This window comes from Candidatus Acetothermia bacterium, assembly GCA_024653305.1.
Lineage (GTDB): Bacteria > Bipolaricaulota > Bipolaricaulia > Bipolaricaulales > Bipolaricaulaceae > JACIWI01.
The window spans coordinates 57552-105914 of record JANLFW010000003.1 but is presented as its reverse complement, the minus strand read 5'-3'; the positions used below and the strand labels follow the sequence as shown (position 1 = coordinate 105914).

General features: G+C 67.4%; 45 protein-coding genes and 4 pseudogenes (1 of these 49 cut by a window edge). 20 read left to right on the top strand and 29 right to left on the bottom strand.

The window, feature by feature from the left end; genetic code table 11:
* Positions 1 to 997 precede the first annotated feature (997 nt).
* Together NUV94_02300 and NUV94_02295 are read left to right on the top strand one after the other, a co-directional pair.
* Positions 998 to 2224 carry a tRNA pseudouridine(54/55) synthase Pus10 gene (locus NUV94_02300; protein MCR4391619.1) on the top strand — a complete coding sequence of 409 codons (1227 nt, stop codon included), beginning with the start codon at positions 998 to 1000 and terminating at the stop codon, positions 2222 to 2224.
* Between the two features lie 52 nt (positions 2225 to 2276).
* Entirely contained in the window at positions 2277 to 3014 is a 738-nt protein-coding gene (locus NUV94_02295) for a PD-(D/E)XK nuclease family protein (GenBank protein ID MCR4391618.1), read from the top strand.
* Between the two features lie 16 nt (positions 3015 to 3030).
* Here NUV94_02295 and NUV94_02290 read toward each other — a convergent pair whose 3' ends face one another.
* Entirely contained in the window at positions 3031 to 4170 is a 1140-nt protein-coding gene (locus NUV94_02290; protein ID MCR4391617.1) for an MFS transporter, read from the bottom strand.
* A 5-nt stretch (positions 4171 to 4175) separates the two neighbouring features.
* Positions 4176 to 6500: a xanthine dehydrogenase family protein molybdopterin-binding subunit gene (locus tag NUV94_02285; protein MCR4391616.1), complete on the bottom strand. Its 2325-nt coding sequence runs from the start codon at positions 6498 to 6500 to the stop codon at positions 4176 to 4178.
* 573 nt (positions 6501 to 7073) lie between these two features.
* Here NUV94_02285 and NUV94_02280 point away from each other — a divergent pair.
* Genes NUV94_02280 through NUV94_02265 form a run of 4 tightly spaced genes read left to right on the top strand, consistent with a single transcriptional unit; the run spans position 7074 to position 11473 of the window.
* Positions 7074 to 8447, top strand: coding sequence for a TolC family protein (locus tag NUV94_02280; GenBank protein ID MCR4391615.1), 1374 nt, complete (start codon positions 7074 to 7076; stop codon positions 8445 to 8447).
* Positions 8444 to 9457: a biotin/lipoyl-binding protein gene (locus NUV94_02275; GenBank protein MCR4391614.1), complete on the top strand. Its 1014-nt coding sequence runs from the start codon at positions 8444 to 8446 to the stop codon at positions 9455 to 9457. The genes NUV94_02280 and NUV94_02275 overlap by 4 nt, the downstream gene beginning before the upstream one ends.
* Positions 9454 to 10146 (top strand): ABC transporter ATP-binding protein, encoded by a 693-nt coding sequence (locus NUV94_02270; GenBank protein ID MCR4391613.1) that lies wholly within the window; start codon positions 9454 to 9456, stop codon positions 10144 to 10146. Before NUV94_02275 ends, NUV94_02270 begins: the two co-directional genes overlap by 4 nt.
* Positions 10133 to 11473 carry an ABC transporter permease gene (locus NUV94_02265; GenBank protein MCR4391612.1) on the top strand — a complete coding sequence of 447 codons (1341 nt, stop codon included), beginning with the start codon at positions 10133 to 10135 and terminating at the stop codon, positions 11471 to 11473. The genes NUV94_02270 and NUV94_02265 overlap by 14 nt, the downstream gene beginning before the upstream one ends.
* Before the next feature lie 64 nt (positions 11474 to 11537).
* On the opposite strand, the gene NUV94_02260 is transcribed toward NUV94_02265, so the two are convergent.
* The 5 genes from NUV94_02260 to NUV94_02240 form a co-directional block, all read right to left on the bottom strand.
* A complete protein-coding gene (locus NUV94_02260) occupies positions 11538 to 13151 on the bottom strand; it encodes a choice-of-anchor D domain-containing protein (protein MCR4391611.1) in 1614 nt (537 codons plus the stop codon).
* 134 nt (positions 13152 to 13285) lie between these two features.
* Positions 13286 to 14314, bottom strand: coding sequence for an ornithine carbamoyltransferase (locus tag NUV94_02255; protein ID MCR4391610.1), 1029 nt, complete (start codon positions 14312 to 14314; stop codon positions 13286 to 13288).
* A 68-nt stretch (positions 14315 to 14382) separates the two neighbouring features.
* Positions 14383 to 15414: an N-acetylornithine carbamoyltransferase gene (locus NUV94_02250; GenBank protein MCR4391609.1), complete on the bottom strand. Its 1032-nt coding sequence runs from the start codon at positions 15412 to 15414 to the stop codon at positions 14383 to 14385.
* Positions 15415 to 15497: 83 nt separating this feature from the next.
* Entirely contained in the window at positions 15498 to 16445 is a 948-nt protein-coding gene (gene arcC, locus NUV94_02245) for a carbamate kinase (protein ID MCR4391608.1), read from the bottom strand.
* 42 nt (positions 16446 to 16487) lie between these two features.
* Positions 16488 to 17204 carry an FCD domain-containing protein gene (locus tag NUV94_02240; protein ID MCR4391607.1) on the bottom strand — a complete coding sequence of 239 codons (717 nt, stop codon included), beginning with the start codon at positions 17202 to 17204 and terminating at the stop codon, positions 16488 to 16490.
* Positions 17205 to 17298: 94 nt separating this feature from the next.
* On the opposite strand from NUV94_02240, the gene NUV94_02235 reads away from it, so the two are divergent.
* The 10 genes and pseudogenes from NUV94_02235 to chrA all read left to right on the top strand — a co-directional run bounded on the left by NUV94_02235 (position 17299) and on the right by chrA (position 24586).
* On the top strand, positions 17299 to 18765 hold the full coding sequence (locus tag NUV94_02235) for a pyridoxal-phosphate dependent enzyme (protein MCR4391606.1): 1467 nt from the start codon (positions 17299 to 17301) through the stop codon (positions 18763 to 18765).
* 4 nt (positions 18766 to 18769) lie between these two features.
* Positions 18770 to 19570: an XdhC family protein gene (locus tag NUV94_02230; protein MCR4391605.1), complete on the top strand. Its 801-nt coding sequence runs from the start codon at positions 18770 to 18772 to the stop codon at positions 19568 to 19570.
* On the top strand, positions 19564 to 20190 hold the full coding sequence (locus NUV94_02225; GenBank protein ID MCR4391604.1) for a DUF2478 domain-containing protein: 627 nt from the start codon (positions 19564 to 19566) through the stop codon (positions 20188 to 20190). Before NUV94_02230 ends, NUV94_02225 begins: the two co-directional genes overlap by 7 nt.
* Positions 20191 to 20226: 36 nt before the next feature.
* A complete protein-coding gene (locus NUV94_02220; protein ID MCR4391603.1) occupies positions 20227 to 20526 on the top strand; it encodes a DUF202 domain-containing protein in 300 nt (99 codons plus the stop codon).
* Between the two features lie 70 nt (positions 20527 to 20596).
* Positions 20597 to 21013: a pyridoxamine 5'-phosphate oxidase family protein gene (locus NUV94_02215; GenBank protein ID MCR4391602.1), complete on the top strand. Its 417-nt coding sequence runs from the start codon at positions 20597 to 20599 to the stop codon at positions 21011 to 21013.
* A gap of 3 nt (positions 21014 to 21016) precedes the next feature.
* Positions 21017 to 21913, top strand: a pseudogene (locus NUV94_02210) (zinc-dependent alcohol dehydrogenase family protein).
* A pseudogene (locus tag NUV94_02205) lies at positions 21910 to 22644 on the top strand (ABC transporter permease subunit). Before NUV94_02210 ends, NUV94_02205 begins: the two co-directional pseudogenes overlap by 4 nt.
* Positions 22645 to 22756: 112 nt before the next feature.
* Positions 22757 to 23170 carry a helix-turn-helix transcriptional regulator gene (locus NUV94_02200; protein MCR4391601.1) on the top strand — a complete coding sequence of 138 codons (414 nt, stop codon included), beginning with the start codon at positions 22757 to 22759 and terminating at the stop codon, positions 23168 to 23170.
* Positions 23157 to 23363 (top strand): hypothetical protein, encoded by a 207-nt coding sequence (locus tag NUV94_02195; protein MCR4391600.1) that lies wholly within the window; start codon positions 23157 to 23159, stop codon positions 23361 to 23363. Before NUV94_02200 ends, NUV94_02195 begins: the two co-directional genes overlap by 14 nt.
* A gap of 134 nt (positions 23364 to 23497) precedes the next feature.
* Positions 23498 to 24586 (top strand): chromate efflux transporter, encoded by a 1089-nt coding sequence (chrA, locus tag NUV94_02190; GenBank protein ID MCR4391599.1) that lies wholly within the window; start codon positions 23498 to 23500, stop codon positions 24584 to 24586.
* A gap of 39 nt (positions 24587 to 24625) precedes the next feature.
* Here chrA and NUV94_02185 read toward each other — a convergent pair whose 3' ends face one another.
* The 8 genes from NUV94_02185 to NUV94_02150 all read right to left on the bottom strand — a co-directional run bounded on the left by NUV94_02185 (position 24626) and on the right by NUV94_02150 (position 31877).
* Positions 24626 to 24796: a DNA-directed RNA polymerase gene (locus NUV94_02185; GenBank protein ID MCR4391598.1), complete on the bottom strand. Its 171-nt coding sequence runs from the start codon at positions 24794 to 24796 to the stop codon at positions 24626 to 24628.
* 125 nt (positions 24797 to 24921) lie between these two features.
* Positions 24922 to 25989: an ABC transporter permease gene (locus NUV94_02180; protein ID MCR4391597.1), complete on the bottom strand. Its 1068-nt coding sequence runs from the start codon at positions 25987 to 25989 to the stop codon at positions 24922 to 24924.
* A complete protein-coding gene (locus tag NUV94_02175; GenBank protein MCR4391596.1) occupies positions 25986 to 27191 on the bottom strand; it encodes an ABC transporter permease in 1206 nt (401 codons plus the stop codon). The genes NUV94_02180 and NUV94_02175 overlap by 4 nt, the downstream gene beginning before the upstream one ends.
* Entirely contained in the window at positions 27188 to 28117 is a 930-nt protein-coding gene (locus tag NUV94_02170) for an ABC transporter ATP-binding protein (protein ID MCR4391595.1), read from the bottom strand. The genes NUV94_02175 and NUV94_02170 overlap by 4 nt, the downstream gene beginning before the upstream one ends.
* 192 nt (positions 28118 to 28309) lie before the next feature.
* Complete coding sequence (locus tag NUV94_02165; GenBank protein MCR4391594.1) at positions 28310 to 29050, bottom strand: ABC transporter substrate-binding protein; 741 nt, start codon at positions 29048 to 29050, stop codon at positions 28310 to 28312.
* Positions 29051 to 29288: 238 nt separating this feature from the next.
* Complete coding sequence (locus NUV94_02160; GenBank protein MCR4391593.1) at positions 29289 to 30173, bottom strand: cation diffusion facilitator family transporter; 885 nt, start codon at positions 30171 to 30173, stop codon at positions 29289 to 29291.
* Between the two features lie 43 nt (positions 30174 to 30216).
* Complete coding sequence (locus NUV94_02155) at positions 30217 to 31152, bottom strand: SufD family Fe-S cluster assembly protein (GenBank protein ID MCR4391592.1); 936 nt, start codon at positions 31150 to 31152, stop codon at positions 30217 to 30219.
* Positions 31149 to 31877 (bottom strand): ABC transporter ATP-binding protein, encoded by a 729-nt coding sequence (locus NUV94_02150; GenBank protein MCR4391591.1) that lies wholly within the window; start codon positions 31875 to 31877, stop codon positions 31149 to 31151. The genes NUV94_02155 and NUV94_02150 overlap by 4 nt, the downstream gene beginning before the upstream one ends.
* A 286-nt stretch (positions 31878 to 32163) precedes the next feature.
* Between NUV94_02150 and cysK the strand changes: the two genes are divergently transcribed.
* The 3 genes and pseudogenes from cysK to NUV94_02135 all read left to right on the top strand — a co-directional run bounded on the left by cysK (position 32164) and on the right by NUV94_02135 (position 33687).
* Positions 32164 to 33093, top strand: a complete 930-nt coding sequence (gene cysK, locus NUV94_02145; protein MCR4391590.1) for a cysteine synthase A — start codon at positions 32164 to 32166, stop codon at positions 33091 to 33093.
* Positions 33086 to 33568: pseudogene (gene cysE, locus NUV94_02140) on the top strand (serine O-acetyltransferase). Before cysK ends, cysE begins: the two are co-directional and overlap by 8 nt.
* A pseudogene (locus tag NUV94_02135) lies at positions 33484 to 33687 on the top strand (hypothetical protein). Before cysE ends, NUV94_02135 begins: the two co-directional pseudogenes overlap by 85 nt.
* Here the strand turns inward: NUV94_02135 and NUV94_02130 are convergent.
* Both NUV94_02130 and NUV94_02125 read right to left on the bottom strand, forming a co-directional pair.
* Entirely contained in the window at positions 33634 to 35352 is a 1719-nt protein-coding gene (locus tag NUV94_02130) for a transglycosylase SLT domain-containing protein (GenBank protein MCR4391589.1), read from the bottom strand. The pseudogene NUV94_02135 and the gene NUV94_02130 sit on opposite strands and share 54 nt — an antisense overlap.
* Before the next feature lie 166 nt (positions 35353 to 35518).
* On the bottom strand, positions 35519 to 36004 hold the full coding sequence (locus NUV94_02125) for a hypothetical protein (protein MCR4391588.1): 486 nt from the start codon (positions 36002 to 36004) through the stop codon (positions 35519 to 35521).
* Between the two features lie 120 nt (positions 36005 to 36124).
* On the opposite strand from NUV94_02125, the gene hutU reads away from it, so the two are divergent.
* Entirely contained in the window at positions 36125 to 37804 is a 1680-nt protein-coding gene (gene hutU, locus NUV94_02120) for a urocanate hydratase (protein MCR4391587.1), read from the top strand.
* On the opposite strand, the gene NUV94_02115 is transcribed toward hutU, so the two are convergent.
* From NUV94_02115 to NUV94_02060, 12 genes are all read right to left on the bottom strand, one after another.
* Positions 37781 to 38272 (bottom strand): NUDIX hydrolase, encoded by a 492-nt coding sequence (locus tag NUV94_02115; GenBank protein ID MCR4391586.1) that lies wholly within the window; start codon positions 38270 to 38272, stop codon positions 37781 to 37783. The genes hutU and NUV94_02115 overlap by 24 nt on opposite strands.
* Positions 38256 to 38465 carry a hypothetical protein gene (locus NUV94_02110; GenBank protein ID MCR4391585.1) on the bottom strand — a complete coding sequence of 70 codons (210 nt, stop codon included), beginning with the start codon at positions 38463 to 38465 and terminating at the stop codon, positions 38256 to 38258. Before NUV94_02110 ends, NUV94_02115 begins: the two co-directional genes overlap by 17 nt.
* On the bottom strand, positions 38462 to 39448 hold the full coding sequence (locus NUV94_02105; protein MCR4391584.1) for an ABC transporter ATP-binding protein: 987 nt from the start codon (positions 39446 to 39448) through the stop codon (positions 38462 to 38464). The genes NUV94_02110 and NUV94_02105 overlap by 4 nt, the downstream gene beginning before the upstream one ends.
* 7 nt (positions 39449 to 39455) lie before the next feature.
* Entirely contained in the window at positions 39456 to 40466 is a 1011-nt protein-coding gene (locus NUV94_02100) for an ABC transporter ATP-binding protein (protein MCR4391583.1), read from the bottom strand.
* Between the two features lie 21 nt (positions 40467 to 40487).
* On the bottom strand, positions 40488 to 41849 hold the full coding sequence (locus NUV94_02095; protein MCR4391582.1) for an ABC transporter permease: 1362 nt from the start codon (positions 41847 to 41849) through the stop codon (positions 40488 to 40490).
* 3 nt (positions 41850 to 41852) lie between these two features.
* Complete coding sequence (locus tag NUV94_02090; GenBank protein MCR4391581.1) at positions 41853 to 42941, bottom strand: ABC transporter permease; 1089 nt, start codon at positions 42939 to 42941, stop codon at positions 41853 to 41855.
* Positions 42942 to 43047: 106 nt separating this feature from the next.
* Complete coding sequence (locus NUV94_02085) at positions 43048 to 45192, bottom strand: ABC transporter substrate-binding protein (GenBank protein ID MCR4391580.1); 2145 nt, start codon at positions 45190 to 45192, stop codon at positions 43048 to 43050.
* Between the two features lie 43 nt (positions 45193 to 45235).
* The gene (locus NUV94_02080; GenBank protein ID MCR4391579.1) at positions 45236 to 45532 is read right to left on the bottom strand and encodes a hypothetical protein; all 297 of its coding nucleotides are present in this window, start codon (positions 45530 to 45532) and stop codon (positions 45236 to 45238) included.
* 225 nt (positions 45533 to 45757) lie between these two features.
* Positions 45758 to 46300, bottom strand: a complete 543-nt coding sequence (locus tag NUV94_02075; GenBank protein MCR4391578.1) for a 2-oxoacid:acceptor oxidoreductase family protein — start codon at positions 46298 to 46300, stop codon at positions 45758 to 45760.
* Between the two features lie 74 nt (positions 46301 to 46374).
* Positions 46375 to 47145: a thiamine pyrophosphate-dependent enzyme gene (locus NUV94_02070; GenBank protein ID MCR4391577.1), complete on the bottom strand. Its 771-nt coding sequence runs from the start codon at positions 47143 to 47145 to the stop codon at positions 46375 to 46377.
* Positions 47135 to 48172, bottom strand: coding sequence for a 3-methyl-2-oxobutanoate dehydrogenase subunit VorB (locus tag NUV94_02065; protein ID MCR4391576.1), 1038 nt, complete (start codon positions 48170 to 48172; stop codon positions 47135 to 47137). Before NUV94_02065 ends, NUV94_02070 begins: the two co-directional genes overlap by 11 nt.
* Positions 48173 to 48180: 8 nt before the next feature.
* Positions 48181 to 48363, bottom strand: the 3' portion of a protein-coding gene (locus tag NUV94_02060; protein MCR4391575.1) for a 4Fe-4S binding protein. The gene runs 57 nt beyond the window's last position; only the last 183 of its 240 coding nucleotides appear in the window; the start codon falls outside the window, past its right edge — the gene reads right to left on this strand; its stop codon occupies positions 48181 to 48183.

Here is a 48363-nt window from a genome sequence, read left to right as displayed (position 1 = left end):
CCCCGTGCCTGGGCGCCCTGGACCTCCACCCCTTCCGCGAACCGCCCCAGCGAACGCAGCAGCACATCAAGCTGCCCTCTCTCCCGCACCCGATCCAGTCTCCCCAGGCTCGCTACGATCCACTGGCGGGTGGCGCCCCCTCCCACCGGTTCTCCACGAGCTGGAGGTAGACGTGCCGGCCGACCTTCTTCTGGCGGATGAACATCCCCCATCGCCTCCCACCGCCACGCTGGCTTGGATGAGGGGAGAAGTCAAGAGCGAGGCCCACAACCCTGGCACCAGGTTCTGGCGTTTCTTCACCCTGCGATGCGATCAGATCTGCATCCTGGCCTTCGCCCGCGGCCGGAGCTGTAGAAGATGGGTCAAGCTTGGCGGCCAAGATGAGGTTCCTGCTGGTGCCGTAAACCGCGCGCCTTAGCTTTGACCGCTTCGATCAGCGGCCGCAGGCAGGAGTGAATCGCCCCAGAAGCACCACCGTCTCAGGAACGCCTCCCCCGTCCCGCGGTTTTCCTCCTAGGACCGTCCACCGGGGGATGGTGTGGTCCCGGGGGGTCCCGTACCCTGGTCACGGGTGGGGATCACCAGCCCTCCCGAGGTTCGGTAAGACGTCGGTGGCCCGGCCCATCGCACAGGGTCCTCGGTCCAGGGCTTACCACGACAGGAAGAGAGCGGAGGGGAAGAAGCATGACCAGACGGTGCGGGCTCTTGGGCGGCACATGGCGCGGGTGATGTGGTCGATGCTCGAACAGGGTCGAGACTACGAACTTCGGGAGGACTTATGGGCCGCTTGAAAATCCAAGCAAGTGTTCAGGTCTTGTTTTTTGTCATCTCGCGGTTCGTGGACCACCTATGGGAGGTACAAGCCGACCGACTTGGGGCTCAGAGGCCTACCCTTCCACGCCCGCAATACAGGCTTCCTTTGTCCTCTAACCATGGACTTCCCTGACCCAGCTAAGGTGAATGAACCGACAACACCCCTGGCCTATAATTCTCCCCCATGGGCCCCATCGAGCTTGCCGCAAGCCTCCTTGCTGCTGGGCCGATCTGCGATCGGTGCCTGGGCCGTCGGTTCGCCCTCCTCGGGGAAGGGCTCACCAACGCCGAGCGGGGCCAGTACGTGCGGGCCGCGGCTTCAGGGCTGACGGTTCCCGTGGCGCCCGAGCGATGCTGGGTCTGTGAAGGCCTGTTCGACCGTGTCCCGGCGTGGGGCCAGGAAGCAGCCGGGCTCGTCCAGGACCACGAGTTCACCACGTTCCTGTTCGGGGTCCACCTCACCCCACGCCTGGCGGCAATCGAGGAGTTCCTCGATGAACGGTTTCCGTCCCCGTGGGCGGAGCCGTTCAAGCGGGACATGAACCGGGAGCTTGGCAAGGCGTTCGAGCGGGCCCTCGCCGTTCAGGGACGGACGGCTACGGTGGACTTCCAGCGCCCGGACGTGCAGTTCACCGTGGACCTCGACCGGGGAACGATCGAGCTCGTGATAAACCCCGTCTACTTCTACGGCCGCTACCGCAAGCTCGTGCGCGGCATCCCCCAGACCCACTGGCCATGCCGTGGATGCCGCGGCCGCGGCTGCGAACGGTGCCACGGGACGGGCAAGCAGTACCCGACGTCGGTTGAAGAGTTGATCCTGCCCGCGTTCCTCGCCGCGGCCCACGGCACCGGCGGGCACCTCCACGGCGCCGGGCGCGAGGACATCGACGCCCGCATGCTCGGCCGCGGGCGGCCGTTCGTGCTGGAGGTCCGGGAGCCCAAGCGGCGCACGCTGGACCTCGCGGCCATCGCCCGCGAGGTGGACGCCGCCGCGGCAGGGGCGATCGAGGTCCTCGACCTCCGCCCGGCCACCGCCGACCTGGTGGAGAAGGTCAAGGAGGAGCGGGCCGACAAACGGTACCGGGCCCGGATCCAGCTCGCGCGCCCGGTGGACGAACCCGCGTTCCGGCAGGCCCTCGCTTCCCTGGTCGGGGAGATCGAGCAGCGCACCCCGACCCGGGTCCGCCACCGCCGGGCGGACATGGTCCGCAGGCGACGGGTCCACGCGGTTCAGGGGAAGCTCCTTTCCCCCACCGAGGCCGAGGTCGACGTCCTATGCCAGGGCGGCCTATACGTGAAGGAGCTCATCTCCGGCGACGACGGGGCGACGCAGCCCAACCTGGCCGCGCTCCTCGGGGTGCCGGCCCAAGTGACGGAACTGGACGTCCTAGACGTGCTCGATGATCTGTAATCCTCGTCACGCCCGTTGCCTGGCCGCTCGGGCCGGGTTAGACTCGATCGCCATGCTTGCCGAACGGCTTGAGGAGTTCTTCCAACGGGAAGAGAGGGCTCGTGCCCGTGACTACTTCTACGTGAGCGAGGTCAGCAAGTGCCCGCGCCAGATCTACTACGCGGTCAAGGGCTTCCCCAAGCCCCCGTTGGACGGCCTGACCGCGCGGAAGCTGGCGGTGGGCGAGGACGCCCACCGCCGGCTCGTGCAGGCCCTGTATGGGCTGGGCGTCGTCGTCGCCGCCGAGGTGCCCATCCCTCCCGGGAAGCTGTTCCACGGTCGGGCGGACACCATCGTCTCCGTCGACGGCAAGAACTACGTGGTGGAGATCAAGACCGTCCACCCCTACAACTTTGACCAGATGGCGGCTGCCCCCCGGCGCGACCACTACCTCCAGCTCCAGCTCTACCTCCACTACTTCGCCATCCCCCAGGGGATCATCCTCGCCGAGAACAAGGCCACCCAGGAGCTGCGGGAGTTCCTGGTGGACCTGGACCGGGAAGCGGTGGACCGGGTGATCCGCACGTTCGAGCAGCTGCGGCAGCAGATCTTCGTCGAGGGGAGGCTCCCTCCCTTGCCGGACAGGTCCGATTGGGAATTCGACCAGTGCCGGTACTGCCCGTACCAGGCGTTCTGCACCGGGGACGTGGCCGTCCTTCCCGGCCAGGGCAAGGTCGAGGAGGTTCAACCCGCCCTCGCCTTGGGGGAAGAACGGGAAGGCCCGCGCACCCTGTTCGACGAGCTGGACTAAACCCAGCTGGTCAGTTCTACGCCGTCGGGGCCGGCTCCTTGAGGCCTACCCCGAGGAGGGCCGCTGGCACCAAGAGACAGGTCAGGATCCCCAGGGCAACATCGAGCCCCAAGAGGTCACCGAGGTAGCCGACGAGGGTGATGAGGAGAGCCCCCACTCCCCACGCCAGCCCCATCAGGACCCCGGACACCGTCCCCCGCTGCTCGGGGAACAACTCTTGCCCCAGCACCACCGATACCGGGGCGGAGGCAAGGAGCATCACCGCGGCCAGGGCCAGAAACAGCAACGACAGCCAACCATCGGAGAGCAGGAACAGGTAGAGACAGGGCAGCGCCCCTACCAGGGACCCCACGATCACCCGGCGGCGACCGAACCGGTCAGAGAGGCGCCCGCCCACGATGTCGCCCAGCGCCCCGGACAGGGCGTACACGGTGAGGGACAGGCTGGCCAAGGTCAACGGTGCCCCACGCCGCGTCCACAGCACGGCGAGGAACGTGAAGTAGGACGAACCCACGATCTCGCGGAGCACGACGATGGACCACAGCCGGACGAGCTGCCTTGCGTTGGGGTGGTAGCGCAGCTTGAGCCGGGCCTGGGCGGCAGGGCGCGGCTCGCGGGGAATGGCCCACACCAACAGGGCGACCAGCGCCCATGCGGGGAGGAGCAGGGCTGGAGTAGCGGACATGGCGAACCGGCCGACCACCGCGGCGATGAGCAGCGGGCCTACCGCGGTCCCGATCGTCCCCCCGGCGGAGAACAGGGCCATGGTGATGCCCCGGCGGTTTCCGTGCGCGGCCACCAGGGACGCCGCCGCCGGGTGGAACGCAGCCGTCCCCACCCCGGCCGCCACCAATGCCGTGGCTACCGCCCAATAGGTGGGCAACACCCCGAGGAGGCACATCGCGGTGGTGGTCAACGCCGGGCCCACCAGGACGAACCACCGCGCGCCAACGCGGTCCACCGCCATCCCCACCGGAGGCTGGGCGAACGAGGCCACGCCGGTGCGGACCGAGGAGAGGAGCCCAGCGAGCGCGAGGGAGATCCCCAGCCGGTCGATGAGGAGGGGCAGGAGGGCGGAAAGGAAGCTTCCGTACCCGTCGTTCAGGCCGTGGGCCAGGGCCAGAATCCCGGTGGACGGGGTGCCCTTTCTGGCCATGTCGGTTATGCGCCGCGGCCGATGAGGTCCAGCACCCGCTCCGGCGTCGCCGGATAGGCGCGGAGGCGCGTTCCTGTGGCCGCCGAGAGCGCATTCGCCACCGCGGCGTGGGAGGCCATCAGCGGAACCTCCCCGAGGCCCTTGGCCCCGAACGGCCCCCCTGAGTATGAGGCCTCGACGAACTCGACCACGAGCTCATCCGGCATGTCCATCGCCGTGGGGATGTGGTAAGCGGTGAACGTGGGGTACAGGATCCGCCCCTCCTCGGCCGGGAGCTCCTCCATCAGGGCGTACCCGATCCCCTGGGCGATCCCTCCGATCACCTGGCCCCGGGCCGTGTCCGGGTTCACGATCTTCCCGGAGTCGTGTACCGCCCAGAACCGGGTCACCCGGGCCTCCCCGGTGAGGAGATCCACCTCCACCTCGGCGATGTGGCAGGCGTAGGCGTACACGAAATACGCGTTGCCAAGGCCGGTCTTGGCGTCCCAATCCACCGGCCGGGCCTCGGCCCAACCGGAGGCGGCCATGTCCCAGTTGTGGGCCCACATCCAGCGGGCGATTTCGGCCAGGGAGACCGAGCGGGTTGGATCCCGCGCATCGTGGAAGCGGGCGTCGCCGGGGACGACCTTGGGACAGCCGAGCATCTCCATCGCGGCCTCGACGATGCGGGCCCGGAGCTTCTCAGCCGCGTCGAGGACGGCCATCCCTTGGACGGTGGTGGTGCGGGAGGCCACGGTGGGCCCGGAGTCCGGCACCCGGGACGTGTCCACCGGGGCGACCTGAACCGAGGCGAGCGGGACGCCGAGGCCCTCGGCGGCGATCTGGGCAAGGACGGTCTGGGCCCCTTGGCCCATCTCCGTGGTTCCCACGGCCAGGGTCACCGAGCCGTCCGCCTCGAGCTTGAGGTACGCCCCGGCCTTATCGAGGAGCGGGGCTTTTGCGCCCATGCCCACCCCGTACATCACCGTGGAGGCGCCCAGCCCGCGGCGGCGGAACCGGTCCTGGGCGTTGAACGCGGCCACCTCATCCTGGAGTTCGTCCCAGCGGGAGAGCTCCCGGGCCCGGCCGATGGCCTCCGGGAGCCCTACGGATTCGGTGAGCCGCTGCCCGGTGGCCGTCTCGTCCCCCACCCGGAGGGCGTTCTTGCGCCGAAGCGCGAGCGGGTCCATCCCCAGTTCCCGGGCGAGCTCGTCCATCTGGGACTCGTGGGCGAAGATGACCTGGGGCGAGCCGAACCCGCGAAACGCCCCGCAGGGGACGGTGTTCGTGGCCACAGAGTACCCGTCCACCTTCACGTGAGGGATCCGGTATGGGCCAGCAGCATGGATGAGCCCCCGCCACAGCACCGCCGAGGACAGGGTCTGGTACGCGCCAGCGTTGTAGTAGAACTCCACCTCGACCGCGGTCAGGGTCCCGTCCCGCTTGGCCCCGGTGCGGTAGCGGACGAGCCCGGGATGGCGCTTGGAGGTGGTGGCGATGTCCTCATCTCGGGGGAGGACGAGCTTCACCGGCCGGCCCGCCTTCCAGGCGAGCACCGCGGCCATGGCCGCGAGATGGCTGGGCACATCCTCCTTCCCGCCGAACCCGCCGCCGGTGGCGGTCTGGACGATGCGGACCTTGGCGAGGGGAAACCCCATCACGGCGGCCACCGCGTTCTGCACGTAGAATGGGCACTGGAGCGTCCCATAGACGGTTATCCCGCCATCCTCGGGGACGGCGATCACCCCTTGCGGCTCGAGGTAGGCGTGCTCCTGGTAGCCGACCCGGTACTCCCCCTCCACGACCACATCGGCCTCGGCGAACCCGCGCTCCACATCCCCTTTGCGGATGACCATGTGGTTGAAGACGTTGCCCCCTTCGGCGGCCGCGGGGACGGCCACCTGGGGGGCGCTGGGGCGGATCGCCTCGAGGGGGTCGAACACGGCCGGGAGGTCCTCGTAGGCCACCTGGGCCAGGGCCGCCGCCTCCTCCGCCGCTTCCCGGGTCTCCGCGGCCAGGAGGGCGATCGGCTCGCCCACGTACCGCACGACCCCATTGGCAAGGAGGGGCATGTCCCGGTAGATGATGGGGACGACGTTCTCCCCGGGGATGTCCTTGGGCGTGACCAGACAGGCCACCTTGGGGTGGGCGGCGACCTGGGATAGGTCAAGCCGGAGGATGCGGGCGTGGGGGCGGTCGGAGCGGATGGCCTTTCCGTAGAGCATGCCGGGGAAGGCGAGGTCGTCGGCGTACCTGGCCTGGCCCCGCACCTTCGCCTCGGCATCCAGGCGCGGCGCGGCCTTCCCCACCACCTGCTCCGCTTCCTCCACGGGGGCCTTGACCCGAGCCACTAGCCATCCCCTCCTCCGAGGCCGGATTGTACCGGAGGAGAGGGTGGATTGTCCCGTCAGGCGGGCAACCTCAGGCGTGGGCGTTCCCTCTCCTTGGATCTCTACAGAATCTCCACCGCTGCTCTATGGATTCTGCATTGCCGCCTGTTAACGGTGCTGTACGGAGCACCGCAACGACGATCTCGATGGGCGCGGGCTGTGGAGCGCTGAGGCTTGCTCAGTTGAGACAAGGGGCGCCGGCCGGACCCCCGGTCGGGATCTCCGCGGACAGGTCCGCTCCTTAGATTGGGGCGCTCGGAAGGGAAGCGCAGCGGACAGGGGGCCGGTATCGGGAGAGCCGGCTGCGCTGCGAGATCGGGTGGGAAGGCGGACACCCGGGGTCCTTCGGATTGCGAGGCAAGGCGGTCCCGTTGGTAAAGCGCGGTTCGGCTCTTGCAGATGAACGACCAGGCTGGGTCCATACCAGGGGGGAAGATACTTCCCTACCAGAGGGATTGCCATTTCCTTGCCCCTGAATGGCCGCTTGTTCACATGTCCTGGTCCGTTTGGCCGTTCCCGATTAGGATGGTTGCAATGGTGAAGAGGCGCGTCGGTCTTTCCCTCGCTGTGGTCTGTCTCGGGGTTTGGAGTGGCGCATTGTCGGCACCCCAGCCTTCACCCCTGACCTTGGGCCAGGCCATCACGCTGGCACTCGGCAATAGCTCGGAAGTTTGGGAGGCGGAACTGAACCTCACGATGGCTCAGCTAGAACTTGCGGCGGCCAAGGTTTTCCTCCCGCAAGTGAGGTTTCAGGTCCAGCCGTTTAGCCTCTCCCCCAGGGATGGGTTTCCAGGGACCGCGCAGGGGCAGCTGTCCATGGAGCTAGCGCCCTTCAGGGGTGCGGATTTATCCTTCAGCCTAAGTCCGGCCTTCAATTGGGCCACGGGCACCTTGTCAATGTCCTGGGAGCTTTCCTTCTCCTACCGCTATGACCCCGTCGCCGCGCTGTCCCCCAACCAGGTGGAGTTGCGCGAGGAGAGCGTGAGGTCGGCCGAGGACGCGCTTGAGCAGACGAAGAACAAGGTAGCGCTAGAAGTGATCGGGCGATTCAGTGAGCTCCTCGCGAAAGAGGCTGCGGTGGCTCTGGCGGAGGCCAAATTGTCCACGGCCCAAGCCCGATTGGCCGGGGTCACCGAGAGGGTAAAAGCCGGTTTGGCGGGGGCCCTCGACCGTTTGGAGGCGGAATTAGCCGTCAAGGAAGCAGAGATCACGTTTCGAAAGCGGTCATCCGAATACGCTCTAGCCAGGGGTGAGTTCAAGGCCTTGCTCGGGATCGAAGGGGAGTATGAGCTTGTCCCTCCCGAGCTTTCGGTGGACGAGATTTTGGCCAGGGCCAAGGAGCTCCTGGCATTGGATATCCCTTGGGAAGCCGTTCAGGCGAACGGAAATGTGCAGAGGGCCCAGGATGCCTTGGACAATGCTGAGCGGCAGCTCCGCGCCACACAGGCGGCTGCCCTGCCTGTGGTGTCCCTCAGCGCCGGGTTGAGGCCGGGGAATGAGATGGAGTGGGGGATAGGGTTGACCTTCCTCTTCAACCTGTTTTCCCCGGAGCGCCCGTCGCAACTTAAGCTGGCTCAAGCCTCGGTGGAGTTAGCCCAGGCACGTCTCGAAGTCGCCGAACAGGAGGCCATGAAGGCCATCTGGAACCAGAAAACCGCACTGCAGCAGGCCCTGGAAGATCTCGAACTCCTTCAACTGGAGGAGGCCAAGTGGGATTTGGAGGAAACGATCATGCGCGAGAAGCTGGAGGCCGATGTGATTAGCGTGGATGAATGGGAGGATTTCCAGTTGAGAAAGCGAGGTTTCGAGAGAGATCGGGAGCAAAGGGTGTTCAATTTGGTCCTTGCCTATCTCCGCCATCGGCAGATCCTGGGGTTGAAGGTTGGTTGGGAGGAGATCCTGCCATGAGAAAGCGCTGGAAGTGGGCAGGAGGCATTGTCTTGGTTCTCTTGGCCGCCGGAGTAGGGTGGTACGGCTGGCAGCGGTGGACGAACCGCGATGGAAACACGCCGCAAAGCCAGTCCCTCGGGCCCACTGTACGGGTGGAGCGGGGGGACATCCTGCAAATGCTGACCGTGGTTGGGGAGGTCATCCCCAACGATGAGGCCACCTTCACCTTCCAGGAGGGGAAGCTCGTCGAGCTTAGGGTATCGGAAGGCGACGCAGTTGAGAAAGGCCAAATCTTGGCGGTGCTAGACTCAACACAAGAAGAGCTGGCCCTGCTGCGGGCCGAGCGGACGCTGGCCGAGGCACGTGCGGCGGGCGTACCCTCGACGATCCGGGAGAAGGAGCTGGAATACAAGATCGCCACTGCGAACTACGAGACGACCACCATCCGCGCGCCCTTCCGGGGGATCGTGGCCCGGGTGGAGAAGAGCGCCGGGCAGTACCGGGTATCCGTGCTGGACACCACCGCTCTGTTCATCGCGATCGAGGTCAGCGAGCTCGATGTCCGCCAGCTGGCCGTGGGCCAGCGAGGCCAAGCCACATTCGACGCCGTTTCCGGCCGGGCCTGGACGGCGGAGGTTGTCCGGGTGGGGCTTCAAGCGGTCAAGAGCGGTGGGGGGAAAGTGGTTCCGGCAGTCCTGAGGATCTCAAACCCCACTTCTGCAATTCTGCCGGGGTTTTCGGTTAAAGTCGACATCGTCACGGCCGAGGCGCGGGGGGTGCTGCGGGTCCCGGTGAGCGCGCTGATGCAGCTTCCACAGCGTTGGGGCGTGGCGGTGGTGAAGGATGGGACGGCCACGCTCAGGCCAGTGGAAGTGGGCGTGGTTTCGGAGCTGTACGCCGAGATCAAGGCCGGGCTGGAGGAGGGGGAGGAGGTCCTGCTCTATCCCGCGCAGGCCAGGGAGGCGCTGCAACCGGCGCCCACCGACGCGGCTCGCCCCGCCGGCAGGGCTGCTCCCCGATCACCATGACGGGACCGCTCATCGTCCTCGAAGGGGTGAAGAAGGTCTACCGCCTTGGGGAAACGGAGGTGTGGGCCCTGCGGGGGGTCGACCTCGTCGTTCGGGAACGGGAGTTCACCGCGGTCATCGGCCCTTCCGGGTCGGGGAAGTCCACCTTGCTCCACATCCTGGGGTGCCTCGATCGGCCCACGCAGGGACGGGTGCTCGTGGAAGGGGAGGAGGTGTCCAGCCTTTCCCGGAACGAGCTCGCGCGCGTGCGCAGCCGCAACGTAGGGTTCGTGTTTCAGCGGTTCTACCTCCTCCCCTACGCCACGGCCTTGGAGAACGTGGAACTGCCGCTGGTCTATGCTGGGGTGAAGCGGAGGGAGAGGCGGGTGAGGGCACTTGAGTGCTTGCAGGCCGTGGGACTGGCGCACCGGGCACGGCATCGGCCCACCCAGCTCTCGGGAGGAGAACACCAGCGGGTTGCGATTGCCCGGGCCTTGGTGAACGAACCGAAAGTGCTCTTGGCCGACGAGCCGACCGGGAATCTGGACACCAAGACCGGGCACGACGTGCTCAAGGTTTTCAGCTCCTTGAACGCGGACGGGCGAACCGTGGTCGTGGTGACGCACGCGCCCGAGGTGGCGGCCTACGCCAAGCGCCAGATCCGCATGAGGGACGGGGAGATCGAGGAGGATACCGGTGGATTGGGTTGAGGTGCTGCGCAGCGCCTTGGCTGCTCTTTCGGCCCACAAGCTTCGCACCGGGCTTTCGATCTTGGGGGTGGTGATCGGGGTCGGGGCGGTGGTGGCCATTGTGTCCATGCTGGAGGGGGCCACCTCGCAGATCACCAGCCAGATCGCGGGCCTGGGGATGCGGACCGTGAACGTGACCATCCGTCCCAACGCCATCGAGGACAGCCGGGCGAGAAGGACGTTCACCGAGGACATCTCCGCCGAGTTCCGGTCGCTCTCTGCTGTGTCCGGTGCTGCCCCCGTCAGCCGAGCGTCGGGGGAGGTGATCTTGGCGGGAGGGTCCACCTGGCCCGTTGGCGTGATCGGGACGACGCCTGAATACGCTGAGATCTTCGACTACTACCCGGTCCAAGGCCGCTTCCTCCACCCCATGGATGAGAACCGCAAGAAGTCGATCGTCCTCGGGGCCAAGGTGGCCCAAGACCTGTTCCGCGGTGAGGAGGCGATTGGGACGAGGCTTACCCTTTCCCTGTACGGTGAGAGCGAGACGTTCTGGGTGGTGGGCGTGATGCAGGAACGGGGACAAGTAGGGTACCAAAACCTAGACGACCAAGTCTACATTCCCATCACGACCCTCCAGAGCCTCGGTGGTTCCACCTATATTAGCTCCTACATTGTCCTGGCCAAAAGCGAAACGCTCGTGAAGGAAGCGGGCACCCAGGTCGAAGGGCTGTTGAACGGGATGGTCTACGCCTCCCAGCAGGGCCAGTCCCAGGTTGCGGGCCAGTGGACCCAGTTCCGGGGAGGCGGGTTGCCGGGCGTGCCGAGCTTGCCGGGGTTGACGACGGGGGTGGGGGTGGCGCCGATGGCGACCGGCGCGGGGCGAACCCGGACCGCGATGCCCCCGTTTGACGTGCGTATCCCCCAGGAGATCATGGAAACGTTCGAGCAGACGACCACTACCATGATGCTCACGTTGGGGGGCATTGCCGCGATCTCCCTGTTGGTTGGGGGGATTGGGATCATGAACATCATGCTCGTCTCTGTGGCGGAGCGGACGCAGGAGATCGGGATCAGAATGGCGGTGGGAGCGCGTCCCCGAGACATTTCTGGCCAGTTCCTGAACGAGTCGGTGTTGATCTGTGTCCTCGGCGGGCTCGTGGGCCTCGGGTTGGGGTGGGTGGCGGCCTGGCTCGGTACCCGGTTCGGGGGATGGCCGTTTGCGTTCTCTCCGCTCCCGGCCGGGGTCGCCTTCGGCTTCTCCATCCTTGTCGGAGTTGCTTTTGGGCTTTACCCCGCCCTGCGGGCGGCCCGGCTCGATCCTGTGGAGGCACTAAGCAGACTTTGAACCTCCCCATGGCTCTAACGATTCCATGGACGTTACCTACCGCAGGGCCCATCCGCGCCGATGTTTATCGCTGGCCTCGCCCCACGTAGTACAACGGCGCCCCGCCCACGCTCAGGGTGTAAGCGCCCACGGGGATAAGGGCGTTCGCCGCGTTCACGAGCTGGAGGTTGGCCTTGCTCACGGCGAAACCAGGATCGCCGGGCCCAACCCGGGTCCCCACGATTACCGCCACGTCGCCCTCGTCCACCCCTCCCGTGGGGTTCACCACCACGAAACGCACTTCACCGCTTACGTTGTCGATGGAGGTGGCCATGACCTGGAACCCGTTTGCGCCCTGGACCCCGGTCACCTGGAATCGGGTGGGGTCGTAGCGAAGCCCGAGGTGCCCACCGGGCCCGGCCGTGCCCACGGCAAGCCCTGCAACCCCGTTCGGGAACCCAACCACAGTTATAGGGACCGCCACCTCCTCGCCCACCCCGCCGGTGAGGGGGGCCACGGCGAGGGTGGCCTCGGCATCTTCTAGATCCACGTCGCCATCGTCGTCCACGTCCGCCCGGTGGCGCTGCTCGGGGGTGAGGGTGATGAGGCCGTACGCAGCCATCTTGGCCAGTCGCACGTCGGCCAAGGCAATCGCCCCGTCCCCATCCACATCGCCTTTTAGTGCGGTCCCCCTCCCGGAAAGGGCCACCCCGACGGTCGGGTTAGCGGGACCGCTGGTGGGGACAACGAGGGTGGCGGACTTCGCGCCGGCCGAGGCGGGCTTGAACACCACCTGGAAGGTCCTGGATTCCCCGGCGGGGATGGTTGTCCCAGAGCACTGGTCATCCCGGATTTCGAACTCCCCAGCGTTCTGGCCGGTGAGCGTGATCGTGCCCGCCACAAGCGCCGCACAGCCGGTGTTGGCCACGGTCACCGCAAGGGGCGAGCTTTCCCCGCCCACGTCCACCGCGCCGAAGTCGTGGGATGTGGGCGAGACCGAAACGGCCGGACTGGGCCGAAGGCCTTGAATCCAACCGGTGTTTTCGGGGGTGTTCCCAGCCCCCGGGGTGGAGCCGCCAGGCCCATCGCCCCCGACAACCCAGTTCGCAGAGTCGTTCACCCCGGACTGCGTATCACCCGCATACCAAGCCGCCTTTGTGGAACCAACGTTCGAGATCACTGGGTTTTGCCCTGTCCCGTTTCGATAAGAAATCCCGTCCACAGTGCCTCCAGAATCATCGAGGAGGACCAGCGAATCCCCTGGATTACCAAGCCCATCCCAGCGCTTGAAATCGAAGTAACCGCTGGCGTTGGCCGGAAGGACCACCACGCAATCATCAAAGTCATGGTCTGGATATGCAGGGAAGTGGTCGGGCAAATAGCCGGTAGCGCCGGGATTGTAAACGACAATTGTAGTGCCAGCAGGGACGGATGCCCAGACAGGTTGATTTTGAAACACAAAATGAACTCCTCCACCTGTATCGCCCTGCTGGTCGCGGAAGACCCAACCGCGCATATCCACCGAAGAACAGGGGCCAGTCCCCACCACCACGAGCTCCACCCACTCCCCGTTCCCATAGGCCTTCCCTTGGCCAAACTCGTTGATCACCACGAGGAGGCTCTCCTGGGCCCAGGTGAAGCCCGCGCTGCCCAGGGCCAAAACCAAGAGAAACGCCACCCCTAAAGCGCCCTTTCTCATGATCCCCCTGAGTCCCCAAGCGCATCATAGGCGCTTTCCATGGCCAGGGGAAAACGGTGGAATATGGTGGGAAATGTTCGCCACAAAATGAAACCGGGGCGCAGGGTGCCCCGGTCGACCTGCATCCTATGTGTTCAGAGCCGCCCACCCATGGTCAGAGCCAAAATGGCCTTCTGCACATGGAGGCGGTTCTCGGCCTGGTCGTACATCCAGGAGAGCTCAGGATCGTCGCACAGCTCCACGTCGGCCTCGTGGCCGCGGTCGATCGGCATCACGTGCATGAGATACCCGGGCTTCGTAAGCTCCTTCTGGCGTTTGCGCGTATACCGCCAATCCCGGAACTTTTCGGCCATCTTGATCTCCGCGTCTTTTCCGATCTCGTAGCGGCGGGGGCTCATCCATCCCCGGGGGAACACGACCGTCGCCCCTTTCAGGGCGTCGTCGAGGTCGTTCGTGACCTCGAGCGAGCCCCCGCTTTCCCCGGCGTACTTCTTGGCCAGACCAAGGACGTCCGGATCGAGCTCGTACCCTTTGGGATGGGCCACCACCACGTCCATCCCGAACCGGGCGGCGATCACGAAGTCTTCCTGGACCGATCCCCACGACCGGACCCACGGCGAATAGGCCCACATGATCGTGTACTTCACCCCCTTGAGATCCTGCCCCAGCTTCTCCCGCAGGGTGTAGAGGTCGGTAAGGGCCTGGCAGGGGTGCCACACGTCGGAGGCCATGTTGATCACCGGGATCTCGGCGTGCTCGGCGAACCGGTACAGGATCTCCGTCCCCTCCCCGTAGCGGGACACCTTGTCCTCGAGGAGCCGGATCCCGATGCCGTGGGCGTAGCGGGCCATCACCTTCGCCGTGTCCTTGATCGTCTCCCCTGCCCCCGGCTTCTCCTCCAAGGAAAGCCGGAGGTCGGCCACGGCGATGAACTGGGCGTGGCCGCCGAGCTGGGTCATCGCAGACTCGAACGAAAGGCGGGTGCGGGTGGAGGTGTTGCAGAAGAGCATCAGGAACGTCTTGTCCTTGAGGGCGGGGTGGGGGAGGCCTGCGTAGTACATGCCCTTGAGCTGGTCGGTCACCTTGAGCGCGATCTCCAGCTCCTCCTTCGTCCAGTCCTTGGTGCTGATGAGGTCTTTGCCCACAAGCTGAAACCAACTCATCCCTTCCTCCTTTTCCGTGACCCGTGAACCGTGATCGGTACGATGACCAACGGATCACGGATCACGTCCTACATGATCAAGGCCATGAGGCCCTTCTGGGCGTGGAGGCGGTTGGCGGCCTCCTCGACGATCACCGAGTTCGGGCCGTCGATCACCTCGTCGGTGACCTCCATCCCCCGGTCGGCGGGAAGACAATGCATGTAGATGGCGTCGTCCGTGAGCTTCATCTTCTCTTGAGTGGTGATCCAGTGCCGGTTGGCCTCGAAGATCGCCTTGGCCTTGGCCGGGTCCATCGGGGCCTTCCCGTCGGTGGGTTGAGCCGTCCAGGACTTGGGGTACACCACATCCGCGTCCTTGAACGCCTCGTCCATGTCATGCACGAGCTTGAACGAGCCCCCGTATTTTTTGACGTTCTTCTTCACCGCGGCGAGGATGTTGGGGTCGAGGTCGAGGCCCTTGGGGTGGGCGAGGACGATGTCCATCCCGAAGTAGGAGGCGCCGATGATCGCCGACTGGGGCACGGCGAGCGGCTTCTCCACTGAGCCCGAGTAGGCCCAGGACATCACGAACTTCTTGCCCCTGAGGTCGCCGAGCTTCTCCTGCATGGTCATGACGTCGGCCAGGGCCTGGCAGGGGTGGTACATGTCGTCCTCCATGTTGATCACCGGGACCCGCGACCAGCGGGCGAACTCGCGCACGATGAGGTCGCCTTTGCCGTAGATCCACCCCGTGTGCTTGCCGTAGATGCGGATGGCGATGCCGTGGCCCATCTCCGCCAGGACCCGGGCCACGTCAGCGATGCGTTCGGTGGAGTAGGCCTGTTCCTCTCCCGGCAAGGCCGGCGTGTACACCGCCCCCGGCTGGAGGAAGTGGGCGTGGCCCCCGAGCTGGGTCATCCCCGCCTCGAACGAGTTCCGGGTCCTGAGCGACATGTTGTAGAACAGCATGAACAGGGTTTTGTCCTGGAGCAAACGATGCGGTTCCCCCCGGATCCAGTTGCGCTTGAGATCGAACGCCGTGTCCAGGATCGTCTCGATCTCCTCCCGATCGAACTCAAGGAGCGTGATGAAGTCCCGTCCACGCAGATCTGTTGCCGCCATGCTCTACCCCCTTTCTCGTGATCCGTGACCCGTTATCCGTGATTCGTTGGTCATCGTACCGATCACGGATCACGGTTCACCGGTCACGGCACTACTTGCGTTCCAGCCTGGCCCTCCAGGGCCGCCAGCGCCTGATCGAGCGAGGCGATCGCCGCCCGCTCCCCGCCTGCTTCCACGAACCGCACCGCCGCCTTCACCTTGGGCTCCATCGACCCCTTGGCGAAGTGGCCCTCGCTCAAGTACCGCTTGGCCTCAGCCGCCGTCATTCGGTCCAGGGCCCGCTCGCCCGGCTTCCCGTAGTTGAGCTTCACCTTCTCCACATCGGTGAGGATGAGGAACACGTGCGCCCCCACGTCCTCGGCCAGGCGCTCGCCGGCGAGGTCCTTGTCGATCACCGCCTCCACACCCTTGAGCTCCCCGTCCTGTTGGACCACCGGGATCCCACCCCCGCCGGAGGCGACGACGATGGCCCGGTTCTGGACGAGGATGCGGATTGCCTCCCGCTCCACGATCGCCTTGGGGTCGGGGGAGGGCACAACCCTCCGCCAGCCCCGGCCCGCGTCCTCCACCACATGCCAGTCCTTCTCGTCCCGCAGGCGCTTGGCCTCGTCTTCCCTGTAGAACGGGCCCACGGGCTTGGTGGGATTCTGGAACGCCGGGTCGGCCTTGTCCACCAGGACCTGGGTGACCACGGTCGCCACCGGGATGTCCCCCCGGCCCCGCCGATCGAGGATGTTGTGCAGGGCCTGCTGGATCATGTACCCGATCAGGCCCTGGGACTCCGCCCCGCACACGTCCATCGGCATCGGCGGGACGACGTGCTTGGCGGCGTCGTGCTGGAGCAGGATGTTCCCCACCTGGGGGCCGTTGCCGTGGGTGATGACGATCCGCCACCTCCCGGAGAGGACCATGTCCGCAAGCTGTTCGCAGGTGTGGTACACGTTCGCAAGCTGCTCTTCGAACGTCCCCTTCTGTCCCCGTTGGAGGATCGCGTTCCCTCCCAGCGCCACCACCACCGTCTTCTTCTCCATCGTTTCCCGTCCCTCCCTTGGAGCGTCGTGCCTGAGATGTAGCTAGTTCGGCTCCTCGCCTTGGACGAGCCGCCACATCCGCTGCCAGTGGTTGCGCATCGCCGCCCCGGCCTGGGCCGGCCGCCGGGCTCGGACCGCCCGGGCTATTTCGGCGTGGAGCGAGGCGACCTCGGCAATGCTCCCTTCATCCTTCAGGTAGTACTCGCGGGTGAACTCTCGGTACAGGTGCTGGTCCATGGTGTTGATGAGGGGAACCAGCACCGCGGCAAGCAGGTTGTTCTGGGCGGCCTCGACCAGCGCCAGGTGGAACCGCTTGTCGGTGTCGAAGTACTCGGTGAACCGGTCTGAGCTGGTGAGGCCGGCGAGCTCGTGAGCCAGGCCTTCAAGCTTGTCCACGTGGGTTTCGCTCCGCTTGCGGGCGGCGAGCTCCGCCACCGGCGGCTCCAGCACCGTGCGCGCCTCCATGATCTCGAGACAGCTCGCCTCGTTCTCCAGGATGAACAGGGCCTCCAGGGCCATGGACTCACTGGGGTGCTTCACGAAGTTGCCGATGCCGGGGCGGGCCTCGATCAGCCCCACCGCGGCCAGGGCGGAGAGCGCCTCCCGCACGGTGGGGCGGCTGACCCCCATCTGCTGGGCGAGCTCGGCCTCGGACGGGAGCTTCCCTTCCACCGGGAATGCCCCGTTCTTGATCGCCTGCAGGATCTGCTCGGCGACCGCCGTCGATGCCTTCGTCGGCTTGACCTTGCGGAACCCCATACCCTTGTCAACCTGCCAGACAACATGGTAGCATTATCGCTGGGCAGGGTCAACTTGAGGCCCAGGTCCCCAGCGAAGGGGTTGAGGAGAACGCATGCTCGACTTGACGGTAAACGAGAAGGGGCGCCAGCGCGCCGTGGAGCAGGCCAAGAAGCGGGGGATCATCATCCCCACCTTCGCCCAGATGAAGGACCCCAACAAGGTCCCGGTCAAGATCCGCGACGAGCTCCGCGGGATCGGGCTCTGGGACCTCCACCCGCGAAACCTGTTTCGCATCACCTGGAAGAACGAGCCCGTCCCCCACGGAGGAGGGTTCGGCCGGGTCAACTACCTGGAGATGCCCCGCGCGCTTACCGGCGTCCGGGCACGGATCATCGCCTTGGTCGGGAAATGGTTCCCCACCGGGTCCCATAAGGTGGGGGCCACATTCGGGTGCTTGGTGCCGCGGCTGGTGACCGGCCAGTTCGACCCCACCTTCCACAAGGCGGTATGGCCGTCCACCGGGAACTACTGCCGCGGCGGGGCGTACAACGCGAGCCTTCTCGGGTGTGAATCCATCGCCATCCTCCCTGAAGGGATGTCCCGCGAACGGTTTGAATGGCTGTCCCGCATCAGCGGCGAGGTCATCGCCACCCCGGGGAGCGAGTCCAACGTGTGGGAGATCTTCCAGAAATGCAAGGAGCTCGAGCGGACCCGGGACAACGTGATGATCTTCAACCAGTTCGACGAGTTCGGGAACCACCTTTGGCACCATGCCGTCACCGGACCGGCCATGGAGGAGGTCCTCCGGGGAGGGCTGGGTCCGACGGGGCGCTACGCGGGGGTGGTGCTCACAAGCGGTTCCTCCGGCACCCTAGGGTGCGGGGACTACCTGAAGGAACGGTTCCCCGGAAGCAAGATCGCGGTTGGGGAGTCGCTGCAGTGCCCGACTTTGCTCCTGAACGGGTTCGGCAGCCACCGGATCGAGGGGATCGGGGACAAGCACGTCCCGTGGATCCACAACGTGCGCAACACCGACGTCGTGATCGCCATCGACGACGAGGCCCCGGTGAGCCTCATCCGCCTCTTCAACGAGCCCGCGGGCCAGGAGTTCCTCCTCCGCCAGGGGGTGCCGCCTGCGTTCGTGGACAAGCTCCCCCTTCTCGGGATTTCCAGCGCCGCCAACCTCCTCGCCGCGATCAGGTTCGCCAAGTACTACGAGCTCACCGAGCGGGACGTGGTATTGACCGTGTTCACCGATTCTATGGAGCTTTATCAGAGCCGGCTTATTGAGCTCCGTGCGGAGCGGGGCCCGTACTCCGAGACCCAGGCCGTGGTCGACTACCACCGCTGGCTCCTCGGGGCGACGACCGACCATATGGCCGAGCTCTCCCATTGGGATCGCCGGCGGGTCCACAACCTCAAGTACTTCACGTGGGTGGAGCAGATGGGGAAAACCGCGGAGGAGCTCCTGGCGCAGTGGTACGATTGGCCGGAGTACTGGGACCGCATCCACCGTCAGGTTGCCGAGATCGACGAGCTGATCAAGGAGTTCAACCGGATGGCCGGGCTGGAGGTGTGAGGGCGTGGAGGCAGCGTTCTTCACGCGGGTGGCGGAGTGCTTGGCCAGGGGTGAGCCCGCGGTGTGGGTGGAGGTGGTGGCGGTGGAGGGGCCGGCGCCCCGCGAGCCGGGGGCGCGGATGCTCGTGTTCGAGGGTGGCCGGATCGAGGGGACGATCGGCGGCGGGGCGTTGGAGCAGAGGGCGCGGGAGGACGCGGTTGCGCTCCTGTCCTCGGGCGAACGCACCTCGCTCCGCACCTACGAGCTCCTCGACCTCGGGATGCTGTGCGGCGGGCGGACGACCGTGTTCTACGAGGTCCTCGCCTCCCGACCGCGACTCGTCATCTTCGGGGCTGGCCACGTGGGGGCCCTCCTCGGCCGGCTCGCGGGCGAGGTGACTCCGTTTGCGGTGGAGGTCTACGACGATCGCGCGGAGCGGGCGGGTGAACTTGCCCCTGGCGTCGTGGTCCATCACCTGCCCGGCTATGCGCTCGTCCCCGTGCCCTCCGGACAGACCTACGCGGTCATCTGCACCGATTCCCATGCCACTGACCTCCATGTGGCGACCCAGGTCCTGGCCGCGGAGCCGGCCCCGGCCTACGTGGGGATGCTCGGCTCCCGTCCCAAGGCCGCGGAGGTCCGCAAGCGGCTTGGGGAGGCGGGGATCCCCAAGGAGCGGGTGGAACTCCTGCGCTGCCCGGTAGGGCTTCCCATTGGGGGCAAATATCCCGGTGCCGTGGCGGTGAGCATCCTCGCCGAGCTCCTCGCGTTCCACCACGGTCGTCTTGTCGAAACAAGGGAGTGCCTTAAGGAGGGCGGATCGTAGTTGCGGGTCTTGCGGACCACGTCCTTGCCCACCGCGACCGGGGCGGGCGGGCCTTCCTCGTCACCGGACCCATCGGCTCGGGGAAGACCACGGGCGTCCTGGCCCTGACCGGGGAATTGCGAGGGCGAGGGTTGAGCGTGGCCGGCGTCGCCTCCCCGCGCGTGCTTCAGGATGGAGAGACGGTGGGGTACCGGGTCCGCGACCTTGCCACCGGTGAGGAGTTCCCGCTGTGTTCCCGTGAACCCCCGGGGATCGCGTTCCGCAAGTTCTTCTTCTCACCCGATGGCCTTGCCTTCGCCAACGCCGCGCTTCGCCGGGCGGCGGGGGAGGCCGCGGCGATCCTGGTGGACGAGGTGGGACCGCTCGAGCTTGCCGGCGGCGGGTTCGCCCCTGGGATGCGGGCAGCGCTAAGCTCCCCGGCGTTCCTCGTCCTTACTGTGCGCCCGTCCCTGGTAGATGAGGTGCGGGCCTGGGCCGGACTTCCGGCCGCCACCCCCGTGTGGGCACTTTCCCCGACGGGGGCCGACATCCGGCGCATGGGGGATCATAGGGTGCCCGGGATCGGGAAGAGCTGGCGCAGGTTGTGTTCCATCGACTGGGGAGGTTCCATTGGGCTGTGATGGCCAGAAAGCCGAAGATCGACGCGGAGGTGAAGGATGAGCGTCCCCTATGACGACGTCTCCGGGGAGGACCTGGTGCTGCGGGATCGGCTGGCCGCGGAGCGTACGGTCCTGGCTGCCGAACGTACCTTCCTCGCCTACGTCCGTACTGCGCTGGCGTTGGTCGCCGCCGGGGTGTCGTTCGTGTACTTCTTGCAGTCCCCGTGGCTGACCGCCCTGGGGTGGGCGCTCGTGGCCGCTGCCGTGGCCACGTTGGTCGTGGGCAGTTGGCGGTTTTCCGTCGCCCGCAGTGGAATCGCCCGCCTCACCGCCCTTCCTCCCGAGGAGCAACCCTAGCCGTCTATACATGCTGGCCGGTCCGTCACCAGCGAGATATCCTGGGGCTCCGTGTCCGTAGGAGGCGATCGTGGAACAAGAGGTGGAGGAAAGGCTATGGGAGGTCGTCGAGGAGAGCGAGATCGCCCTCTTCATCACCAACGCCGAAGGCTACCCCCGGGTGCGCCCGATGACGATCCTCGCCTACGAGGAGGAGGGCGGCGTGTGGTTCGCAACCAGCAGGTCGTCCCGTAAGGTGGAGGAGATCGCCCGGAACGCCAAGGCCACCGCGTGCTTCCTCGACCTGGAGGGCGGTGCCTACGCCCAGGTGTTCGGCGAGGCGGAGCTAGTGGAGGATCCGGAGCTTAAGAAGGAGTTCTGGGAGGAGGAGTGGAGTGATTACTGGGAAGGGCCGGACGACCCGGACTATGTCCTCCTGTACCTCCGCGGGGCGCGGGCCGAGTACTATCTCGTGGACGAGGACGAGTTGTGGGTGGTGGAGTTCTAGACCGCCTGCGGGGTCTGTCACACCGACCTCCACATCGCCGAGGGGGACCTACCCCTGCCCAAGGCCCCCCTTGTGCTGGGCCATCAGGTCGTGGGCGAGGTCGACGCCTCGGGTCCCGGGACAGCTCGGTTCAAGGCCGGCGACCGCGTCGGGGTGGCGTGGCTTCACTTCGCATGTGGGGAGTGCCGGTACTGTCGGCGGGGTCAGGAGAACTTGTGCGAGAACGCCAAATTCACCGGCTACCACGCCGACGGCGGCTTCGCCGAGTGCCTCGTGGCTCCAGAACCATTCGTCTACCCCATCCCCGATGCCCTTCCTGATGAGGGTGCGGCCCCCCTCCTCTGCGCGGGGATCATCGGGTACCGGGCCCTCCGGTTGAGCGGGGTTGCCGCTGGGGACCGACTTGGCCTCTACGGGTTCGGGGCCTCTGCCCATCTCGCGGTCCAGGTCGCCCGCCACCGGGGGTGTGAGGTTCACGTGTTCACCCGCACCGCGGTCCACAAAGCGCTTGCCCGGGAGCTTGGGGCGACATGGGTGGGAGAAGCACAAGATCAACCGCCTGAGCCCCTCGATGCGGCCGTGGTGTTCGCCCCAGCGGGATGGATCGTGCCCGAGGCCCTCCGGGCGGTGCGGCCAGGGGGGACCGTGGTCCTGGCGGGGATCCACATGACCCCGATCCCGGAGATGTCGTACCACCTCATCTACGGGGAGCGGGTCCTGCGCTCGGTGGCGGGCGCCACCCGCCGGGACGGGGAGGAGTTTTTGGCCCTGGCCGGGGAAATCCCGATCCGCACCGAGGTGGAGGTGTACCCGCTCGCGGCGGCGGGCGACGTGCTCCTGCGCCTCAAGCGGCGTGAGGTCCGGGGGGCGGCGGTGCTCCAGGTGGGAGGCGGGCGATGAGGCCGCTTCGGTTGTTCAAGGGGGCCCGGCCCCACCGCCCCCTCAGCTGGGGGGATGCCGTGGTCCTTCTGGGGATCGCCGCGCTCCTCTACGCCGGGGTGCGCCTGGCGTTCTCCGCCCCGCCGGTTGTCAAGGGGCCGGCGATCTCCCTCGCCCCGGCGGCCCTGCCGTGGTACGCGGTGCTGTCCGTGGGCCGGATGGCCACCGCCTACGTGCTCTCGCTCCTCTTCTCCCTCGCCTACGGGTACAAGGCCGCCCACAGCCGCCGCGCGGAGAGGGTGCTCCTGCCGCTCCTTGACGTCCTGCAGAGCGTGCCCATTCTTTCGTTCCTCCCGGTGGTGGTGTTGAGCCTGACCGCGTTCCTCCCCCAGGGGCTGGCGCTCGAACTCTCCGCGATCCTCCTCATCTTTACGAGCCAGGTCTGGAACTTGACCTTCGCCTGGTACCAGCCCTTGACCACGATCCCCAAGGAGCTCCAGGAGGCGAGCACCGTGTTCCGTTTCCACCCCTGGCTGCGGATGAGGGCCCTCGCCCTCCCGTTCGCCGCGATCAACCTGATCTGGAACAGCATGATGAGCTGGGCCGGGGGCTGGTTCTTCCTGATGGCGGCGGAGATGTTCACCGTGGGGGCGCGGGACTTCCGCCTGCCCGGGCTCGGGGCGTACCTTCACGAGGCGGCCTCCCAGGGCAACGCGGCCGCCATCGGATGGGGCCTGGGGGCCCTGGTCCTGGAGCCGGCGGGCACGTCGGCCCCGGCCGCCTAGGTTCGAGCGCCTGCCGCTTGACCTCCGGCGTTCGCAGCGTATCATCTATATGCATAAGTCACATAGAGGTGGAGGGCGCATGTGCAGCGGGCAGGACCGTGGCCACGAGGACCGGGAGTGCTGTCCCCAGTTCGCAGGACGGGTTCGCGGCTTTCTCCAGCCATGGATCCTCCTTGAGCTCTCCCGGGGATCGGCCCACGGCTATGAGCTCCTTGAGCGCCTGAGCGGGGGCGAGGACGTCGCGAACGCCGACCCCGGCTTCCTCTACCGCACCCTGCGCGGGTTCGAGGAGGAGGGCCTGGTCCGCTCCTCATGGGACACCGCCGGCAGCGGCCCCGCCCGCCGGGTGTACGCGATCACCGACCTCGGGCGGGAGCACCTGCACGCCTGGGCGCTGCACCTCCGCCACACCCGGGACCGACTGAACCGGTTCCTGGCGGACTACGAAGCCCTCACGACGGGGGAAGGGGGTGAGCGGGATGTACGGGCATGAGCATCGCCACCACGGCCACCATCACTGCTGCTGTTGCTGTCCGCCTCGTGGCCATCACGACGGCCTGGGCTTCCACCGGCGGCTCTTGAGCCGGGAGGAGAGGGTCGCCCGGCTCGAGGCGTACCTGGCAGAGCTCCAGGCGGAGGCCAGGGCGGTGGAAGAACGGATTGCCGAGCTGCGGAGGGCTGCCTAGCGCCCTCTCCGGGCGTGACGAGGGAGGGGGCCAACCCCTCCTGGCGTCCTGACAGCCGCCCTTCTCCGCGCTAACCTGTGAGCGGTATGGGTCAAGTCCAGAAATCTTCCCATAAGGCGCGTCGTTTGGCGGAAGTGGGCGGGCTGTTCCTAAAACTGGGGACCATCTCCGTGGGCGGCCCGGCGGCCCACATCGCCCTCATGGAGGAGGAGACGGTGGAGCGCCGCCGGTGGCTCACCCGGGAGCAGTTCCTGGACATGGTGGCGGCCGTCAACCTCGTGCCCGGGCCGAATGCCGCGGAGATGGCCATCTGGCTTGGGCACATGCGGGCGGGTTGGGCCGGGTTTCTGGTGGGCGGGGCCGCGTTCATCCTTCCGGCGGCGTTCCTGTCAGCCCTCTTGGCCTGGGCCTACCAGCGGTACGGCGCCCTGCCCGAGCTCCACCGCGTGTTCGCCTTGGGGATCCACCCCGCGGTGTTGGGGGTGATCCTTGCGGCCGCGATGCGCCTCGGCAGGGCTGCTCTGACCCATTGGTCGTGGGGGTTATGGACGGCAGGGGCCCTCGCGCTGAGCCTGATCGGAGCGGATCCGGTGCGGATCTTGCTCGGCGCTGGTGCCGCCGCGCTGCTCCGGCGTTGGTTCCCCCAAGGCGCAGGGGGCCTCCTGGCGGTGGGCGTCCTGCCGGGGATGGCCGGGGGCCCCGACGTGGGAGCGGTGGCTCTCTTCTTTCTCAAAGTGGGGGCGCTGCTTTTCGGAACCGGGATGATGCTCTACGCGTTCATCGAGCGCGAGCTCGTGGCCCTCGGTTGGCTCACCCCGGCCCAGCTCATCGATGCCGTGGCCGTGGGGCAGATGACGCCGGGACCGGTGCTCTCCTCGGCCACGTTCATCGGCTGGCTCCTTGCCGGTCCAGGCGGGGCGGCCGTGGCCACGGCGGCCATCTTCCTGCCGTCGTTTGTGATCGTGGCCGTCCTCAGCCCGAGCCTCCCGCGCATTCGTCGCTGGCCGGGGGCGCGGGAGTTCCTGGCCGGGGTGTCGGCCGCGGTGGTGGGGGTGATCGCCGCGGTGGCCGTGCGCCTGGCGTGGGGGATGCATTGGGACGTGGGAACAGGCATCCTGTTCCCGGTTGGCCTGGGGCTGCTTCTGTTTGGGCGCTGGCCGGCCTGGGCGGTGGTGCTCGCCGGGGCCATGGTGGGGGCGGTGCGGTATCTCGCAGGGGGATAGAGGAAAACGGGGCGGCTTTGCAGCCGCCCCGTCTGGATCTCACCGCAGGATGCGAGGATTGTTCCGCCGATGCTGTCGGGCGCACTTCTGACAGTAGACCGGGCGATCGGTCTTGGGCTCGAACGGGAGCTCCTCGATCTTCGCGCCACAGTCCGCACACGTGAGTCCCAAATGACTCACATTGTACATCTTGCGCTTTTCGTAGGCCATTCCGCCTCCTTTCCCGTAGGCCGATAGATGGGCACCATCGAACCGACGATGGCCCCATTGTACCCGCTCGCTCGGCCTCCGCCCACTGCTCGGCCGTGGACCGGTGGGACAGGACAAGCCGGGCACTACCGCCGGTCGGCGCTGACCACGTACCTCCCAAGCACCGGCAGGAGGAGCACCCCCAGGACGCCGAGCCCAACGGCCGTGCCCAGGAACTTCGTCGGCGACATGTCCCCAACTCCGGTCACATACCGCATTCCCTCCACCATGTACGTGAGGGGAAGGGCGCGGCTCACCGCCCGCAGGAACGACGGCATGAGCTCCACCGGGATGTACATCCCCGACAAGAACATCATGATCTGCGCCGCGATGTTGGCCACGGTGCTCGCGCTCCCTGGTCTCCGCACCACGAGGGCGATCAGCGTCCCGAGCCCCATCGTGCCCAGGGTCGCCGCCACGACGAAGGCTGTATAGAGCGGCCAGTTCACTTGGAACGCCGCGTTGAACAACGCCACCGCGAGAGCGAGCGTGATGAGCGTGGAGACGTACCCCACGGCCAGCCGCACGCCGGCGATGGCGGCAAGAAAGGCTCCCGGCGACATCGGGGTCACGATCAGGCGGTTGAGGAGCTTCCGCTCCTTCATGTACGTGATCCGCCCGGACACGGCGAACAGGCCGCTTGTGAGGATCGAGAACGCCATGATCCCGGGCACGATCATGTTGAACCAACTGGCTTTGGCCCGCCCGACGTGCACTTTCTCTACCCCCACCACCGAGGAGAGCCCCTGCCGGCGGAGGTCGAAGTCGGCGCTGATCCCGCGGGCTACTTCCTGGAACGCGTAGTTTTCCTGGACCCGCGTGGGATCGTAGAGGAAGAGGAGCATCTTTCCATCCCACACCAGCCCGAAGTCGACCCTCCGCTTCCCGAGGTCCACCTCGAGAGCCGCGCGATCCGAGTACCGGTGCACGTCCAACGGGCCTCGGCTGGACAACACCTGGTCCAGGACCTGGACCTCCGCTCCGGGGAGGACGGCGAGGCCGAGCTTCGTCGCCCGGTTGCCCTCGAGCCCGCCCCAGATAAAGCCGAAGATGAGGATGAACACGAGGGGAAACAGGAACGTGAAGAACAGGGCCATCTTGTCCCGTGCGAACACGAGGAATTGCGTGCGCAGGAGCTCCTTGAAGGCGTTCATCGTCCCACGTCCCAGCGAAGACGGCGTGCGGCTACCCCCGTGGCCAAGGCGATCCAACCAAGCGGGACGACGATCGTGAGCGGGACGGGCAGGATGCCTTGCGCCACCCCAAGCGAGGCACGCAACCCCTCGGCGAGGTAGGCCAGGGGATTGGCGTGGAGGAAGGGTTTGAGGAAGACGGGGAGGTCGGCGACCGGGAAGAATAGCCCGCTCAGGAACATCATCGGCATGTTGAGGATGTTGGCGATGGCCATCCCCGCGTTCGCCGTCTTGGCGAGCGACGCTACCAGGAACCCGAAGGAGAAAAACGTGGCCGCACTCAACACGAGGTACAGGATGGCCATGGGCCGGGCGAACTCAATGCTTGCCCCGAGCCCGAATCGCCCGACCAGGGCAAGCGAGACGAATTGGAGGAGGCACATCCCCATGTATCCCAGGCCGAACCCCATAAGGTACTGGGGCACGGTGAGCGGGGTCACCCAGTACCGGCGGAGGATGCGCTGATCCCGGGCGTAGAGGATCGTCCCGGGAACGCTGAACAGGCCCCCGATGAAGAACGCCATCAGGATCACCCCGGGGAGGAGGAAGTCCACGTATGCAATCTGCCTACGGCTAGTGCCGACCCACGCGATCTCGCTGGGCACGGCGTCTTCTGCCCGGTACAGGCCGGCGCGGGCGAGGAGCTCGCGGTCCAGGCTTGCCAGGACTTGCTCTACGAGAGCTTCCGCAAACCCCGACGCGGCGTTCCCTTCGCTCATGTAGACCTGGATGAGCCCGCTCGGCCCGGCTGCTGGCGGACGGCGCGCGGCAAACCCGTCCAGGACCCTTTCGCTGAACCCGGAAGGGATCACGATCAGCGCCGTACGGTCCCCCAGCCGCACCGCTTCCTTCTCCCGGGCGAGGAACCCCGCGACGTCTTCATCGGCAGCTGGGCGGCGGATGGCAAAAAGCGGCTCCTTCCCCTCTTTGGGGGCGATCCCCAACGCCAGGAACGCCTCCTCCACAACCTGGGCGAGCTCGCCGCGATCGAGGTTCACCAGGGCCACCTTGAAGCTCATCTCCCCCTCTCGACCGATCCGCCCGAAGATCAGGGTCAGGAGGGCCAGAAGCAGGAGCGGGAACACCACGAACCAAAACAGGGTCTCCCGCTCCCGCAACGCGGTGATCAGGTGGGCCCAGGCCAGGCGGAGGACCGCGGTCACTCGCGCAGCCTCCGGCCGGTGAGGGAGAGGAACACGTCCTCCAGGTTGGGCTGCCGCACGGCCATGTTCCGCAGCGGCATCTGGTGCTTGCGGGACCACGAAAGGAGCCGCTCCATCGTCGCCGCCAGGTCGGCCGACTTGAGGGTCACCAGGTTGCCGTCGGCCTGGACTTGTACACCGCAAGCGCCAAGCCCTTCGCGGGCCGGGGGTGGAAGGTCAGGGGCGTCGAACTCGATGATCGTGTCCTGCCCGAGGCTCGCCGCGAGCTCCCGTGGGGACCCTTGGGCGATGACGCGGCCGTGGTCCATGATGCACACGTGGTCGGACAGGGCCTCCGCCTCCTCCATGTAGTGGGTGGTGAGGATGATCGTCTTCCCTCTCTCCTTGAGGTCATCGATGACCGCCCACATGTTGCGGCGGGCCTGGGGGTCAAGGCCGGTGGTGGGCTCGTCCAGGAACACGAGATCTGGGTCGTTGATGAGGGCCACGCCGAGGGCCAGCCGCTGCTTCTGCCCGCCCGACAGATCCCGCACGAGTGCCCCAGCCTTGTCCTCGAGGGCGACGCGGGCGAGCACCTCGTCCACCGGAAGGGCCCGGTCGAAGAACGAGGCGAACAAGGCCAGCACCTCGCGCACCCTAAGGTACGGCTCGAACCCGCCCTCCTGGAGGAGGACCCCCATCCGCTGCTTCATCGCCGGGGTCACCCGCCGGACCCGCGTCCCAAATACCTCGATCTCCCCGCTGTCGGGTTCGCGGATCCCCGCCAGGATCTCCAGGGTCGTGGTCTTCCCGGCCCCGTTCGGGCCGAGGATGGTGAACACCGATCCTTGCGGGACAGAGAACGAGATCCCGTCCACGGCCCGCACCGCACCGTAGGTCTTCCTCAGGTCTCGCACCTTGAGCAGCGCCTGGCTTTCCTGTGTCATCCCGTCTCCCCGAAGCGAATTCAGCCAGCATGGTACCCCGCGGCCGGCCTGGCCGGCAACGCAGGAGCCAACGTGTTGGGGACGCCCCCCGGCTCGGATGGGCGCGCCTCGACAAGGTCACCGGGGTATACGGGCGTGGCGGACACCGGATTTGACCTCCGCGAAAGCGCATTGCGTCCGCACGAGACTGGGTTAGACTGGGCCATTCTCACGCTCATGGAAGGGGCGAACATGAAACTGAATCCCGTGCTGCGTGATGTCCCGGACTACAAGCGGTTCCTGACCGTGGATGAGTTGAACGGGAGCGCCGAGCGCCTGGCCCGGCAGCACCCGCAGACGGTTCGCCTCGTGCCCATCGGCCGGTCCACGGATGGGGAGACGATCCGCATGCTGCGCATCGGCCACGGTCCGGAACAACTCCTCTTCTTTGCCTGTCCGCATCCCAACGAGCCCATCGGTGCCATGACCTTGGAGTACCTGTCGCACCGCCTGGCTGAGGATGACCAGCACCGTGTACCGATCGATGGCGCGGACGCTGGTGATGCTCGCCAGGTTGAGGTTCGGGGCCAACTCCTTGGCCCTTTGGATGGAGTACGCCACATCGTCGGCCACTACCTCCCGGGCCTGCCCCTTGGGGAACACCTCGTTGTCGTCCTGGAACATCGCCCCCTCGCGCAGGTGGAAGATCCAGGTCGTGTCGTCCACCAGCTCCCAGCTCGTAGCCAGCTCGGGCTTAGGTAGGAAGTCGTCCTTGCCCAAGATCACCAGCGAGTCGAAGATCTGGCTGGCCACGTGGATGTCGTCGTTGCGCCCGAGCAGCTTCATTGGGTCGATGTTCTGGAGGTCCATGGCCCTAATCCGCAGCACGCCGCCCTGACGCGCGCCAAGGGCCACCGCGGACAGCAAGCTCAAACCGAGAACCGCAAGAACCATCACCCATGATCTACGTGCCATTCCTCCCTTCCTCGAAGTCATTCCATGGGGAACCGCCCACCCGGCCATGCCTGGTTGCCGTACTTCGTCCGTTCTCACCCCCTCGCACGCGCTGAGCCGTCCCGAATGGGAGCCCGGCATGGATTCGCCCCCCGCGAATGCGGCAAGTCTAACCGCCGATGGGTTTTCTGCAAAAGAGGCGCCCATCCTTTTGGGATCGACCACCTGGACCGGCGGATCACCGTGGGTGGCCGCCAGGGCCGAGGCAGGCCAGCGTCCCCTGGCCGCAGCTTGGGCACTCGAACTGGATCGTGGTGTGCTGGATCCCGAACTCATCCGCCAGAACTCGCTTGAGCTCCTGCATCACCGCCTGGGTCTCGCTTAGGGCTTGGTCGGCGAGCACGATGTGGGCGCTCAGGGCGGCGTATCCCGGCCCCACCGCCCACACGTGGAGGTCGTGCACCTCGGCCACCCCGGGCACCTGGGCCATCGCCGCTCCCACCGCCGTCGCCGACAGGCCCTCCGGCACCCCTTCGGCCAGGATGTGCACCGACCGCCGCAGCACCCGCCATGCCCCGACCAGGATCACCAGCCCTATCAGGACGCTTACCATCGGGTCGACCGGGATCCACCCGGTGGTGAGGATCACCACCCCGGCGGCGATCGCCCCCACCGAGCCGAGGATATCCCCGAGCACGTGCAGGAAGGCGCTGTGCACGTTCAGATCCTGTTTCTCGTGTTTGCGCAGCATCCAAGCTACGGCCAGGTTGGCGGCCAAGCCGGCCGCGGCCACGGCGAGCATCGGCCCGGCCAGGACCGGGCCAGGCTCCCGCAGCCGGGCCCACGCCTCGCGGAAGATCCCCAGTGCCACCACCGCGAGCGTCGCCCCGTTGACCAACGCCGCCAGGACCTGGAGGCGGTGGAACCCGTAGGTGTGCCGGTCGTCCGGAGGGCGGGCCGCCAGCCGCAGGGCGGCGTAGCTCAGGCCCAGGGCGAATGCATCGAGGAACACGTGCGCGGCGTCGGAGAGGAGGGCCAGGCTGCCGGTGAGGAGCCCGCCCACCACCTCCGCGGCGCACACGAGGCCGGTCAGGACGAGGGCGATCGCGAGCCGGTGCTCCATGCCCGGGGTTGGCCCAACCCTACTGCCCGCCGCAGCACCCATGCTACTGGAGCATCCCCCGGATGATCACGTCCACCGCCCGCTCCTCATCGAGGCCCCGGGCCATCAGGGTCTCCAGCTCCTTCTTGTCGACGGTGCCGATCGCCGCCTCGTGGGTCACGTAGGCGCGAGGATCGGTGACCTTGACCCGCGGGATCGCGCTCGCCACCGCTTGGTCGCGCACGATCTCCACGCAGTCCACGTGGCCGCGGGCCAGCGGGGCGTTTCCTTCGGTGGTGCCGATGATCTGGCTTGTGGCCCGGTCGCGCACGGCGATGCGGGCCTTGACCAGGCCCCGCGCCCCCTCCCCGTTGAGGCAGATCGTTTCCTGGACCACGATCTGGTCGTCGCCGTACCCGTAGACCTTGGTGACGAGTTCGGCCACGCCCCGGGCGGCCACGTCCACCGCATAGTCGAACCGGAGCACCCCCACCCGGCCCGAGGTGAGCACGAACTCCCCCGTGTACCGGCCGCCCTCGTCCACCGTCACATGGGCCTTGGGCGCCACCTCGACTCCGCCGGTCTCGCCGTGGTAGTGGGTCTCGCGGTAGGCCATGGACGCGCCGCGGCCCACGTGGATCTCCCCCTCCATCAGGTGCACCACCCGCTCCGCATTGGGGAACGTGCAGTGGGCCACGAACTCCACCGCCGCCCCGGCCCCGATCTCGAACACGGGGAGGATCCGCTGGATCCCCTCCTTGGGGATCACCCCGAAACAGAGGTGGGCCGGAGTGGGAAGCTTCACCCCCGGCTCGACCACGATCCGCGCCCGGACCCCGTCCGGGAGCTCCTCGGCAAGGAGGTGAACCCCGCGCACCTCGTTCGCCCCCAGCACCCGGTTCCCGCTCACCACCATGCTCACCACCTTTGAGGAGCGCAGGAAGTGCGGGTTCCCCCCGGACCGTTCGTACGCCTTGAGGATCGCGTCGAAGTCGCTCACGGCATCCTCTGGCCTGCCTCGCACGGCTGGCAACGCCGGGCGTAGTAGTCGCGCACCGTTTGGGGATCGCCCACCTCGAGGATCTCCCCTTGGCACATCAACGCCGCCACGTCGGCCACCGGCACCATCTCGTCGCGGTGGGTGATGAGGAGGACCGCGGTGCCCTGGGCGGCCAGCCCGCGGATGAGGCGGCCGATGGCGTCAAGGGAGAGGACGTCGATCCCGGAGTCGGGTTCGTCCAAGATCGCGAGCCTAGGCCGCATCGCGTACACCGCGGCGAGCTCGATCCGCTTCCGCTCCCCGCCGGAAAGCACATCGTTCACCGCCCGCTCCATGTAGGTGAGGGGAGAGAGCCCGGCCGCGGTCAGGGCTTCCTCCATGGCCGCCCGGGACGGCTCCCTCATCCCCAGGGCTAGGTAGTCCTTGACCTTGATCCCCTCGAACCGGGCCGGGTCCTGCCAGGCCAGGGTCATCCCGAGCCGGGCCCGCTCGGTGACGGAAAGGTGGGTGATGTCCTGGCCGTCGAACAGGATCCGTCCAGACGATGGGGCATAGCCGCCGCAGCCCATCAGGGCGTAGGCCAGGCTCGACTTCCCGCACCCGTTGCGGCCGAGGAGCCCGAACACCTGGGCCGGGGCCACGGTCAGGTTAACGTCGCGGAGGATGGTAACCCCATCGCGTTCGAGCCGCAGGTGCTCCACCTTCAGCATGTAGCCGTTCGTCATGTTCCCTCCCTCCTTGGGAGGCCGGAGAAACCGGATCTTAAGTCCATTCTAACCTCGAACGCGGCCGGCTACCTCCCGGGGGTTGACCGAGGAGCGGCGGCGCGGTATGTTCCTCCAACATTTCATCCACCCAGGGGGTGACAGGTATGCAGAGGACGAACATCGCGGTCATGGGTGATCGCCTTTGTTGCCCCGCCTTCACCCCGGCCGCCAGCTGATCCCCGGAGGTCCTCCCAGGTTCCCATCCGATTCACCGGCTCGCCCTTCACCCGCGAAGGAGGTCCGGATGCGCGTTGCCAGTAGCCTGATCGACCTCATCGGGGCCGCGCCGCTCGTGCGCCTGAGCCGGATCGGGCGCGGTCTCCCCGGGGAGCTCCTGGGGAAGCTCGAGATGCGGAACCCACTCGGGAGCGTCAAGGACCGGATCGCGTGGGCGATGGTCCGCGACGCCGAGGAGCGGGGGCTGCTCGGTCCGGGAGGCATCGTGGTGGAGCCCACTTCCGGCAACACTGGGATTGGCCTGGCGTTCGTGTGCGCGCTGCGCGGGTACCGCCTCGTCCTCACCATGCCCGACACGATGTCCCCGGAACGCTCACGCATCCTCCGGGCCCTCGGGGCGGAGGTGGTGCTCACCCCGGGGAGGGAGGGGATGGCGGGGGCGGTGGCGAAGGCCGAGGAACTCGTGCGCCAGCTGGGCGCGTTCATGCCCAACCAGTTCGTCAACCCCGCCAACCCCCGCATCCACGAGGAGACCACGGCCGAGGAGATCTGGGGGGATACCGAAGGGAAGGTGGACATCTTCGTGGCCGGAATCGGCACCGGGGGGACGATCACCGGGGTGGGCCGGGTCCTCAAGCGGCGGAAGCCTGGGGTGCACGTGGTGGGGGTGGAGCCAGCCGGGTCCCCGATCCTGTCCGGTGGAGTCCCGGGGCGGCACCGGATTCAGGGGATCGGGGCGGGATTCGTGCCGCCCATCCTGGACCGCACGGTCATCGATGAGGTCCTGACCGTGACCGAGGAGGAGGCAGAGGAGGGGGCCCGGAGGCTCGCCCGGGAAGAGGGGATCCTGGCCGGGATCTCGTCCGGGGCGGCGCTGAGCGCGGCGCTGCGGGTGGCGGCCCGGCCGGAGGCCGCGGGGAAGACCCTGGTGGTGATCCTCCCCGACACCGGGGAGCGGTACCTGTCCACCGGCCTGTTCGGGGGTCCCCATGTTTAGGGGCATGGGGGAGGACATCCGGGCGATGATGGCCCGGGACCCGGCGGCCCGGCATCCCCTGGAGGTCCTGTTGTGCTACCCCGGCCTCCACGCGGTGTGGATGCACCGGGTGAACCACGGGCTGTGGCAACATGGGCTGAAGCTGTTGGCCCGGCTCCTTGCCCACCTCACCCGCTGGGCCACCGGGGTGGAGATCCACCCAGGGGCCCGGCTTGGCCGGCGGGTGACCATCGATCACGGGATGGGGGTGGTCATCGGGGAGACCGCGGAGATCGGAGATGACGTGCACCTCTATTCCGGGGTGGTCATCGGGGCCACCACCCACCGCCGGGGCAAGCGCCACCCCACGATCGAGGACGGGGTCGTGATCGGGGCGGGGGCGGTGCTCTTGGGGCCGATCCGGGTAGGACGGGGGGCCAAGATCGGGGCCGGGGCAGTGGTGCGGGAGGACGTGCCCGCCGGAGCGGTGGTCCTTGCCCCCACCCCCGCTGTCCTCATCCCGGCCCCCGCCCCCGAGCCTGCGGTCGCGATGGACCCCGATCAGGGGGAATAGAGCCACCGGTACACAAGCCAGGACTGGAGGACCTTGGCTAGGTACTCCCGGGTCTCGCTGGATACAAGGGCCCCGGGGAGGTCGGCCGGGGAGGGAAGCCCGCCGGCAGTCCACCGCTGGACGTTCCCCGGCCCGCCGTTGTACGCGGCCACCGCCCGGGCCACGTCTCCCCCGAACTGGCCAAGGAGATGGCCGAGGTACCACGTGCCGAGCTGGATGTTGACCTCAGGCCGGAACAGGTCTGCCTCCCGGTACGTGCCCTTGAGCTTTTCCTCCGCGATCCACCGGGCGGTGGATGGGAGGAGCTGCATCAGGCCCCGGGCGTCGGACGAGGAGACCGCGGTGGGAGAAAACCCGCTTTCCTCGCGCATCACGGCGAGCACAAGGAGCGGGTCCACCCCGTACGCACTGGCCCATCGCTGAACCGTGTCCCAGTGTGCCAAAGGATAGGCGAGGCGATAGCCCCGCGGGCAGGGGTGCACGGCCAGGACTTCGGATCCGATCCGGAAGGCAGAGCGCCAGTCCCCTTGGGCGTAGAACCACTCTCCGATGGCGAGCTTGTCCGCGACGGACGCCCTTTTCAGGGCCACCTCCAGCTCCACCCGGGCCCAGGCCTCGCCCTCCTCCCCCGGGAGATGGCGGACCAGGGCGTCCGCCACCCGCACCGCCTGAGGGGTGGTGCGGGGAGGGTTGGGGGCAAGGGTGGGGACCGGCGGGGGGCGGTAGGTCCCGAGGAGCCAGGTGAACGCGGACGGGAGGAGCTTCGCCATGTCCCCGGTCTTTTCCGCTTCGCCGCGACGACGGTAGAGGAGGTAGGCGCGCAGGGCGGCATCGTCGCGGACGCGGTGCGTCCCTTGGGCGAGCTCCCGGTACAGGGCCAAGGCCTCCCCTTCCCGGCCCGCGGCCTCCAGGAGCCGGGCCGCCCGCCACCGGGCCTCGGGGTCGGCGGATGCGCGGTAGGCGGCGATCGCCTCCTCCCTCCGGCCCATCGCTTCCAGGAGCCGGCCGGCGGAGTAGGCCCCGGCCGCGCCCAGGGCGCGGTACACCGCCAGGGCCCGCTCCGCCTCCCCGGCCCGCTCCAGCGCCTGCCCGTAGGCAAGCCGAACCCCGGTGTCCCCGGACGAGGCCGCGAGGTACCGCTCGTACTCGACCACCGCTTCCTTGACCCGCCCGAGGCCGGCCAGAGCCCGCGCCCGCTCCAGCGCCGCCGGGGTCCCGGTGAGCGGGGCGAGGAGGGCCAGGGCCTCGGCGTACTGGCCGGCCCCGTTCAGCCGCGACGCCGCCCGCACCGGATCGTGCTCGAGGCGGATCACCGCCTGGACCGCCTCCCGACGGGGAAGGAGACGTTCCCATTCCGCCAAGGCCTCCTCCCGGCGGCCGGCCCCCTCCAGGGCCAGGGCGAGCTCCTGCCGCAGGTCAGAGGTGGCGCGCAGGGCCAGGGCGATGCGGAAGTGCACGACCGCGGCCTGATAGTTCCCAGCGGCCGCGTGGGTCCGGCCCGCGAGGACCCGGGCCTGCCAGCCCACCCCGTCCTCCCGGACGGCCAGCGCCTCCAGCTCAGGGAGCGTCCCGGGAAGGCCCTCCTGCGCCCGCCATAGGGCCTGCCAGCCCGCCAATTCCGGAGGAGAGGCGGACGGAATGGCAAGGAGGATGGAGAGACCGAGGAGCGTCCCGAGCACCAGAAGCGGCCCCAGCATCGCCTTCATCGTTCACCCCTCATCGCAGCCAGCGTAGGGTCGATCCTGCGGAGGAGAAAGGACGTCATGCCCATGACCGAGGGACGTCACGGCGACCGCCGGGCGAAATGGAGAGGGTCGTGAAGAACAGCACGGGGCGGACAGCCGCCCGCCCCGGCAAGACGGATCGTTCGACCTAGAAGCTCACGAACAGGCCCAGGCCGGGAGCTAGGTTCCCCTGGAACCCGGCGGGCAGGAGGACCCCCAGGAACCGAATCTGCGCGTACAAGCCGAACCCCTCGCCGAGGGGCCAGAACGCGCCGCCCAGTCCGTTCACGGTGAACGCACCGATCACGTTGCCTACCGGATCGATCACCATGAACGCCCCACCGCCTCCACCAAAGTAGGGCTGGAATCCCTCGAGTGGAAGGGTGATCAGAAACGCCCCATCGACCACAAACGCGTAAAAGCCGGCGGCAGCGAACATCGTGGACAGGGTGAACCGGATGCCTTGGCTCTCGCCAAACGGGATCTGGGCGAATATGTCGAACACCGGAGAACCAGCCATGAAACTCCCGCCCACCCCCAGCTTGGTCGGCGGCGCGGCTGTCTCCTCCGCCCACGCTGGCAAGAACGCAAGACACAACACGATCAGCCCCACAAGCGCCGTTGTCCGTCTCATCGTGTTCCACCTCCCGGTGAAGTGGGACATTCTACCCGGTTCCCCTCTCCCGCTGCCAGACCCTCCGCCCGAGTTCCCTTTACCATGCCCTGCCCCTGGTCTAAGATTCACCGGGAAACGATGGCGGACATCACGGTGACGCGGACGGTGCGGGCCCCACGGGGCATCAAGCTCACGTGCAAGGGGTGGCTTCAGGAAGCGGCCCTGCGCATGCTCATGAACAACCTCGACCCCGAGGTGGCCGGGGACCCTGCCCACCTCATCGTCTACGGCGGAACCGGAAAGGCCGCCCGCTCCTGGGAGGATTTCGACATCATCGTCCGCTGCCTCCGGGAGCTCGAGGGCGACGAGACCTTGGTGGTCCAGTCCGGTCGGGCCGTGGCCATCTTCAAGACCCATGAGGATGCCCCGCGGGTCCTCATCGCCAACGCCATGCTTGTTCCGGAGTGGGCCACCTGGGAGAAGTTCCGGGAACTCGAGCGCTTGGGCCTCACCATGTACGGCCAGATGACCGCCGGAAGCTGGATCTACATTGGGACCCAGGGGATCCTCCAGGGCACCTACGAGACCTTGGCCGAGTGCGCCCGCCAGCACTTCGGGGGGACGCTCCGGGGCCGGCTCGTCCTCACCGCCGGCCTTGGGGAGATGGGGGGCGCCCAGCCCCTGGCGATCACGATGAACGACGGGGTAGGCTTGATCGTCGAGATCAACCCCGACAAGATCCAACGCCGCCTATCCCTGGCCCAGCTCGACACGTGGACCGACTCCTTGGATGAGGCCCTGCGGATCGCAGAGGAGCACCGGAGGAAGGGCGAGCCCATCTCCATTGGCCTTCTGGGGAACGCGGCCGACGTGTACCCGGAGCTTCTGCGGCGGGGCGTCATCCCGGACGTGGTCACGGACCAGACGGCCGCCCACGATGAGCTCCACGGGTACGTGCCCGGGGGGATGAGCTATGAGGAGGCGCTCCGGCTCCGCAAGCGGGATCCGAAAGCGTACATCGAGCTTTCCTACCAGTCCATGGTCCGCCACGTGCGGGCGATGGTCGCCATGAAGGAGGCCGGGGCGGTGACGTTCGACTACGGGAACGCCCTCCGCGCCCAAGCCAAGAAGGGCGGCTTCGACCAGGCGTTCGCGTTCCCGGGGTTCGTCGAGGCCTACATCCGGCCCATGTTCTGCGCGGGGAAGGGCCCGTTCCGGTGGGCGGCCCTGTCCGGGGACCCGGGGGACATCCTGCGCACGGACCGGGCGATCCTCGACCTCTTCCCCCAGGACGCCTCCCTCCGGCGGTGGATTGAGAGGGCGGAGGCCAAGGTCCGGTTCCAGGGGCTGCCGGCCCGGATCTGCTGGCTTGGCTACGGGGAGCGGGCCGAGGCCGGCCTCCGCTTCAACGAGCTCGTCCGCCGCGGCGAGGTCCAGGCCCCCATCGTGATCGGCCGGGACCACCTGGACTCGGGCTCGGTGGCTTCACCTTATCGGGAGACCGAGGGCATGAAGGATGGCTCGGATGCCATCGCCGACTGGCCGATCCTGAACGCCCTTCTCAACGCGGTCTGTGGGGCGACCTGGGTCGCGGTGCACCACGGGGGCGGGGTGGGGATCGGAAAGAGCATCCACGCGGGGATGGTCATCGTCGCCGATGGCACGGAGGCGGCTGGGAGGCGCCTGGAACGGGTGCTCACCGTGGACCCCGGCCTGGGGGTGGCCCGCCACGCCGATGCCGGCTACGAGGCGGCGATCCGCATCGCCCGGGAGCGTGGGGTGCGGGTCCCCAAGCTAGAGGAGGGCCAGGACGGCTAGGGTCTTCCCATCCCCTTGGCCGGTCCGGGCGAGCCTCCGCACCTCCTGTGGGGAGAAGAACCGCACTTCCGCGACCTCCGCCCGGGCCACTGGGGTCCCTTCCACCCCCTGGGCCAAGAACAGGAAGATCCTCTCCGTGGAATACCCCGGGGTGGGGTAGATCAGGCCCAAGAACCGCCACTGCCGGGCGGAAAGCCCCGTTTCCTCGAGGAGCTCCCGTTTGGCCACGGCGAGCGGCCTCTCCTCGGGCTCAAGGGTTCCGGCGGGGATCTCCCAGAGGGGCTTCCCCGCCCCTTCCCGGTGCTGGCGGACAAGGAGGAGGCGGCCGTACCCGTCCACCACGACCATGCCCACCGCCCCGGGGTGGACCACGACCTCCCGGCTCCCCTCCGGGGTGGAGCGGAGGAGGACGGTGAGGAGCCGCCCGCGGAACACGGGCCGGCCGCCCGCGTCACTCGTCCCCGTCACGGCCGGAGGGCCGGAAGTAGCTTGTGGCGCCGATGAGGCCCAGGATGAGCCCCCCCACGGACAGGGTGAAGGACAAAAACCCGAGCGCCAGCGACGGCGCGAGGACCTTGAGGAACATGAGGAACGCGAGCACCACCGCGAGCACCATGGCCATGACCCCCACCAGGAGGAGGGTCCCCGGCCGCGCGGTCATGGGCCCCCTCGGTACAGCCAGCACGACACGAAGTGGTCCCGGGTCGGCTCGAACTCCGGCGGCACCTCCTTCTCGCACAGGCCCTCGATCTTGGCCGGGCAGCGGGGGTGGAAGCGACAGCCGTCGGGCGGCCGCACGAGGCTCGGCGGCTCCCCTGGCGGCACGTCCCGGTACCGCCGCGCGTTCTCCGGATCAGGGTCGGGGATCGCCGCCAGGAGGGCCTTGGCGTAGGGGTGGAGGGTATTGTGCACGATCTCCCGCACGTCGGTTTTCTCCACAACCTTCGCCGCGTACATGATAAAGACGCGCTCCGAGAAGTAGCGCACGGTGGATAGATCGTGGGTGATGTAGATCACCCCGAGGTCGTGGGCCTTCTGGATGCGGCGCATGAGCTCCAGGATCTCCACCCGCACCGAGGCGTCGAGCATGGACACCGGCTCGTCGGCGACGATGAGGGACGGGCGGAGGGCCATCGCCCGGGCGATGACGAGCCGCTGCTGCTGGCCTCCGGAGAGCATGTGGGGGAACTTGTTGAGGAAGTCGGCCACCGGCACGAGCCGCACCTCCTCCAGGACCTCCCGCACCCGGTCCTCCCGCTCCCGCTCCGTCCCCACCTTGTTCACGATCATCGGCTCCAGGAGGATCCGCCGCACGGTCATGAACGGGGGAAGGGCCCCGTAGGGGTCCTGTTGGACGAACCCCACCCGGGAGTGGAGCCAGGCGAACGCGCGGGGGTCGCCGTTCAGCCTCCGGCCGGCGAACAGGATCTCCCCCTTGGTCACCGGCGCCAGCCCCAGGATCGTCTTGATGAGGGTCGTCTTCCCGGAACCGCTCTCCCCGACCACGGTCAGGGCCTCGCCCTGGCGGAGGTCGAAGCTCACCCCGTCCACCGCCCGGACGTAGCCGGCGCGGAAGAACCCCCACTTCCTCAGCTCGTACCAGGTGTGGAGATCTTTCACTGTGAGCAGGATCTCGTTGGACATAGGGCTCCTATCGGGCGTACAGCCAGCACTTGACGAGCTCGCCCCGCGGGCCGACCGCGAAGGTCGGGGGCTCGCGGTCGCACCGGTCAAACCGTTGCGGGCAGCGGGCGGCGAACCGGCAGCCGGTGGGGGGGTGGATGAGGCTCGGGGGTTGCCCGGGGATGAACTCCAGCTTCTTGTCCTCCCGCAGGGTGGGGACGCTCGCCATCAACCCCCGGGCGTAGGGGTGGAGGGGGGTGCGGTACCCCGTCTCGGCAAAGCTGTGCTCCACGATCTGGCCGGCGTACATGATGATCACCTCGTCGGCGAGGTCGCTGGAGGTGGAGATGTCGTGGGTGATGAGGATGTAGCCCACCTCAAGCTGGTTCTTGATGTCCTTGAGGGCGTTGAAGATGTTGGCCTGGGTCAGCATGTCCAGGGCGCTCGTGGGCTCGTCGAGGACGATGAGGGGGGGGCTCGTGATGAGGGCCATGGCCAGGATCGCCCGCTGCCGCATCCCGCCCGAAAGCTCGAACGCGTAGCGGTTGAGGAAGTCCACCGGCACCCCCACGATGCGGAACACCTCCTCGGCCCGCTTCATCGCGTCCTTCTTGGACATGTGGTGGTGGATGAGGAGGGGTTCGGCCACCTGGAACCCCACCTTGAGCACGGGGTTCAGGGCGTTCATCGCCGCCTGGGACACCATTGACGCCTTCACCCACCGCATGTTCTGCCGGAACCACTCGTCCGACATCTTCATGACTTCCGTGCCGTTGACCCACACCTCGCCCCTGTAGGTGTGCACGTTGCGGGGAAGCAGGCGCAGGACCGCCCGGGCGAGGGAGGTCTTCCCGCACCCGGACTCCCCCAGGATCGCCACCGCCCCCCGCTTCTCCATCGTGAAGCTGACCCCATCCACCGCCTGGAGCACTCCGCGCGTGGTGCGGAAGTGGAGGACCAGGTCCACCACCCGGAGCAAGCTCCCCGGCCGGTGGTCGAGGGTCTGTGCGGTCACCGACGCTGCCTTCGGCTCCGGCATTGCAGTGCTGTCCGTCACCGTCTACACCGTCCTCAGCCTGGGGTTGAACACGCGGTCCAGGGCATACCCAACCATCGAGAATGCGAACCCCGTGATCATGAGCAGAAGCGCCGGCTCCACCACCCAGTAGTAGTACCCCTTGTACAGGGCGTCCTGGCTCTGGGCGTCGTTGATCACCTTCCCCCACGTGGGGAGGATCGGGTCTCCCAGCCCGAGCACCGCCAGGCCCGCCTCGAGGAACACGAAGCTAGGCACGGTGAGCACGAACGCGGGCAGGAGCACCGGGATGATGCGCGGCAGAAGGTACCGGAACACGATGCGCATGTTCTTCGCCCCGTACGCCCTCGCGGCCTCGATGTAGGGGGCCTCCTTGGCCTGGAGGAACATCGCCCGGTACGTGACCATCCCCCCGCCGAAGATGCTCAGGGCCATGAACACCGCGAGCATGAGCCACAGGCTCCGGCTGTAGAACTGCCCAATCATGATGAGCACGGGCAGGGTGGGGATGACCATGTTCACCTGGGTGATCCGCTGGAACAGGGTGTCCACCCACCGCCCGAACCACGTCCCGATCCCGGACAGGACGAACGTGATCACCGTCGTGCCCACCGCCCCCACCAGGCCGAACACAAGGGCCAGGGGCGTCCCCCATAGGAGGGCCACCGTGAGGTCGCGGCGGCGGTGGTCCGTGCCGGCCAGGCCGTGGATCCGCCCGTACACGACGAGCTTGGCGTTGAAGTCCGCCTCCGCGGGGACCTCGGCCCGGATCACCACCGTGTACTCCCCCTTGAGGGGCGCCCGGTCCTTCACCGGCACCGCCTTCATCGCCGGGTCCGTGAACAGGGCGTACTCGCCCGTGGCCCCCAGGTTCTGGACCAGGGACAGGTCCTGGGAGATGTAGTAGCTCTCCGAGGCGCGCATGGAGCGGCTTGAGGCGACCTGGTACTCCTGCCCGTTGGGGAACCTCCACAGGACGGAGTACCGCGTCCGCATGGGGGTCTCCGTCGCCGCTGGCGCCTGGGCGAAGAGGACGATCTCCGACGGGAACCGGTCGTAGGCGTAGTCGAACCTGAGCGCAAACTCAATCCGTTTCCGGCCGTCGGGAAGGGGTTCCACGGTCTTCGTCCCCCCCTGGGCGTTGTCCACGACGATCGTCCGGGGCAGCCGGTCGGCCGTGAACAGATCCGTCCACACCGGCGCCGCATTCCGGGGGTTGTCGTCCCACACCCCAGGCCCTCCCCGCCACAGGCGGATCGCCTCCGGGTAGGGGATGGCGATGATCGTGTAGATGGAAATGGCGACCAGGAGCCCGATGAGCGCCAGCCCCCCCACCGCCGAGGGGTACCGGCGCAGCTCCCGCAGCATCTGGAAGATCCGGCGCATGGATCAAAGCCTCCTTTGGGTCCCGCCGGTGACCCGCACCCGGGGGTCCACAACCCCGTAGATGAAGTCCAGGAGAAACACGGAGATGGCGAGCAAGTACCCGTACACCACCATCACGCCCACCACCACCGGGGTGTCGCTCGTGTTGGTCGCCTGGTAGTACAGGCGCCCGATCCCCGGCCAGTTGAACACCGTCTCCAAGATGATCGCCCCGAACCAGAGCCCGATCACCATGAGCACGAACCCGGTGATGATCGTGGGCAGGGTCGGCCGGAGGATGTACCGGTTCTGGAGGGCGCGGCTGGAGAGGCCCTTGGCCTTGGCGAGGTCCACGTAGTCCTCGCTGGAGAAGATGAGGAAGAACGTGCGCCGGCCGTAGGCCCCGGAGAAGAAGCTCCCCATCACCATCGCCGTCACCGGCAGGATCATGTGCAGCAGGACGCTTGCCGCGTACAGCCAGGGGTTCTCGGGCGGTGGGGCGGACACCATCCCCCCCCACGGGAGGACCCGCAGCACGGCGGCGAAGATGAGGAGGAGGAAGATCCCGTAGAACCACCCCGGCGCAGCCGAAGTGGGGGCCAACGACACGACCAGCCGGTCTATCCACGTCCCGTACCGCCGGGAGAGGGCTAGCCCCACCCACAGCGTCAGGAAGAAGATGAGGAGGTTGGCCGTTCCGAACAAGATGAGCGTCGAGGGGAGCCGTTCGGCGATGATCCGCCGCACCTCCCGGGATCCGCTGTCGCTGAACAGGTACTCCGCCCGGCCCAGCGACAGGGACAGGGCCGTCGTGAGGTACTCGAAGCTGCGGACGAAGAAGTTCCGGTCCAACCCCAACCGCCGGTACTCCAGCTGCGCCCGCTCCTCGATCATCTGTTTGATCACCGACGGCGGCAGGTCAGCGTTGGCTGGGTTGGTGGTGATGGCGGTGGCCACGCTGAGCTTGATCTCCGAGCGGCGAATGTCGTCCAGCTTGCCCCCCATGTTCACGATGAGGATCGTGATGTAGAGGGCGACGATCACCGCCAACCCTTGGGTGACGGCCCGCACCACCGTGTACCGCAAAAACCTCAGGGCGTTTCCGCCTGGCATGGCTTCCCTCCTCCTGGCTGGGCGCTCCCGGGAAATCGTCGCTGCAAGGTGGGGGAAAGATACAAGGGAGCCGCCCGGGGTTCAACCCGGGCGGCTCCGAAGACCACTACTTCACCAGGAACTGGAACCGATCGGCCGCAAACGGGTAGTTCTCGAACCGCTTGAGGACGATCTGCTTCTCGGTGGGGAACACCTTGTCGAGGTAGAACGGGCCGCTGGCGACCCACAGGTGGCCCATCTTCTCGTACCAGGCCTTGAGGTTCGTGTACCGGGCCTCGGCCTCGGCTGCGCTCACGTACTCGCCCATCGTCGGGGCGTACGGGATGTACCCGGTGGCGAGCGCCTCGTCGAGGTACTTGACGAGGATCGGGAGCGACGGCCCCTTGGTGTAGTCCATCCACTCCACCTTGACGAGGGCGGACTTGTCTTTGGAGAACGCGAGCTCCTTGTTCGACTCAGCCAGGATCCCCAGCGCGAGCGTGTGCCAGAACCCCGGCCCCTGATCGTAGTACGGGAACCAGGTGCTCACGTTGAGCTCGGCATCGAGCGTGTACACGTCGGAGTAGGTCTCGATCACGAGCGGGTTCGTGGACACGATCCTCACGCCCTTGAACGAGGCCATGAACGACTGGTACCCAGGCACCGCCGCCTCGTCGTAGATCGGGCTCTCCGGCTTGGCCTGGTCGAAGGTGAGGATCATCCCGAGGATGAAGTCCCCGATCGAGATCTTGCTCCCGTCGTGGAGCGGGACATCGTACAGGCTCTCCGGGTAGTGGACGACGCTCTTCCGCTTGGCGGTCGTCCCACCGGGGAACTTCTCCCCGACGGTGATGAACTTCTGCGCCGCGGCGTCCCAGTCGTACCAGGCGTCCGCCGGGACCTCGATCTCGTCCACGAACTCGAACCAGCACCAGCCGTGGCCGGGGTTCGTGGAGACGGGGAGGCCCTTCAGGACGTACACCTCGGCCCGCTCGATGTGGAGCGGCCAGACGAGCCCGTCCCGGGTGTCCACGGCCGTCCCGCCCTCACCCGTCGCCCGGATGGGGAACATGTCGTACACCCAGTTCGAGCCGGCGATCGGGTTCCACGGCTCGATGAGGAGGGTCGAGGTGGCGATCTTCATCGTCCCGCCCACCACAGGCTCCCCCTCCATCTGGAACTGGACCGTGTGCCCCCACACCTGGGACCCGTAGATGCCCGCGGCGAGGTCCGCCGCCAGGCCCACGTTGGCCCGCAGCGGGGAGAACCCCTGCCGGTCCACGAGCCAGATGATGTTCGCGTACGCGTTCGAGCGGTACAGGGCCTGCTCGAAGAGCTCCCGCCGCTCCTCCATGGAGTTGTAGTCGCGGCGGTAGAGCTTGTCGCTGACTTCGTTCAGAATCGGGTCGGTCGTCTCAGTGGCCAGGGCCTGGAAGAGCGGCCACGGCAGGATCCGCTTGGTGTAGAACTGGTTGAACCCCGTCCCCTGGTCGCGGCTCACTGCGGTCGTCACCCAACCGCCGGTGTACAGGCTCCACTGCCCCAAGGTCGGGTCGCTCTGGATCCACAGCGGGGAGAGCTCGCGGCTGATCCCGTACTGGCGCACGACCGTGAACCCAAGATTCTCCAGCTGGTCGGAGATGTAGTCCCCGATGAGCCGCCGCTCGTCCTCAGTCCGGATGAGGAACTTGAGCTCGATGGGCTGGCCGCCGTACGTCCACACCCCGTCGACCTTCGTCGCCCCGAGCTTCGTGAGCTCCTGGGTGATGATCTGCTCACCCTTGGCGAAGTCGTAGACGTACATGTCCTCCAGCGCTTCCATGAGGTCGGGGTAGCGCTGGGAGCCGTCGGGGAACGCCGGGTTGAGGTAGGAGTATTTCGGGGTGGCCAGTCCCCCCATGATCTCCTGGGCGATGTACTCGCGGTTGATGATGTAGTGCATCGCCTCGCGGATCGCGGGGACCCCGAACGGGTTGAGCCGGCCGTCCTGGAAGAACGGCTGGTCGCTGCCGTGGTTCATCGTGAGGTCGTTGAACGACCCGTAGGACAGGTAGTACTTGAGGTTGGGGTCGGCCTGGACCTTGGCAAACAGGGCCCGGTCGCCGATCGAGAACGCGTACACGTCGATGTCGCCGGCCGCGAGCCGCTCAATGGCCTTCCCCGTGCTCGGCTCCTCCACGAGCACAACCTCGTCCACCCACGCGCCCTTCCGCTGAGCAAGCCCAGCGAACGCCACCGTCGCAATCAACACCAATGCAAATAGCTTTTTCATCCCTCTTCCCTCCGTACCGTAGAGTCTGTCTCCTATCCTTTCCCTACCGGCAGAACGGCGGGACCGTGAACGCCTCGCTGTACTTGAGGAGCGTCTTGTCGGTGTAGGTGGCCGGAACCCCCGACACACCGACGATCAGCCACCCGCCGGCGTTGAGCTTGACCGTGACCGCGCCGTTGACGTTGGCGACCTCCTTCACCGTCGGCCCGTTGATCGTGAGGGCCTTCACGGTGATTCCCTGCGGAGCGAAGTCGAACTTGAACGTGTCGAATGAGCAGGAAGCGGTGTTCTGAACCCAGAACGTCCCCGCGTTCATCGGCTGGACCTTGGCCACCGGCACGGCGGCCCAAGAAGCGAGAGCCCCGGGATAAGACACGCCGCTACTGCCAGGTTTCGCATGAGTCTCATCTCCTCCCTTCCGACACCTCCTTCAGACACCTGCGGATGGAACTCTGTTCGGAAAGGTTCTTGTCCTCCCATCACCCCCTCGCCTCCTGCAGTGGAGTCGCACGAATGATATCTTCCCCGCCCCTTCCCTGTCAAGCGGGGGCGTGGCCGGGGGGGCCTAAGGGGGGCAGGCGGCGTGTCCCCGGCGGAGGGCGAGGCGGTTCGCTTCCACGAGGCGCTCCCGGCCCTTGGCTCCCAGTTCCTCGGCCATGGCCTGGACCACGGCCTGGAGCGGCAGGATCCCGAGCGCCCGCACCACCGCCCCCAGGGCGACCATGTTGATTGCCCGCGGCTCCCCCAGCTCCCGGGCGATGTCGTTCACCGGCACCGGGATCCCCTGCACGTCCTTGCGGCGCACCGGCCGCGGGACGAGGGAGCTGTTGACCACCACCGCCCCGCCCGGGGCGACCTTGGGCTCGAATCGATCCAGCGACGGCCCGTTCAGCGCCACCAGCGCCCGCGGGGCGTCCACGATCGGCGACCCCACGGGCTCGTCGGCAAGGATCACCGTGCAGTTGGCGGTCCCCCCGCGCATCTCCGGACCGTAGGAGGGGAGCCAGGTCACCTCGAGCCCCTGGTCCATCCCCGCCCGGGCCAGCACCTTCCCGGCAAGGAGGATCCCCTGTCCACCAAACCCAGCGAAGATCACCCCGATCTCCATGTCACCTCCGTGACGCGTAATCGGTGAGGGCCGCGGGCCGACGCTGCCTGAAACCGTCCATTACCGATCTCCCATCACGGATCACGGACCTTGAGGTCCCCAAGGGGGAAGTACCGGAGCGCCTGCTCGGTCACCCACTTGTTCCCGTGTACTGGGGATACCTTGAGGTTGGTGGGGCACGCGGCCACCACCTCCACCATGGAGAACCCCTTCCCCTCCAGTTGGTTGCGGAACGCCTTGCGGATGGCCTTCCGGGCCATCTGAACGTGACGCACGTCGTACACGGCCTGGCGGGTGATGTACGCCGGGCCATCGAGCTGGGCCAACATCTCCGAGATCTTGAAGGGGTAGCCGGTGGTGCGGACGTCCCGCCCTTCCGGGGTGGTCACGGTGCGCTGGCCAGGCAGGGTGGTGGGGGCCATCTCCCCTCCGGTCATCCCGTAAACGGCGTTGTTCACGAAGATCGCGGTGATGTTCTCGCCGCGGTTGGCGGCGTGGACGGTCTCGGCGGTGCCGATGGCGGCGAGGTCGCCATCCCCCTGGTAGGTGAACACGATGAGGTCAGGGTTGGCCCGCTTGAGGCCGGTGGCCACCGCGCACGCCCGGCCGTGGGCGGCCTGGATGAAGTCGCATCGGTAGAACCGGTACAGGAACACGGCACACCCCACCGGAGCGATCCCCACCGTGCGCCCGCGGATCCCCAGTTCATCGATCGCCTCCGCCACCAGCCGCCCGATGACCCCGTGGTGGCAGCCGGGGCAGTAGGTGTACGGGGCATCGGACATGGAATCCGGTCGCTTGAACACGCGCACATAGCCCTCCGGGATCTTCACGTCAGCGAGCATGCTTTTTCACCTCGCTTAGGATCTCCTTGGGAGTGGGCACCACCCCGCCGAGCTCCCCGTAGAACGGGGTCGCGGCCCGTCCTTCCACCGCCAGCCGCACGTCCTCCCACATCTGGCCCGCGGAGAGCTCCACGGTGAGCACCACCGGGATGCGCTCGGCCAGCGCGCGGATCGGCTCGTACGGAAACGGCCATAGGCTGATCGGCCTGAGAAGCCCGGCACGGATCCCCTCCGCCCGGGCAAGGCGGACCACGGTCTTGGCGATCCGGCCCATTGTCCCGTACGCCACGAGGAGGATCTCCGCGTCCGCGGTGTCCACCTCCTCCCACCGCACCTCGTGGGCCTCGATCTCCCGGTAGGTGGCCTGGAGGACGAGGTTCATCTCCTTGAGCCCTTGCGGATCGAGATCGAAGCTCAGCACCACACGGGGCTCCCGCCCCTCGGCCCCGGTGAGGGCCCACGGCTTCTCCGGGATCGCGCCCTCGTCCACCGGCTCCGGGAGCTCCACTGGCTCCATCATCTGTCCGAGCATCCCGTCGGCGAGGATCATCGCCGGGACGCGGTATCGGTCGGAGAGAGCGAACGCGAGCATTACCAGCTCCGCCGCCTCCTGGACGGTGGACGGGGCAAGCACGATCAGGTGGTAGTCCCCGTGCCCTCCGCCCTTGGTGGCCTGGAAGTAGTCCCCTTGGGCCGGAGCGATGTTCCCGAGGCCTGGCCCTCCCCGCATCACGTTCACGATCACCGCCGGCAGGCGCGACCCGGCCAGGTAGGAGATGCCCTCCATCTTCAAGCTGATCCCGGGCGAGGAGGAGGAGGTCATCGTACGCACCCCGGCTGCGGACGCGCCGTACACCATGTTGATCGCGGCCACCTCGCTCTCCGCTTGCAGGAACACCCCACCCCGCCGCGGGAGGTGGCGGGCCATGTACTCCACCAGTTCCCCTTGCGGGGTGATGGGGTAGCAAAAATAGCACTTGCACCCGGCGCGGATCGCCGCTTCGGCGATGGCCTCGTTGCCCCGCATCAGCACCCTCATCGCGCCTCCCGCACCGGGGCCGGACGGAGGAGGTACACCTCGATGGCCACGTCCGGACACACCTGGGCGCAGGTTGTGCACCCGGTGCACTTCTCCGGGTGGACCATGGCGGCCACGTTGTACCCGGAGCTGTTGTGCTCGTCGGAGAACCCCAGCACCCCGAACGGGCAAGCGGCGAT

Bases quoted from the DNA above. Each gene is read 5' to 3' on its own strand.
- NUV94_02295 (MCR4391618.1), top strand. From the start codon at position 2,277: ATGCTTGCCGAACGGCTTGAGGAGTTCTTCCAACGGGAAGAGAGGGCT.
- NUV94_02275 (MCR4391614.1), top strand. From the start codon at position 8,444: ATGAGAAAGCGCTGGAAGTGGGCAGGAGGCATTGTCTTGGTTCTCTTG.
- NUV94_02130 (MCR4391589.1), bottom strand. From the start codon at position 35,352: ATGAAGGCGATGCTGGGGCCGCTTCTGGTGCTCGGGACGCTCCTCGGT.
- NUV94_02185 (MCR4391598.1), bottom strand. From the start codon at position 24,796: ATGGCCTACGAAAAGCGCAAGATGTACAATGTGAGTCATTTGGGACTC.
- arcC (MCR4391608.1), bottom strand. From the start codon at position 16,445: ATGGAGAAGAAGACGGTGGTGGTGGCGCTGGGAGGGAACGCGATCCTC.
- NUV94_02165 (MCR4391594.1), bottom strand. From the start codon at position 29,050: ATGGTTCTTGCGGTTCTCGGTTTGAGCTTGCTGTCCGCGGTGGCCCTT.
- NUV94_02170 (MCR4391595.1), bottom strand. From the start codon at position 28,117: ATGACACAGGAAAGCCAGGCGCTGCTCAAGGTGCGAGACCTGAGGAAG.
- NUV94_02065 (MCR4391576.1), bottom strand. From the start codon at position 48,172: ATGCGGGGCAACGAGGCCATCGCCGAAGCGGCGATCCGCGCCGGGTGC.
- NUV94_02070 (MCR4391577.1), bottom strand. From the start codon at position 47,145: ATGCTCGCTGACGTGAAGATCCCGGAGGGCTATGTGCGCGTGTTCAAG.
- NUV94_02240 (MCR4391607.1), bottom strand. From the start codon at position 17,204: ATGGGGTTCCGCAAGGTCAAGCCGACGAAGGCATCGACGGCGGTCGCC.
- NUV94_02200 (MCR4391601.1), top strand. From the start codon at position 22,757: ATGTGCAGCGGGCAGGACCGTGGCCACGAGGACCGGGAGTGCTGTCCC.
- NUV94_02290 (MCR4391617.1), bottom strand. From the start codon at position 4,170: ATGGCCAGAAAGGGCACCCCGTCCACCGGGATTCTGGCCCTGGCCCAC.
- NUV94_02195 (MCR4391600.1), top strand. From the start codon at position 23,157: ATGTACGGGCATGAGCATCGCCACCACGGCCACCATCACTGCTGCTGT.
- NUV94_02260 (MCR4391611.1), bottom strand. From the start codon at position 13,151: ATGAGAAAGGGCGCTTTAGGGGTGGCGTTTCTCTTGGTTTTGGCCCTG.
- NUV94_02105 (MCR4391584.1), bottom strand. From the start codon at position 39,448: ATGTCCAACGAGATCCTGCTCACAGTGAAAGATCTCCACACCTGGTAC.
- NUV94_02270 (MCR4391613.1), top strand. From the start codon at position 9,454: ATGACGGGACCGCTCATCGTCCTCGAAGGGGTGAAGAAGGTCTACCGC.
- NUV94_02280 (MCR4391615.1), top strand. From the start codon at position 7,074: ATGGTGAAGAGGCGCGTCGGTCTTTCCCTCGCTGTGGTCTGTCTCGGG.
- NUV94_02095 (MCR4391582.1), bottom strand. From the start codon at position 41,849: ATGCGCCGGATCTTCCAGATGCTGCGGGAGCTGCGCCGGTACCCCTCG.
- NUV94_02255 (MCR4391610.1), bottom strand. From the start codon at position 14,314: ATGAGTTGGTTTCAGCTTGTGGGCAAAGACCTCATCAGCACCAAGGAC.
- NUV94_02090 (MCR4391581.1), bottom strand. From the start codon at position 42,941: ATGCCAGGCGGAAACGCCCTGAGGTTTTTGCGGTACACGGTGGTGCGG.
- NUV94_02220 (MCR4391603.1), top strand. From the start codon at position 20,227: ATGAGCGTCCCCTATGACGACGTCTCCGGGGAGGACCTGGTGCTGCGG.
- hutU (MCR4391587.1), top strand. From the start codon at position 36,125: ATGGCGGACATCACGGTGACGCGGACGGTGCGGGCCCCACGGGGCATC.
- NUV94_02085 (MCR4391580.1), bottom strand. From the start codon at position 45,192: ATGAAAAAGCTATTTGCATTGGTGTTGATTGCGACGGTGGCGTTCGCT.
- cysK (MCR4391590.1), top strand. From the start codon at position 32,164: ATGCGCGTTGCCAGTAGCCTGATCGACCTCATCGGGGCCGCGCCGCTC.
- NUV94_02075 (MCR4391578.1), bottom strand. From the start codon at position 46,300: ATGGAGATCGGGGTGATCTTCGCTGGGTTTGGTGGACAGGGGATCCTC.
- NUV94_02250 (MCR4391609.1), bottom strand. From the start codon at position 15,414: ATGGCGGCAACAGATCTGCGTGGACGGGACTTCATCACGCTCCTTGAG.
- NUV94_02150 (MCR4391591.1), bottom strand. From the start codon at position 31,877: ATGACGAACGGCTACATGCTGAAGGTGGAGCACCTGCGGCTCGAACGC.
- NUV94_02110 (MCR4391585.1), bottom strand. From the start codon at position 38,465: ATGACCGCGCGGCCGGGGACCCTCCTCCTGGTGGGGGTCATGGCCATG.
- NUV94_02125 (MCR4391588.1), bottom strand. From the start codon at position 36,004: ATGAGACGGACAACGGCGCTTGTGGGGCTGATCGTGTTGTGTCTTGCG.
- NUV94_02300 (MCR4391619.1), top strand. From the start codon at position 998: ATGGGCCCCATCGAGCTTGCCGCAAGCCTCCTTGCTGCTGGGCCGATC.
- NUV94_02235 (MCR4391606.1), top strand. From the start codon at position 17,299: ATGCTCGACTTGACGGTAAACGAGAAGGGGCGCCAGCGCGCCGTGGAG.
- NUV94_02180 (MCR4391597.1), bottom strand. From the start codon at position 25,989: ATGAACGCCTTCAAGGAGCTCCTGCGCACGCAATTCCTCGTGTTCGCA.
- NUV94_02100 (MCR4391583.1), bottom strand. From the start codon at position 40,466: ATGCCGGAGCCGAAGGCAGCGTCGGTGACCGCACAGACCCTCGACCAC.
- NUV94_02160 (MCR4391593.1), bottom strand. From the start codon at position 30,173: ATGGAGCACCGGCTCGCGATCGCCCTCGTCCTGACCGGCCTCGTGTGC.